Annotated in this window: 50 protein-coding genes and 2 pseudogenes (1 of these 52 only partly in view); 13 read left to right on the forward strand and 39 right to left on the reverse strand. The window is 60.4% G+C overall.

Translation table 11 applies throughout. The features are described 5' to 3' along the window. The first annotated feature begins 654 nt into the window (after positions 1 to 654). Positions 655 to 1,737, forward strand: a complete 1,083-nt coding sequence (locus tag FQK12_RS03400) for a malate/lactate/ureidoglycolate dehydrogenase (protein WP_014229673.1) — start codon at positions 655 to 657, stop codon at positions 1,735 to 1,737. Between the two features lie 236 nt (positions 1,738 to 1,973). Beyond that, positions 1,974 to 4,124, forward strand: a complete 2,151-nt coding sequence (gene fdhF / locus FQK12_RS03405; RefSeq protein ID WP_014229674.1) for a formate dehydrogenase subunit alpha — start codon at positions 1,974 to 1,976, stop codon at positions 4,122 to 4,124. A gap of 391 nt (positions 4,125 to 4,515) precedes the next feature. Here fdhF and FQK12_RS03410 read toward each other — a convergent pair whose 3' ends face one another. Further along, positions 4,516 to 5,667, reverse strand: a complete 1,152-nt coding sequence (locus tag FQK12_RS03410; protein WP_014229675.1) for a M20 aminoacylase family protein — start codon at positions 5,665 to 5,667, stop codon at positions 4,516 to 4,518. 282 nt (positions 5,668 to 5,949) lie between these two features. Between FQK12_RS03410 and FQK12_RS03415 the strand changes: the two genes are divergently transcribed. Beyond that, the gene (locus FQK12_RS03415) at positions 5,950 to 7,155 is read left to right on the forward strand and encodes an MFS transporter (protein WP_004139588.1); all 1,206 of its coding nucleotides are present in this window, start codon (positions 5,950 to 5,952) and stop codon (positions 7,153 to 7,155) included. Between the two features lie 100 nt (positions 7,156 to 7,255). On the opposite strand, the gene FQK12_RS03420 is transcribed toward FQK12_RS03415, so the two are convergent. From FQK12_RS03420 to FQK12_RS03455, 8 genes and pseudogenes are all read right to left on the reverse strand, one after another. Next, complete coding sequence (locus FQK12_RS03420) at positions 7,256 to 7,978, reverse strand: amino acid ABC transporter ATP-binding protein (protein WP_014229677.1); 723 nt, start codon at positions 7,976 to 7,978, stop codon at positions 7,256 to 7,258. Beyond that, positions 7,962 to 8,729, reverse strand: coding sequence for an amino acid ABC transporter permease (locus FQK12_RS03425; RefSeq protein ID WP_004102832.1), 768 nt, complete (start codon positions 8,727 to 8,729; stop codon positions 7,962 to 7,964). The genes FQK12_RS03420 and FQK12_RS03425 overlap by 17 nt, the downstream gene beginning before the upstream one ends. Before the next feature lie 65 nt (positions 8,730 to 8,794). Further along, entirely contained in the window at positions 8,795 to 9,562 is a 768-nt protein-coding gene (locus FQK12_RS03430) for a basic amino acid ABC transporter substrate-binding protein (protein WP_004851663.1), read from the reverse strand. A gap of 95 nt (positions 9,563 to 9,657) precedes the next feature. Then, positions 9,658 to 10,557: a MurR/RpiR family transcriptional regulator gene (locus tag FQK12_RS03435; RefSeq protein WP_038423147.1), complete on the reverse strand. Its 900-nt coding sequence runs from the start codon at positions 10,555 to 10,557 to the stop codon at positions 9,658 to 9,660. Beyond that, positions 10,554 to 11,526, reverse strand: a pseudogene (locus FQK12_RS03440) (iron-siderophore ABC transporter substrate-binding protein); the annotation flags it as partial. The gene FQK12_RS03435 and the pseudogene FQK12_RS03440, both read right to left, overlap by 4 nt. Next, positions 11,517 to 12,569, reverse strand: a complete 1,053-nt coding sequence (locus FQK12_RS03445) for a FecCD family ABC transporter permease (protein WP_014229679.1) — start codon at positions 12,567 to 12,569, stop codon at positions 11,517 to 11,519. The gene FQK12_RS03445 and the pseudogene FQK12_RS03440, both read right to left, overlap by 10 nt. Continuing rightward, the gene (locus tag FQK12_RS03450; protein WP_014229680.1) at positions 12,566 to 13,588 is read right to left on the reverse strand and encodes a FecCD family ABC transporter permease; all 1,023 of its coding nucleotides are present in this window, start codon (positions 13,586 to 13,588) and stop codon (positions 12,566 to 12,568) included. Before FQK12_RS03450 ends, FQK12_RS03445 begins: the two co-directional genes overlap by 4 nt. Further along, on the reverse strand, positions 13,585 to 14,406 hold the full coding sequence (locus FQK12_RS03455; RefSeq protein WP_014229681.1) for an ABC transporter ATP-binding protein: 822 nt from the start codon (positions 14,404 to 14,406) through the stop codon (positions 13,585 to 13,587). The genes FQK12_RS03450 and FQK12_RS03455 overlap by 4 nt, the downstream gene beginning before the upstream one ends. A 506-nt stretch (positions 14,407 to 14,912) precedes the next feature. On the opposite strand from FQK12_RS03455, the gene FQK12_RS03460 reads away from it, so the two are divergent. Further along, positions 14,913 to 16,985, forward strand: a complete 2,073-nt coding sequence (locus FQK12_RS03460; protein ID WP_088168676.1) for a TonB-dependent siderophore receptor — start codon at positions 14,913 to 14,915, stop codon at positions 16,983 to 16,985. 138 nt (positions 16,986 to 17,123) lie between these two features. Here FQK12_RS03460 and FQK12_RS03465 read toward each other — a convergent pair whose 3' ends face one another. The 7 genes and pseudogenes from FQK12_RS03465 to FQK12_RS03495 all read right to left on the reverse strand — a co-directional run bounded on the left by FQK12_RS03465 (position 17,124) and on the right by FQK12_RS03495 (position 24,159). Then, positions 17,124 to 17,912 (reverse strand): ABC transporter ATP-binding protein, encoded by a 789-nt coding sequence (locus tag FQK12_RS03465; protein ID WP_014229683.1) that lies wholly within the window; start codon positions 17,910 to 17,912, stop codon positions 17,124 to 17,126. Then, on the reverse strand, positions 17,906 to 18,901 hold the full coding sequence (locus tag FQK12_RS03470) for an ABC transporter permease (protein WP_014229684.1): 996 nt from the start codon (positions 18,899 to 18,901) through the stop codon (positions 17,906 to 17,908). Before FQK12_RS03470 ends, FQK12_RS03465 begins: the two co-directional genes overlap by 7 nt. Further along, positions 18,882 to 19,910 carry an ABC transporter substrate-binding protein gene (locus tag FQK12_RS03475; RefSeq protein WP_014838729.1) on the reverse strand — a complete coding sequence of 343 codons (1,029 nt, stop codon included), beginning with the start codon at positions 19,908 to 19,910 and terminating at the stop codon, positions 18,882 to 18,884. The genes FQK12_RS03470 and FQK12_RS03475 overlap by 20 nt, the downstream gene beginning before the upstream one ends. After that, complete coding sequence (locus tag FQK12_RS03480; RefSeq protein WP_014229686.1) at positions 19,907 to 20,881, reverse strand: ABC transporter substrate-binding protein; 975 nt, start codon at positions 20,879 to 20,881, stop codon at positions 19,907 to 19,909. Before FQK12_RS03480 ends, FQK12_RS03475 begins: the two co-directional genes overlap by 4 nt. Before the next feature lie 11 nt (positions 20,882 to 20,892). Further along, complete coding sequence (locus tag FQK12_RS03485; RefSeq protein WP_047725015.1) at positions 20,893 to 21,981, reverse strand: acyl-CoA dehydrogenase family protein; 1,089 nt, start codon at positions 21,979 to 21,981, stop codon at positions 20,893 to 20,895. A 34-nt stretch (positions 21,982 to 22,015) separates the two neighbouring features. Further along, positions 22,016 to 23,120: pseudogene (locus FQK12_RS03490) on the reverse strand (LLM class flavin-dependent oxidoreductase). Between the two features lie 145 nt (positions 23,121 to 23,265). Beyond that, complete coding sequence (locus tag FQK12_RS03495; RefSeq protein WP_014229689.1) at positions 23,266 to 24,159, reverse strand: LysR family transcriptional regulator; 894 nt, start codon at positions 24,157 to 24,159, stop codon at positions 23,266 to 23,268. A gap of 107 nt (positions 24,160 to 24,266) precedes the next feature. Here FQK12_RS03495 and FQK12_RS03500 point away from each other — a divergent pair, with 107 nt between their 5' ends. Next, on the forward strand, positions 24,267 to 24,863 hold the full coding sequence (locus FQK12_RS03500) for a cysteine dioxygenase (protein ID WP_014229690.1): 597 nt from the start codon (positions 24,267 to 24,269) through the stop codon (positions 24,861 to 24,863). A gap of 1 nt (position 24,864) precedes the next feature. After that, positions 24,865 to 26,445 (forward strand): rhodanese homology domain-containing protein, encoded by a 1,581-nt coding sequence (locus FQK12_RS03505; RefSeq protein ID WP_014229691.1) that lies wholly within the window; start codon positions 24,865 to 24,867, stop codon positions 26,443 to 26,445. 196 nt (positions 26,446 to 26,641) lie between these two features. On the opposite strand, the gene FQK12_RS03510 is transcribed toward FQK12_RS03505, so the two are convergent. The 9 genes from FQK12_RS03510 to FQK12_RS03550 form a co-directional block, all read right to left on the reverse strand. Further along, the gene (locus FQK12_RS03510) at positions 26,642 to 28,045 is read right to left on the reverse strand and encodes a DUF1996 domain-containing protein (RefSeq protein ID WP_014229692.1); all 1,404 of its coding nucleotides are present in this window, start codon (positions 28,043 to 28,045) and stop codon (positions 26,642 to 26,644) included. Positions 28,046 to 28,125: 80 nt separating this feature from the next. Further along, on the reverse strand, positions 28,126 to 28,863 hold the full coding sequence (locus FQK12_RS03515; protein WP_014229693.1) for a polyphenol oxidase family protein: 738 nt from the start codon (positions 28,861 to 28,863) through the stop codon (positions 28,126 to 28,128). A gap of 141 nt (positions 28,864 to 29,004) precedes the next feature. Beyond that, the gene (mhpT, locus tag FQK12_RS03520; RefSeq protein WP_014229694.1) at positions 29,005 to 30,201 is read right to left on the reverse strand and encodes a 3-(3-hydroxy-phenyl)propionate transporter MhpT; all 1,197 of its coding nucleotides are present in this window, start codon (positions 30,199 to 30,201) and stop codon (positions 29,005 to 29,007) included. A gap of 74 nt (positions 30,202 to 30,275) precedes the next feature. Continuing rightward, positions 30,276 to 31,292 (reverse strand): 4-hydroxy-2-oxovalerate aldolase, encoded by a 1,017-nt coding sequence (gene mhpE / locus FQK12_RS03525; protein WP_014229695.1) that lies wholly within the window; start codon positions 31,290 to 31,292, stop codon positions 30,276 to 30,278. Beyond that, positions 31,289 to 32,239, reverse strand: a complete 951-nt coding sequence (gene mhpF, locus FQK12_RS03530; protein ID WP_014229696.1) for an acetaldehyde dehydrogenase — start codon at positions 32,237 to 32,239, stop codon at positions 31,289 to 31,291. Before mhpF ends, mhpE begins: the two co-directional genes overlap by 4 nt. Then, the gene (gene mhpD, locus FQK12_RS03535) at positions 32,232 to 33,038 is read right to left on the reverse strand and encodes a 2-keto-4-pentenoate hydratase (protein ID WP_014229697.1); all 807 of its coding nucleotides are present in this window, start codon (positions 33,036 to 33,038) and stop codon (positions 32,232 to 32,234) included. The genes mhpF and mhpD overlap by 8 nt, the downstream gene beginning before the upstream one ends. 9 nt (positions 33,039 to 33,047) lie before the next feature. Next, on the reverse strand, positions 33,048 to 33,914 hold the full coding sequence (mhpC, locus tag FQK12_RS03540) for a 2-hydroxy-6-oxonona-2,4-dienedioate hydrolase (protein ID WP_014229698.1): 867 nt from the start codon (positions 33,912 to 33,914) through the stop codon (positions 33,048 to 33,050). Positions 33,915 to 33,931: 17 nt separating this feature from the next. Next, a complete protein-coding gene (mhpB, locus tag FQK12_RS03545; protein WP_004851708.1) occupies positions 33,932 to 34,876 on the reverse strand; it encodes a 2,3-dihydroxyphenylpropionate/2,3-dihydroxicinnamic acid 1,2-dioxygenase in 945 nt (314 codons plus the stop codon). Position 34,877: 1 nt separating this feature from the next. Then, positions 34,878 to 36,542, reverse strand: a complete 1,665-nt coding sequence (locus tag FQK12_RS03550; protein WP_014229699.1) for a bifunctional 3-(3-hydroxy-phenyl)propionate/3-hydroxycinnamic acid hydroxylase — start codon at positions 36,540 to 36,542, stop codon at positions 34,878 to 34,880. A gap of 190 nt (positions 36,543 to 36,732) precedes the next feature. On the opposite strand from FQK12_RS03550, the gene FQK12_RS03555 reads away from it, so the two are divergent. From FQK12_RS03555 to FQK12_RS03570, 4 genes are all read left to right on the forward strand, one after another. Further along, entirely contained in the window at positions 36,733 to 37,539 is an 807-nt protein-coding gene (locus FQK12_RS03555; protein WP_004851713.1) for a DNA-binding transcriptional regulator, read from the forward strand. Between the two features lie 97 nt (positions 37,540 to 37,636). Further along, positions 37,637 to 38,695 carry an ABC transporter substrate-binding protein gene (locus FQK12_RS03560; protein ID WP_014229701.1) on the forward strand — a complete coding sequence of 353 codons (1,059 nt, stop codon included), beginning with the start codon at positions 37,637 to 37,639 and terminating at the stop codon, positions 38,693 to 38,695. Continuing rightward, positions 38,688 to 39,692 carry a FecCD family ABC transporter permease gene (locus FQK12_RS03565; RefSeq protein WP_014229702.1) on the forward strand — a complete coding sequence of 335 codons (1,005 nt, stop codon included), beginning with the start codon at positions 38,688 to 38,690 and terminating at the stop codon, positions 39,690 to 39,692. Before FQK12_RS03560 ends, FQK12_RS03565 begins: the two co-directional genes overlap by 8 nt. Next, the gene (locus FQK12_RS03570) at positions 39,692 to 40,441 is read left to right on the forward strand and encodes an ABC transporter ATP-binding protein (protein ID WP_014229703.1); all 750 of its coding nucleotides are present in this window, start codon (positions 39,692 to 39,694) and stop codon (positions 40,439 to 40,441) included. The genes FQK12_RS03565 and FQK12_RS03570 overlap by 1 nt, the downstream gene beginning before the upstream one ends. Here FQK12_RS03570 and FQK12_RS03575 read toward each other — a convergent pair. The 4 genes from FQK12_RS03575 to FQK12_RS03590 form a co-directional block, all read right to left on the reverse strand. Next, a complete protein-coding gene (locus FQK12_RS03575) occupies positions 40,425 to 41,165 on the reverse strand; it encodes a substrate-binding domain-containing protein (protein ID WP_014229704.1) in 741 nt (246 codons plus the stop codon). The genes FQK12_RS03570 and FQK12_RS03575 overlap by 17 nt on opposite strands. 59 nt (positions 41,166 to 41,224) lie before the next feature. Continuing rightward, positions 41,225 to 42,061: a shikimate dehydrogenase family protein gene (locus FQK12_RS03580; RefSeq protein ID WP_014229705.1), complete on the reverse strand. Its 837-nt coding sequence runs from the start codon at positions 42,059 to 42,061 to the stop codon at positions 41,225 to 41,227. 31 nt (positions 42,062 to 42,092) lie between these two features. Then, positions 42,093 to 43,412, reverse strand: a complete 1,320-nt coding sequence (locus FQK12_RS03585) for an MFS transporter (RefSeq protein ID WP_014229706.1) — start codon at positions 43,410 to 43,412, stop codon at positions 42,093 to 42,095. Positions 43,413 to 43,491: 79 nt separating this feature from the next. Continuing rightward, on the reverse strand, positions 43,492 to 45,345 hold the full coding sequence (locus FQK12_RS03590) for a bifunctional sugar phosphate isomerase/epimerase/4-hydroxyphenylpyruvate dioxygenase family protein (protein ID WP_014229707.1): 1,854 nt from the start codon (positions 45,343 to 45,345) through the stop codon (positions 43,492 to 43,494). 126 nt (positions 45,346 to 45,471) lie between these two features. On the opposite strand from FQK12_RS03590, the gene FQK12_RS03595 reads away from it, so the two are divergent. Further along, the gene (locus FQK12_RS03595; protein ID WP_014229708.1) at positions 45,472 to 46,110 is read left to right on the forward strand and encodes a TetR/AcrR family transcriptional regulator; all 639 of its coding nucleotides are present in this window, start codon (positions 45,472 to 45,474) and stop codon (positions 46,108 to 46,110) included. 26 nt (positions 46,111 to 46,136) lie between these two features. Here the strand turns inward: FQK12_RS03595 and fumD are convergent, their stop codons facing one another. Then, positions 46,137 to 46,349, reverse strand: coding sequence for a fumarate hydratase FumD (gene fumD, locus FQK12_RS03600; protein WP_004851729.1), 213 nt, complete (start codon positions 46,347 to 46,349; stop codon positions 46,137 to 46,139). 509 nt (positions 46,350 to 46,858) lie between these two features. On the opposite strand from fumD, the gene pykF reads away from it, so the two are divergent. Next, the gene (gene pykF / locus FQK12_RS03610) at positions 46,859 to 48,271 is read left to right on the forward strand and encodes a pyruvate kinase PykF (RefSeq protein ID WP_004119183.1); all 1,413 of its coding nucleotides are present in this window, start codon (positions 46,859 to 46,861) and stop codon (positions 48,269 to 48,271) included. Between the two features lie 312 nt (positions 48,272 to 48,583). Continuing rightward, positions 48,584 to 48,820, forward strand: coding sequence for a murein lipoprotein Lpp (lpp, locus tag FQK12_RS03615; RefSeq protein WP_003029373.1), 237 nt, complete (start codon positions 48,584 to 48,586; stop codon positions 48,818 to 48,820). A gap of 64 nt (positions 48,821 to 48,884) precedes the next feature. Here lpp and FQK12_RS03620 read toward each other — a convergent pair whose 3' ends face one another. The 9 genes from FQK12_RS03620 to FQK12_RS03665 all read right to left on the reverse strand — a co-directional run. Then, positions 48,885 to 49,871 carry a L,D-transpeptidase family protein gene (locus FQK12_RS03620; protein WP_004851735.1) on the reverse strand — a complete coding sequence of 329 codons (987 nt, stop codon included), beginning with the start codon at positions 49,869 to 49,871 and terminating at the stop codon, positions 48,885 to 48,887. 101 nt (positions 49,872 to 49,972) lie between these two features. After that, complete coding sequence (gene sufE / locus FQK12_RS03625; RefSeq protein ID WP_004851737.1) at positions 49,973 to 50,389, reverse strand: cysteine desulfuration protein SufE; 417 nt, start codon at positions 50,387 to 50,389, stop codon at positions 49,973 to 49,975. Positions 50,390 to 50,400: 11 nt separating this feature from the next. Then, the gene (gene sufS / locus FQK12_RS03630) at positions 50,401 to 51,621 is read right to left on the reverse strand and encodes a cysteine desulfurase SufS (protein ID WP_014229709.1); all 1,221 of its coding nucleotides are present in this window, start codon (positions 51,619 to 51,621) and stop codon (positions 50,401 to 50,403) included. Next, the gene (gene sufD, locus FQK12_RS03635) at positions 51,618 to 52,892 is read right to left on the reverse strand and encodes a Fe-S cluster assembly protein SufD (protein ID WP_014229710.1); all 1,275 of its coding nucleotides are present in this window, start codon (positions 52,890 to 52,892) and stop codon (positions 51,618 to 51,620) included. Before sufD ends, sufS begins: the two co-directional genes overlap by 4 nt. Next, on the reverse strand, positions 52,867 to 53,613 hold the full coding sequence (sufC, locus tag FQK12_RS03640; RefSeq protein ID WP_004851743.1) for a Fe-S cluster assembly ATPase SufC: 747 nt from the start codon (positions 53,611 to 53,613) through the stop codon (positions 52,867 to 52,869). The genes sufD and sufC overlap by 26 nt, the downstream gene beginning before the upstream one ends. 16 nt (positions 53,614 to 53,629) lie before the next feature. Continuing rightward, positions 53,630 to 55,117: a Fe-S cluster assembly protein SufB gene (sufB, locus tag FQK12_RS03645; protein ID WP_014229711.1), complete on the reverse strand. Its 1,488-nt coding sequence runs from the start codon at positions 55,115 to 55,117 to the stop codon at positions 53,630 to 53,632. A 2-nt stretch (positions 55,118 to 55,119) separates the two neighbouring features. After that, on the reverse strand, positions 55,120 to 55,497 hold the full coding sequence (sufA, locus tag FQK12_RS03650) for a Fe-S cluster assembly scaffold SufA (protein ID WP_004119171.1): 378 nt from the start codon (positions 55,495 to 55,497) through the stop codon (positions 55,120 to 55,122). Between the two features lie 444 nt (positions 55,498 to 55,941). Next, a complete protein-coding gene (locus tag FQK12_RS03660; RefSeq protein WP_014229712.1) occupies positions 55,942 to 56,454 on the reverse strand; it encodes a fimbrial protein in 513 nt (170 codons plus the stop codon). Between the two features lie 11 nt (positions 56,455 to 56,465). After that, positions 56,466 to 57,312 carry the 3' portion of a fimbrial protein gene (locus tag FQK12_RS03665; protein ID WP_014229713.1) on the reverse strand. The gene runs 101 nt beyond the window's last position, so 847 of the gene's 948 nt are visible here — the last part of the coding sequence; the start codon falls outside the window, past its right edge; it ends in the stop codon at positions 56,466 to 56,468.

The raw sequence follows: 57,312 nt of genomic DNA on the forward strand, positions 1-57,312 counted from the left end.
AAAGGCAGGATGTATACCTGACAGAGGAATGTGAATTAAATTCATATCTGAATAGGCAGCGTTGATTGATGCAAATCAATATGTAACGCAAATACTGGTCGTTCCGGATACTGAAACGCGCGCGAGCAGGGGCGTAAGAAATAAATTACTTTTTATTCTTCACAGGACATGAAAAACTCCAGTACCGGGCATGAATATGGTTATAATTAATGGCTGACAGGATTAATATAAAACTTACAAATAATACTTGTCAGATATCCGGTATCGATGGTTAAACCGGACACGTATAGAGTCGCGCTGAGCGCAAAAGAAATAGCGGCATTTCATTCAGCAGATATATTAAAACACAACTTACAATAATGCCTCTCACTCATATCATGCCCTATAACCTTCCTTGCGCCCTCCCCGTGGACAGAGAGAGACAACGTCTTTCTACGGTGAGCCATCCCAGTCAAGTCGCCAGAGAGAACATTCAGCGTTAATGATCCCTCACATCATAACCAGACTGCCCGGTCTCAACGCTGCACTTTTCCCCTCAGCCCTTCTCTTTACCGCCACAGATTCAAAACCTTGATCTTCTCCGTGGCTCAGCGCAGCATGGAAATGCAAACACACTAAAACAAGAATTCGCAACCCAATCACAGGAGAGAATCAGTGCAAACAGGACATCGCTTCCAGGCCACGGATCTGCATCAATTTGTTAAAACCCTTTTCACCCATATGGGAAGCTCCCTCACCGAAGCATCGCTTATCGCCGACCACCTGATTGCCGCTAACCTGGCCGGGCACGATTCCCACGGCGTCGGCATGATCCCAAGCTACGTACGCTCCCACGCGCAGGGTTATCTCCAGCTCAATCGCCACGCCAGCGTGATGAAGGACGCGGGCGCGGTGGTCACGCTGGACGGCAACGGCGGCTTCGGCCAGGTGGTGGCCCATGAAGCCATGCAGATCGGCATTAAGAAAGCCAGAGAGCACGGTATGGCCGCCGTGGCGCTGCGCAATGCGCACCATATTGGCCGCATCGGCTACTGGGCGGAACAGTGCGCGGCCGACGGAATGATCTCTATCCATTTCGTTAACGTCGTTGGCAACGTGATGGTCGCCCCGTTCCGTGGGAAAGACAGCCGCTTCGGTACTAACCCGCTGTGCGTGGTGTTCCCGCGCGCCGGCCATCCGCCGCTGCTGCTGGATTACGCCACCAGCGCCATCGCCTTCGGTAAAACCCGCGTCGCCTGGCATAAAGGCGTCCCGGTACCGGCGGGGTCGCTGATCGACGCTCACGGCGTCCCCACTACCGACCCGGCGGTGATGCAGACGTCGCCGCTGGGGGCGCTGCTGACCTTTGCCGAACATAAAGGCTACGCGCTGGCGACGCTGTGCGAAATTATCGGCGGCGCGGTATCCGGTGGTAAAACCTCGCATCAGGAGACGCTGCAGGGCAGCGTGGACGCTATCTTCAACTGCATGACCACCATTATTCTCAGCCCGGAAGCGTTCGATGCGCCGGATATGCAGCGCGAGACCGAAGCGTTTATCGACTGGTGTAAACGGTCGCCGCACGACCCGGACGCGCCGATTCTGGCCCCGGGCGAGTGGGAAGAGGCTAACCGCCAGCAGCGTCTGGCGCAGGGGATACCGCTGGACGCCGGCAGCTGGCAGGCGATTTGCGCCGCCGCCGAAGAAGTCGGTTTACCCGCCGACACCCTCGCGCAGCTGCGCCAGAAGCTGGCCTGATTTTCCCCGATGACGCCCGAACGGGCGTCATGTCATCGTCATTAGTGTCGACATCACCGCCGCCTCGCCCTGCCTGATCAACTATTCTATACAAATTCAATAAGTTAAGTTTTGGCACAGCGTATGCATAACGCTCCCGTCATTTGCCGGTGCGCTGGCTCATGACGCCCTGACAAAGGCGGGCCGGGCCCGGCCTGTCCATTGTTGTTTATTCTCTGTTAACAGGTCTGTTACTGATGAAAAAAATCACGAGCGTTTGCCCTTATTGCGGGGCCGGTTGCAAACTTAAGCTGGTCGTCGAAAACAATAAAATTCTCCGTGCCGAAGCCGCCGATGGCGTCACCAACCAAAATCAGCTGTGCCTGAAAGGCTATTACGGCTGGGATTTCCTCAACGACACCCAGCTACTGACGCCGCGTCTGCAGCAGCCGATGATTCGCTATCAGAAAGGCGATAAGTTCACCCCGGTCAGCTGGGAGGAAGCTATCCGCTATACGGCGAAAAAACTGCGTGAAATAAAGGAGAAGCACGGCCCGCGCGCCATTATGACGACCGGTTCATCGCGCGGTACCGGGAATGAAACCAACTATGTGATGCAGAAATTCGCCCGCGGCGTGCTCCACACCAACAACGTCGACTGCTGCGCCCGCGTCTGCCACGGCCCGTCGGTAGCCGGGCTTCAGCTGGCGCTCGGTAACGGCGCGATGAGCAACTCGATTAGCGATATCGAAAACTCGAAATGCCTGCTGGTCTTTGGCTATAACTGCGCCGACTCCCACCCTATCGTCGCCCGCCGGGTGATTAAAGCTCGCGAAAACGGGGCGAAAATCATCGTCTGCGACCCGCGCCGTATCGAAACCGCCCGCATCGCCGATCGCCATCTGCAGCTCAATAACGGCAGCAATATGGCGCTGGTCAACGCCTTCGCCCACGTGCTGCTGGAAGAGGATCTGTATAACCACGACTACGTCGACCGCTTTACCGAGGGGCTGGACGCCTATCGCGAAACGGTGAAAGACTATTCCCCTGAAGCCGTCGAAGGGATCGTCGGCGTGCCGGCCGCTGAAATTCGCCAGGCGATGCGCATGTTTGCCGCCGCGCCTTCCGCCACCATTATGTGGGGCATGGGAGTCACCCAGTTCGGCCAGGCGGTGGACGTCGTCAGAGGGCTGGCGAGCCTGGCGCTGTTAACCGGTAACCTCGGACGCGCCAACGTCGGCGTGGGGCCGGTACGCGGACAAAACAACGTCCAGGGTGCCTGCGATATGGGCGTCCTGCCGAATATGTTCCCCGGCTACCAGGACGTCACCGACGCCAGCGTTCGCGATAAGTTTGCCAAAGCATGGGGCGTTAACCCGGCTGTCATGGACGACCAGGTCGGCACCCGGATCACCGAAGTGCCGCACAAAGCGCTGGCTGGCGAAATTAAAGCCTACTACATCATGGGTGAAGATCCCCTGCAAACCGAAGCCGATTTAGGCCTGGTGCGTAAGGGGATTGAGGCGCTCGATTTTGTGGTGGTGCAGGATATCTTTATGACCAAAACCGCCGAAATCGCCGATGTGCTGCTACCCGCCACCTCCTGGGGCGAACACGGCGGCGTCTTTACCTGCGCCGACCGCGGCTTCCAGCGCTTCGAGCAGGCGATTATCGCCACCGGTAATGTTAAGCGCGACTGGGAAATCATCAGCCTGCTGGCCAGCGAAATGGGCTACCCGATGCATTACGATAACAACCAGCAGATCTGGGACGAAATGCGCGAGCTTTGTCCGCTGTTCTATGGCGTCACCTACGAGAAAATGGGCGATATGAACCACGTCCAGTGGCCGTGCCCGACGCTGGATCACCCCGGTACGCCATGGCTGTATAAAGATAATCTCTTCGATACGCCAACCGGCAAAGGCCAGCTGTTCGCCGCCCCGTGGCGCGCGCCTGCCGAGACGCCGGATGAAGCGTATCCGCTGGTGCTCTGTACCGTGCGCGAAGTCGGCCACTACTCGTGTCGTTCGATGACCGGCAACTGCGCGGCCCTGCAATCGCTTGCCGATGAGCCGGGCCGGGTGCAAATCAATCGCGCCGACGCGCAGCGCCTCGGTATCGCCGACCAGCAGCTGGTGTGGGTCAGCTCGCGGCGCGGTAAGGTGATTACCCGCGCCGACATCAGCGATCGCATTAACGAAGGCGCGGTGTATATGACCTATCAATGGTGGGTCGGCGCCTGTAATGAGCTGACGCAGGATAATCTCGACCCGATCTCGAAAACGCCGGAAACCAAATACTGCGCGGTGAAGGTGGAGGCTATCGCGGATCAGCGCTGGGCCGAGCAGTATGCCTGGACAAGCTATAGTGAGATGAAAGCGCGCCTGAAAGCGGCGGTGAACGTGTAAAACAACGCAGGGAGATGCGCGCGTCTCCCTCCATATCCACTTTTGCTCCCGGGGGCTGCGCTCAACGCGCCTTGCCCGGGCTACAGATTCACCGCCATCTGCGGATCGGTAGCCCGGACAGATGCGCAGCATCGCCTCCGGGAAATTCAGCTACTCTGCGCTCTGTTCCCGGGGGCGGCGCGCAACGCGCCTTGCCCGGGCTACAGGTTCAGTGCCGTCTGCGGGCCGGTAGCCCGGACAGATGCGCAGCATCGCCTCCGGGAAATTCAGCTACTCTGCGCTCTGTTCTCGGGGGCGGCGCGCAACGCGCCTTGCCCGGTCTACAGGTTCAGTGCCGTCTGCGGGCCGGTAGCCCGGACAGATGCGCAGCATCGCCTCCGGGATCGGTCTCTTACGCCAACAGTTTCTCCACCAGCGCCGTCCACAGCGCCACGCCGTGCGGGATCAGCGCATCGTTAAAATCATATCCGGCGTTATGTAGCGGCTTTGACGCCGTCTCGCCATCGGTACCAATCCAGAAATAGGCGCCCGGGCAGGCCTCCAGCATGCAGGCAAAATCTTCCGAGGCCATAGAGGGATTGCCGTTCCAGCTCACCGCCGATTCCCCCAGCAGCGCGGTCGCCACCTCGCGAACCTTTTGCGCTTCAGCCGGGTGGTTGGTGGTGACGGGATAACCGGGATACCAGGCGATTTTGCCTTCCACGTCTGATACCTGCGGCTGGGCGGCGACATAGCTTTCAATCAGCCCCCTGACCCGCTCACGCACCTGGTTATTCAGACAGCGGAAGGTTCCGCGCAGCACCACTTTATCCGGCAGCACGTTGATCGCCTCCCCGCCGGAAATCTGGGTAATGCTTACCACCGTGGATTCCTGCGGCGACAGGCGGCGCGACGGAATGGTTTGCAGCGCCATAATCAGCTGCGCCGCGGCGACAATCGGGTCCGCCCCGCGCTCCGGCATCGCCGCATGACAGCTCTTGCCGGTCAGGGTGATTTCAAACGCATCGAGAGAGGCCATCATCGCTCCGCTGCCGATCGCCACCTGGCCCAGCGGCATACCCGGCCAGTTGTGCAGCGCGTAAATGGCATCCATCGGGAAGCGCGAAAACAGCCCCTCTTCCACCATCTTACGCGCGCCGCCCAGGTTCTCCTCAGCGGGCTGGAAAACAAAGTGAACGGTACCGCGAAAGCGGCGGGTTTGCGCCAGATGCGCCGCTGCCGCCAGCAGCATCGCGCTATGGCCGTCGTGGCCGCAGGCGTGCATCACGCCCGGATTACGCGATTTATAGTCGACGTCGCTCTGCTCGGCGATCGGTAGCGCATCCATATCGGCCCGCAGGCCAATTACCGGACCCGGGCCGTTCTCCAGCGTCGCGACCACGCCGGTGCCCGCCAGACCGCTATGCACCTGAAGGCCAAATGAAGCGAGCAGTTCAGCGACCCGGCGGGAGGTTTCCTGTTCCTGATACCCCAGCTCAGGGCAAGCATGAAAATCACGTCGCCAGCGAATGGCCTCGGCGATCAGTGAAGGGGATACAGCCATGTCTTACTCCTTTCCTGCACAGCTTCAGCGCTGAACGAGTGTTTTATGCAATACGTTGGGGCTACAGGTAACCCGCTAGCCTATTGGTTATATCCTTTCGCCCGCTCGCTGACAACTGCCGCCAAACCCTGCGCCAACGCGCCTTTGCGCGCCATCCCGCCTGCACTGCGTTTTTTTGTAGTCATATCAACGGTGACATAAGGCGTGCGATTAATTATTATGCAGCTATACTGGCGTTTTGCCGAATAATTCACTCTACAGACCTCCTTAACCGGAAATAAAATGTTCAACCCAGAGCAGAATCGTCTTGCCCCCACGCTGGCGATGATCATGGCGGCTTCATTAGTGGGATTTATCACCGGATACACGGTGCCCTTAATCAGTCTGGAGCTGGCGCAGCAGCAGATTGATACCGTTTACGTCGGCCTGCTGGCCGCGCTACCGCCAGCGGGGATGATGATCTCCTCCTTCCTCTCGCCCGCGCTGTGCCGGCGCTTCGAGATGGGGCTTCTGCTCTCCGTCAGCCTGGTGGCGCTGGCGGCGGCAACCATCGCCTCCTGCCTGTCGTTTGATATGGTTCATCTCCTGCTGCCGCGGCTGGTGACCGGCCTGGCGTCAGGGGTGATTATCGTCATTGGCGAAAGCTGGATCACCGGCGGCGCGGCGGGTAAAAACCGGGCAACCCTGACCGGCATTTATGCCTCCGCCTTTACCGGCTGTCAGCTCGCGGGACCGCTGCTGATCTCCGCCGGAGAAGCGTATCAATCATGGACTCTGCTGCTCGTCGGGCTGGTGACCCTCGCCTGTCTGCTGATGCTCCGCCATTTGCCCTCCGGCAGCCGCGAACGGCTGGCGGAACGCGCCAGCTGGCGCAGCCTCGGCGCCTTTTTGCCGGTACTGGCTTCCGGCGTATTCTGCTTCGCCTTTTTTGATGCCAGCATACTGGCGCTGCTGCCGCTTTACGGTATGGATAAAGGGCTGAGTGAAGTGACGGCGGTACTGCTGGTCACCGTGGTATTAACCGGCGATGCCGTATTCCAGGCGCCGCTGGGCTGGATTGCCGACCGCTTCGGTATTCGCCGCGTGCATCTGACCTGCGCGGTGGTCTTCTGCCTCGCCCTGCTGGCCTTACCGTTCCTGCTGGCGTCGCATATCCAGCTGATTGTCGGCTGTCTGCTTCTCGGCGCCGCGGCGGGGGCGCTCTATACCCTGTCGCTGGTCCGCGCCGGGAAGACCTTCTCCGGGCAGAAGCTGATTATGATCAACGCCCTGCTGGGATTCTTTTGGTCCGCGGGGAGCGTCGCCGGGCCGGTGGTCAGCGGATTGCTGATAAGCGTCGCGGGGTATGATGGTCTGCTGATGACGCTGTTTGTCAGCGGCGCGCTGTTCCTGCTGATTCAGTGCCTGGGTAAAAGCGAAAAAGCCCTGCTGGCGGACGAACGCGAGCGCGAAGAAGAGATGGATGATATTAGCGAGGCGGCGCAGTAACGCTTAAGGGCAGACACGGTTCGGCAGAACGAAAGCGCCCTCATCGCCCGCGCAGGGTCTTCTCCCCGGCAGCGCAGTCGCGCGCCGGGGGCGGGAGCCATTACAGCACTTTACTTAAAAACGCGGCGGTGCGCGGGTTAGTCGGCGCGCTAAAGATCTGCGCCGGTTTCCCCTCTTCCTGAATAATGCCCTGGTCGATAAAGATAACCCGGTCGGCCACTTCGCGGGCAAAGCCCATCTCGTGGGTTACGATTACCATAGTCATCCCTTCGCTGGCGAGGTTTTTCATCACCTCCAGCACGTCGCCCACCAGCTCAGGATCGAGCGCCGAAGTGGGCTCATCAAACAGCATAATCGACGGCTTCATCGCCAGCGCGCGCGCGATGGCCACCCGCTGCTGCTGCCCGCCGGAGAGGCTGGAGGGCCAGGCGTCGCGCTTATCGCTCAGTCCGACTTTCGCCAGCAGCTCTTCCGCCAGACGCACCGCCTCCGCGCGCGCCGTGCCGCGCAGGCTCATCGGGGCCATAATCAGGTTTTCCAGCACCGTTTTGTGCGGGAACAGATTAAAGCGCTGAAAGACCATGCCGACGCTTTCCCGCATCTTATTCAGATCGGTGGCGCGATCGTGGGCAGCGAAGCCGTTCACCTCAACCACGCCTTCGCTGACGGTTTCCAGCGCGTTCATGCAGCGCAGAAAGGTGCTTTTCCCGGAACCGGAGGGGCCGATAATGCACACCACTTCCTGCGGCTTAATGTCGCAGCTGATGCCGCGCAGAACGTGGCTGTCGCCGAAGCGCTTGTGTAAATTACGAATGTGAATCACTTTTGCCAAACCTCTTTTCCAGACGGTTAACCAGCTGCGCCAGCAGGAAAGTAATAACCCAGTAAACCAGGGAGATGGTCAGGTAGGGTTCCCAGTAGGTGGCGTAGGCGCCGGAAACGGTGCGCGCGGCGTAGGCCAGGTCCGCCAGACCAATAGCCGACGCCAGCGAGGAATCTTTAACGATGGCGATAGCGTTGTTGCCCAGCGGCGGCAGAATGCGGCGAAACGCCTGCGGCAGGATCACCTGACGCATAGTTTTCCACCACGGCATTCCCAGCGCGCGGGAAGCTTCCATCTGCCCCTTATCGATCGACTGGATCCCGGCGCGGAAGATCTCCGACACGTAGGCCCCGGCATTCAGCGTAATCGCCACGATACAGGAGAGAAACGCGCCGTAGTTTGAGCGCAGCTCGCGAGCGAAATCAGCGCTCATCATGCCGCTGGTCACCAGCAGTCCGTCGCGCGGGTTGATAAACAGCGGCACCAGCGCGAAGTGCACCACCATAATTTGCACGAACAGCGGCGTGCCGCGAAACGCGCTGACGTAAAAGCGCACCGGAAACTGCACCAGATAACGCAGAACGTATTTCCATACCCCGTGCTCGGCTTTCGCCATGCGCCCCAGCCCGAGGGTCAGCCCCCACAGGGTGCCGAGGATCACGCAGATAATGGTACATTTAATGGTCATCAGGGCACCGTCCATAAACAGCGGACCGTACTCCTCAATGATCTCCCAACGGAATCCCGTCATAGCCCTTCCCTAAAAAATACGGCTATCGCCAGAGTCGATAGCCGTGATGAAAATAAAAATGCGAATTATTGCGCTGGCAGCGTCGGGACGTTCTCGTCGAACCAGGTTTTATAGATTTTGGCGTAGGTGCCGTCAGCGATGATTTTCTGTAAACCGGCGTTGATCTTCGCCTGCAGCTCGCTGTTGCCTTTCGCCACCGCGATGCCGAAATACTGGCGCTCAAATTTGGCATCCGGCACCAGCTTGAACTGCTTCTCCGGGTGCTGCTTGATGTAGTATTTCACCACGCCGACGTCGCCGACCGCCGCGCTCACGCCGTCTTCAAACAGCTCCTGCAGCATCAGCGGAGTATTATCAAAACGTTTGATCGCGGTACTGTTCTTGCCCAGCACGTCGGAAACCACGATATCGCCGGTGCTGGAGTTCACCACGCCGACTTTCTCGTTTTTTAGCGCCTCAAGGGAGGAGACCTTTGAATCCGCCGGCACGACGATGGACTGCTCGGCCGGGAAATAAGGGGCGGAGAAATCCACCATCTGCTTACGCTTATCGGTGATGGTGATCCCGGAGATAATAATGTCGCGGTCGCCGGTGTTGAGGGTGGCGAAGATCCCTTCCCACGGCGTATTGACCAGTTTGATATCAAAGCCTTCCGCTTTGGCGATCGCTTTGATGATATCGATATCAAAACCTTCCAGCTGTTTCTGGCTGTTCTCGAACTCAAACGGGCGATAGGTTCCGCCGGATCCCACCACGTAAGTTTGCTGAGCCGCGTGGGCGGTGCCGATCATCGCCGCCACCAGGCAGCATGCTTTCATCCACTTCTTAACCATGACAACTCCGTTTTATGCATTAATTTTGCATAAAAATACACACTGTCATCATGGCATGCAACCGGAAACCTTCCCGACGGTAAATTATCTGCCGTTTAGCTTCGTTTACCGCCGGATTTCCCGATGGCCCGATGCAATTCATTGATCCGCTTCATCGATTTCACCGTTTTTTGCGGCGCGGTGGAGGCGACCGACAGCACGATCATCTCCAGGCAAACCAGCACCGTCCCGTGCAGCGGCACCCGCCCATTATCGCCGCCGCGCGGCACCTCAATGACCACCTGCGCCTCCTGGCTAAAGCGGGAGTCCAGCGCCTGGGTAAGTAAAATCGTCGGGATCCCCAGACGGCGGGCCTCGCGCAGGGTCGTCATCCCCTCCCGGTGCGGCGACTTCTGCCCCATCATAATCAGCACGTCGCCGCGCTGCAGGCCGATCAGCTGCTCGGCGAGGCTAAACCCGGTGCGGTTCATTACGTACGAAGGCAGGCCGATGCGGTTCAGCAGCCTGGCGGTATACTCCGCCAGAATGCCCGAGGCGCCGATCCCAAAAATCCCCACCTGGCGCGCGTCGGTCAGCAGCGCCACCGCCTGGGCCACCGCGGCGCGGTTGTCGGGGCGCGCAAGCACTTCGCAGGCCCGCTGATGCCCTTCCAGCACGAAATCGATGCTCGAATTGACGTCGCTGGATAAGGCGCTCACCGTGGAGATCATTTTTTCCGACGAGGTCGCCGACGGGCCGAACCAGCGCTCCATGGTCTGCTTCAGCTCCCGCAGTCCGGCGAAGCCGAGCGCCTGGATGGCGCGCACCACCGTGGCGTCCGAGGTATTGGTCGCGGCGGCGATTTCCATGGCCGTGCGCTCCAGCACCGCTTCCCGGTTTTCGTTGATATAGCTCACCACCGCCAGCAGACGCGGCGACAGCTGATGCGCGCGGGCGCGAAAACGTTCGCCGAACAGGTCAACCCGCCCCTTCTCTCTTTTTACCACCGTTTTCATTTCAGCCCCTCGGGCAAAGGACGACCGGCAATGTGCGACTGTACCTGGGCGACCATCAGCGACAGCGCGGCGTAGGAGTTAGAGATAACCTCCTCGCGCGGCAGCAGAATGTAGCGCCCGGTGCGGCAGGCGCGCATAAAGTCGCACCAGCCGGGCATCACGCCCTCCATCGCCTGCAGCTCATCCTGCGGCCTGCCGCCGGTATCGGAACGCCAGGTGGCAAATACGAAATCGGCATCCAGCGCCGGCAGCTGCTCGGCGCTGACGTCAATACGCTGGCCATCGGGGATGTTGTCAATCAGCGGCGGGAAGCGGAATCCGGCATCGCGCAGCACGCGTCCCAGCGCATGATAGGCGTGATGCACGGTAACCTTGCCGTTGTTGGCCTGAATCACCGAGACTACGATGTTTTGCGTATCCACCATCGCCTTTAGCTGGGCTATCTGCGCCTGATAGCGGCGTTCGAGGATTAAGAGCCGCGGCTGGGTGCCGGTGAGCTGCGCCAGCTTACGGTAGATGCGCGGCCGCTGCCCTGCAGGTGGTCGATGCTGACCGTTGGCGCAATCTTCTCCAGCTGCTCCACCGAAACGTGGCGGCTGGGCTCGGTAATAATCAGGTCCGGTTTCGCGGCGGCCACCGCTTCGAGATCGATATCCGCCGTGCCGATAAACCGAATCGCGCTGTTATCGAAATCAACGCCGGTCAGCTGTGCGCTGGCGCGTAAAAAGTGGCTGCCGTCCGGACGCGTCCTCCCGTGGCTGGCCACCGGCGGGACGCCAAGCTCGATCAGCGGGATGGTGATATCCAGATCGTGCAGCGACACAATGCGCTGCGGGTGCAGCGGAACGGTCACCGTACGACCCAAATCATCGGTGAAGGTTTGCGTATCGGCGGCCGAGGCGACGCCCGCCAACAGCACCAGCAGAGAAACGAACCAACGCATAGCGATCCTTTTTGATTTACAGGGCGTCACGGCGACGCCAGAGCAGAACGATAAAAAACGGACAGCCGACCAGCGCAATCACGATCCCTGCAGGGATCTGCAGCGGCGCGAAAGCCAGTCGGCCAATTGTATCGGTGGCTAACACCAGCAGCGCGCCAACCAACGCGCTGCCGCAGAGCAGCGCCACCTGGCCGCCGCGCAGCAGAAACCGCGCCATATGCGGCGCCATCAGGCCAACGAAGCCGAGGCTTCCGACGCAGGAAACGCTGGCGGAGGTCAGCAGCACCGGCGCGAAAAAGCGCAGCAGGGTTAGCTGCTGCAGGCGTACGCCGAGACCGATGGCCGTGCGGTCGCCGAGCAGCGCCGCATCGGCGGCCCTGGCGGTCAAAAAAAGGATCAGCGCCCCGGGCAGCGCCCAGCAGAAGGCGACGGCCAACAGCGGCCAGGTCGCCGCGTGCAGGCTGCCCGCCAGCCAGATCATCGCCGTTTGAACATCGCGCACGTCGGCGGTGGTCATAAAAATGCCCACCGCCGCCGCCAGCGTCCACGACACGCCGATGCCGATGAGAATAAAGCGCGGGCGCGAACAGTCGCGGGCCAGCGCCAGAACCAGCAGCGCCACCAGCACGCCGCCGAGCATTCCCGCCAGCGGCCGCCAGACCAGGCCCACCGCCGGGAAGAACAGCACCAGCGCCAGAACGACAATACTGGCCCCCTCCTTCACCCCGATAAGCCCGGGATCCGCCAGACCGTTGCGGGTAATGCTCTGCATCGCCGCGCCGGCCAGACCGAGCATCGCCCCGCACAGCAGCGCCATAAACAGCCGCGGCAGGCGGATATCAAAGAGGATAAATCGCTGCTGTTCACCCACGATGTCCGCCCCCAGCAGCGCACGGAACAGGGTACCGGAGGGCATCGGGAAGCTGCCGCGGGTCAGGCTAAACAGCGCCAGCAGCAGGATGACGAGCAGCGCGACAGCGGCGATTTTTACCGCCGCAGGGCGCAGCAGAATGTGCCAGCGGCCGCAGGTCAGCGGCCGAAAGCCGGCGCGACGGACGGCGCTTTTCATTTAAAAAACCTCGCGGCGATAAAAATAAATACCGGCGCCCCCACCAGCGCGGTCATCGCGCCGGTTGCCAGCTCCTGGGGCGCAACCAGGGTACGAGCGGCGATATCCGCCAGCAGCAGCACCAGAGCGCCAACCGGAGCGGCCAGCGGCAGCGCCAGGCGAATATCTTCGCTAATCAGCCGGCGCACCGCGTGGGGGACCACCAGCCCGACAAAGCCGATCGGCCCGGCCACCGCCACCGCCGAGCCGCACAATAGCGCAATGGCGGTCAGCCCCAGCAGGCGGGTCTGAACAATCTTTACCCCCAGCCCCAGCGCGACCTTATCGCCCAGCGCCAGCACGTTAAGACGCGGCGCGATGACCAGCGCGATCGTCACTCCCGCCAGCGCCGGGAGCAGCGCAGCGCGCAGCGTTTGCCAGTTCAGCCCGGCAAGATCGCCCGCCAGCCAGGTGCGCATCGCCAGCAGCGTTTGTTCATCGAGGATCAGAATCGCCGCGGTGACCGCCGAGGCAAAGGCCGACAGCGCCACCCCGCACAGGGTAATGCGCAGCGGCGTGACGCCGCCCCGCCCGGACGACGACAGCAGCATCACGCCGCCAAACAGCAGCGCCGCGCCGCAGGCGGCGGTGAGCGGTCTGGCTAACGCCACGCCGCCGAGGCTGATTCCCAGCGCCGATGTCGCCACTACCGCCAGCGAAGCGCCGGCGTTAAGGCCGAGAATATGCGGCTCGCCCAGCGGGTTGCGGATCACGGTTTGCAGCAGCAGCCCCGCCACGCCGAGCGCCGCGCCGGTGAGCAGCGCCGCCGCGAGACGTACCAGGCGTAAATCGACAATAATTCGGTGGTCAAAATTGCGCGGATCGTAATGGAGCAGCGCCTGCAGCACCGTTTGCGGCGCAATCCAGCGCGCGCCGAGTCCGAGATGCACCAGCGAGCCGCCCAGCAGCAGGCTCAGCAGTACCAGCGCCAGCCGGGGGCGGGATTGTCGGCGCGGCGGCAGCAGCGCGGAGGCGCTCATAACGCCTTCTCCTCACGGGCGCGGAACGGCATAAAAAAGGGCTTACCGGTCTGCGGGTTGAGCGACATCTGCACGTCCACGTCAAAGACGGTTTTGATCAGCTCCGGCGTACAGATTTCCTGTTCATTAATTACCCCGGCGATCGCGCCTTTTTTAAGAAACACTAGCAGGTCGGCGTAGTTCACCGCGAAGTTCAGGTCGTGCAGGACGGTGACCACCGTGCGGCCGTGATCGCGGGTTAAGGTTTGCAGCAGTTCAAGGATGTCGACCTGATAGCGCAGATCGAGCCAGGTGGTGGGCTCATCCAGCAGAATCGTCGCCGTTTGCTGGGCGAGAGCCATCGCGATCCAGCAGCGCTGGCGCTGGCCGCCGGAGAGGCTATCAACCGCCAGGTGGGCAAACTCTGCGGTACCGGTGAGCCGCAGCGCCTCTTCTACCGCCCGTTCATCGGCCTCGGACCATTGTCGCATCAGCCCCTGCCAGGGGTAGCGCCCGCGCGAAACCAGTTCAAAAACCGTCAGCCCTTCCGGGGTCAGCGGCGATTGCGGCAGAATGCCCAGCCGACGGGAAACCTCCCGGGTCGGCATCTGGTGAATCACCTCGCCGTCCAGACGTACGCAGCCCCCCAGCGGCTTGAGCATCCGGGCGATAGTCGACAGCAGCGTCGATTTCCCCGAGCCGTTGGCGCCGGCCAGTACCGTCATTTTCCCGTGGGGGATGGTCAGATGAATATTGTCGACAATTAGCGTCTGGCCATATCCGGCCGACAGGGAATCAAGGACGATCCCCTGCTCTGCAGGCAACACCCGCTGTGGCATAACTCGCTCCCGCGCCGCAACGGCGTGGCGCCAGGCCCGCTCGTTCCGCACTCAAACAAAAATAAATCTCATTCTCTTTTGATCATGCGGTGGATGAATGTAGTAGTCAATACCCTATGACGGCGCCGGCCGCGCGGGTTTACTACCAAAATCTGCACAACATAAAACGACTTTAATAATCAATTAAAACAATAATGTATGAAATTTTCACCCAGCCCATTCCTCGCTAATTGATTGATTATTTGTTTCGTCAGTTTTTTATCTTACATAACGTTTACTACTACATGCCTTCATGATTGAATGATTCTCAATTACATATCTGGCGCGCGTTGCGGCGTAAAAAACAGCCAGGTTTATTTTTCAGGGCAATGATTTTATTGGCTTTACCTCTCCGCAAAGGCGAGGTTCGTTCACGAGACACAAAAATGATTCCACTCAATGTCCCTTATTCGGCATTAAAAGGGCGTGCGCTTTTTTCACTGATTTTTTTCACCTCACCGGGATTATTGGCAGCGGTTAATAGCGCCGATAAAACAAAGAAAACCGCTGACGAGACCATAACGGTCGTGGCCGACGGCACTCGGCAACGCGCTACCCAGGGATATCAGCCGGTCAATACCTCGACCGCCACGCTGACTACCATGCCGATGCTGGATATTCCGCAGGTGGTCAATACCGTCAGCGAGCAGGTGCTCGAGGATCAGCATGCGACGAACCTCGACGAAGCGCTGTATAACGTCGCCAACGTGGTACAAACCAATACCCTCGGCGGGACCCAGGACGCCTTCACCCGCCGCGGCTTCGGCGCTAACCGCGATGGTTCAATCATGACCAACGGCCTGCGCACCGTACTGCCGCGCAGCTTCACCGCCGCCACCGAACGCGTCGAAGTGCTCAAAGGCCCGGCCTCAACGCTGTACGGTATTCTCGACCCCGGCGGATTAATCAACGTGGTGACCAAACGCCCGGAGCGCAGCTTCGGCGGCTCCGTCTCCGCCACCTCCACCAGCTTTGGCGGCGGTACCGGCCAGTTTGACGTCACCGGCCCCATCGACGGGACTCAGCTGGCGTATCGGGTAATTGGCGAATATCAGCATGAAGATTACTGGCGTAATTTCGGCAAAGAGAAGAGCAGCTTTATTAACCCCTCCCTGACCTGGTTCGGCGAGCGGGCGACGGTGAACGTCTCATATTCGCACCGTGACTACAGTACCCCATTCGATCGCGGCACCATCTTCGATCTGAACACCGGCCATGCGGTGAACGTCGATCGCAAAACGCGTTTTGATGAACCGTTTAATATTACCGACGGTTATTCCGATCTCGCGCAGCTGAATGCCGAATACCGTCTCAGCGACGCTTGGACCGCCCGCTTCGACTACAGCTACAGCCAGGATCATTACAACGACGATCAGGCCCGGGTAATGGCCTACGACTCGGCGACCGGCAACCTGACCCGCCGCGTCGATGCCACCCACGGTTCCACCCAGAAAATGCACACTACGCGGGCGGATTTACAGGGCAACGTGGTCATTGGCGGTTTCTACAACGAGATCCTCACCGGCCTGGCCTACGAGAATTACGATCTGCTGCGCACCGATATGATCCGCTGTAAGAACGTCAAGGGTTTCAATATCTATAATCCGGTCTACGGCACTGTTGGCAAATGCTCCAGCGTTTCGGCATCCGACAGCGACCAGCGTATTCAGCAGGAGAGCTACGCGGGCTACCTCCAGGACGCGCTCTATCTTACCGATAAGTGGATTGCCGTCGCCGGGGTGCGCTATCAGTATTACACCCAGTACGCCGGCAAGGGCCGCCCGTTTAACGTCAATACCGACAGCAGCGACCAGAAATGGACGCCGAAAGCGGGCCTGGTGTATAAGCTGACGCCGTCCGTCTCGCTGTTCGGTAACGTGGCGCAGTCGTTTATGCCGCAGTCCTCTATCGCCAGCTATATTGGCAATCTGCCGCCGGAAGAGTCGACGTCTTACGAGCTGGGCGCGAAGTTCGATCTGTTCAATGGCGTCACCGCCAATATCGCGCTGTTTGATATTGATAAGCGCAACGTCCTCTACACGGAATCCGTGGGCGATGAGACGGTGGCAAAAACCGCCGGTAAAGTGCGCTCCCGCGGCGTCGAAGTGGACGTGTCCGGGTCGCTGACCGATAACCTGAGCGTTATCGCCAGCTACGGCTATACCGATGCGAAGGTCACCGACGATCCGGATTACAAAGGCAAACCGCTGCCGAACGTGCCGAAACACACCGGTTCGCTGTTCCTGAGCTACGACATTCACAATGTCTACGACAGCAATACGCTGACGGTGGGGGGCGGCGGTCGCGCGGTGAGCAAACGTTCCGGCACCAACGGCGCGGATTATTATCTGCAGGGCTATGCGGTGGCGGATGTGTTTGCGGCCTATAAGATGAAGCTGCAATATCCGGTGACCCTGCAGGTTAACGTGAAGAACCTGTTCGATAAGACCTATTACACCTCCTCCATCGGCACCAATAACCTCGGCAACCAGATCGGCGATCCGCGGGAAGTACAGTTTACGGTGAAGATGGATTTTTAAGCCTCATCCCTGTCCCGGATCGCGGCGCCTTATCCGGGCTAGCACATTGTAGCCCGGGGGCGGCGCGGCCCTACCGCGCCGCCCCCGGGAATCCCCGCCGAACGGTCAGAATCAGCACGCCCCGGATAACGCCTTGCCTTACCAGTCCTCTCCCTGGCCAAGAATGCGCAAAATATCCTGCCGATGCAGCAGCAGCAGCGGATTGTCGCGATGGCGGGGATACGTCAGCGGCAGCGCAAACTCGGCGATAATCCGCCCCGGTCGCGGCGACATGATTAACACCCGATCGCACAGCAGCAGCGCCTCTTCGATGTCGTGGGTAACCAGCAGGCTGGTATAGCCCTGCTGCTGCCACAGGGCGATCAGCTCCCGCTGCATGCTGATGCGGGTAAGGGAATCCAGCTTGCCCAGCGGCTCGTCGAGCAGCAGCAGACGCGGCTCATTCAGCAGCGCCCGGGCCAGCGCCGCACGCTGCGCCATCCCGCCGGAAAGCTGGCGCGGCCACGCTTCGCTAAACGCCTGCAGCCCCATTCGCGAAATCAGCGCGTCGGCCTTTGGCTCAAGCCCCTTTTTCCCCTGCGCCTGCGGTCCCAGCAGCACGTTTTGCCGCACCGTCAGCCACGGATAAAGGGTCGGATCCTGAAACACCAGTATCCGTTCGGGCCCCGGTCCCCCCATCGCCGCCTCATCAATCTGAATTTGCCCGGCCTGCTGCGGCTCCAGTCCCGCCAGCAGCCGCAGTAGAGTGGATTTACCGCAGCCCGAAGGACCGAGCAGCGCGACGCTCTCTCCCGGCCGCAGCTGCAGGCTGATATTCTCCAGCACCGGCACCGTCTGTTTGCCAAGGCTAAAAGCGTGATGCAGATGACTTATCGACACCGCCGCGCCGGTCGATGCCGCCTGAGAAGTGGCGTTCGCGGTTACCATTGCATCCCTCCCCGCTGCCAGCTCAGCAGCCGGTCGCGGACCATAAACAGCCCGCTAATCAGGCCGGAGCAGAGCAGCGCCATCACCAGCAGCGCCGCGTACATATTGGGATAGGCCGCCCAGCCCTGCGCCCACTGGAGATAAAAACCGATACCGGATTTCACGCCGACCATTTCGGCGACGATCAGCACCGAAAACGATGCGCCAAGCCCCATAAACAGGCCGACAAAAACGTTCGGCAACGCGGCGGGGATCGCCACGCGCAGGATCAGGAAACGCTGGCTGGCGCCCAAGGTTCGCGCGACGTCATACCACGCCTTATCGATACCGATAACCCCGGACCAGGTCAGCACGGTCACCGGGAACCAGGTGCTGAGCGCGATCAGAAACACGCTGGCGCCGAAGCTGGAGGGGAAGATAAACAGGCACAGCGGCAGCAGCGCGGTGGACGGCACCGGCCCCAGCAGACGCAACACCGGATGCACCCAGTAGCCGATCCGCTGGGACCAGCCGATCGCCAGCCCGCTGATAAAACCGCAGCTGGTGCCCAGCAGCACCCCGAGCCCGAGCAGCCCCAGCGAATGCAGAAGGCTATCAAGCAGGCGCGGCCAGTCATCGTGCAGCACCTCAATCAGCGCCTGCGGCGGCGCGAAAAACGGCACCGGCAGAAACGCCGTCTTGGCCGTCAGTCCCTCCCACAGCGCAAAAAGCAGCGGCAGCAGCGCCAGCCACTTTCCGGCATGCTGCAGGCGAGTCCCCCGCTGCCGCCAGTAGCGGTAGCTCAGCGCCAGCAGCAACAGTCCGCCGCCAAGGGTGAACTGCGCCAGCGCCCACCCTTCGCTAAACGGCCAGCGCCGCCCGGCATCGGGCCAGGCCAGGGTAAACAGGCCGCCCAGCAGCCATAGCGCGGCGGCAAGCCAGCCTTCCTTCCACAGCGGCCTGCCGCTTGCCGGGCGCGTCAGCACCCGTTCAGGCGAAAACGTTGACATAAATGCTCTCCGCAAACTGATGGGGATCGGTTCCCGGTTTAATGACCTGCACCCGCTGAAGATCCACGGCGTACTGGGTCAGCTCTTTGACAAACGCCTCGCCCACCGCATGATGGCCGTGCCCCTGGCCGTGGAGAATGCCGCTGACCTCCGCCTCATTGGTATTCAGCGCATGGGCGAGGAAGGATTGCGCCACGCTCTCCGGATGCGCGGCGGCATAGCTGTGCGCCTCAAGAATCGCCTGGGTGAGCGCGGCGGCGGCCGGTTTATGATCGCGCGCCAGGCTACCGCTGACCCCAAGCACGCAGCAGCTCAGGTTAGCGTAATCGCCGGTCATATTGCTGGCGATAAGCTGATATTTACCGGTTGCCAGCAGACGATAGCTGAAGGGTTCGCTGCCGCTGATGGCGGCAATTTCGCGTTTATCCAGCGCCACGCTGAGTAAATCTGCCGGATAGACTTTCCACTGCACATCGCTTATCGGATCGATGCCGTGGCGCTTAAGCAAGATGGCGAAGAAGTTTTTATCCGGCCCGGCCATATCGGTGACGCCGATGGTTTGCCCCTTCAGGCTCTCCAGGCCGCCGAACGGCGAGTTTTTCGCCGTCAGCAGGTTCAGGCAGCCGCCGTGGGTTCCAGCGGTGAGCTTCACGTCGAAGCCCTGCTCCAGCGCCTTCAGCCAGCGCAGCGCCATCCCGACGCCGGCGTCGGCCTTGCCGGTGGCAATCGCCTCCAGCAGCACGTCCGTCGAGTTGCCGAAGTTAACGAACTCCACGTCGAGATTGTATTTACTGAAGATCTTCTGCTGCTCCGCGACGGCAACCGGCGCCAGGCACACCGCGCTTTTGTTAATCGCCAGCTTGATTTTGTACGGCTGCGCCAGGCGCAGGGCCGGGTGTTCCTCACCGCTCGCCATGGCCGCCATATCGTGAGCCCAAAGGGGCAGAGAGGCCCCGGCCAGCGCAAGGCTGCCGGTCAAGCGTAAGAAACGACGGCGAGATGTCATCATGGCGACACCTCCGCATGGGCCTGCGCGGCAGGCACGCTAAAGCCGTTATCAAACGTCGGCGTCACGTCCAGCTTTGCGCGGATCAGCCCGTTGGCGAGGTAAAAGTCCGCCGTCGACTGCTGCTGAGCGACCGTCTTCGCGTCCAGACGCAGCCACTGCGACTGGCGATTGGCAAACTGCGCGCGGGCGATATCCGCCGGGAAACGAATAATTTCCCCCAGCGTTTTACCGTAGCTATCGAGATTGGCGTAGGCCCAGCGCTCGGCGCCGGCCAGGCGATTGAGGTAATCCTGCAGCGCCGCGCGCTTCTGCGGATCCTTAAGGGCATCATCGGTTGCCGCCAGGAAAGTGTTACCCGGCAGCAGCCCTTTGCCGCTGACCAGAATCTGCCCCTCGGCGGTCTTCACCAGCTGCGTGGTGTACGGCTCCCAGGTCGCCCAGGCGTCCACCGAACCGTTGAGCAGCGCCACTTTGGCGTCCACCGGCCCGAGAAACACCCACTGCACCTCTTTCGGCGAAATTCCCGCCTGCTCCAGCGCTTTCAGCGCCACAAAGTGGCCAATCGACCCTTTACCGGTAGCGATGCGTTTGCCTTTTAAATCCGCGGCGCTTTTCAACGCGCTGCCGGGCGAGACCAGCACCGCGGTGCCGGCCGGGTTACTTTTATCGACGGCGATGGCTTTAACCGGCGCGCCGTTAGCCAGCGCGAACAGCAGCGGCGCATCGCCGATAATTCCCGCATCCACCGCCCCGGCGTTAAGCGCTTCCGCCAGCGGCGCGGCGGCCGGAAACTCGGCCCATTTAATCTCGTAAGGAAGATCCTGCAGGGCGTTGGCTGCCTCCAGCTGCGAACGCATGCCGCCTTTTTGATCGGCGATTCGCAGGGTGATTCGCTCCTGAGCCGCCGCATAGCCGCTCAGGGCCAGCAGCATAACCACCCCGGCTAAACCGGTAAAATTAAGTCTGCGCATATGAATTATCCTTATTTTTGAAAAGCGTGTTTGCCGGCCGCCAGCCACGCGCTGTCGCTCTGCGGGGTATGTACCCGCCCGCACAGCACGTTGCGATAGTGGCGTTCCAGAGGATTTTGCCGACTCAGGCCATGGTTGCCGGTCAGCTCCAGCGCCAGGTTCACCGCCTGAATGGCGTTGTCGGTAATCGTGACTTTCGCGAGATTCGCCTCAATGGCGGAAAAGCCCAGCTGCGCGGCCTTTTCCAGCAGAGTGCGATTGACCAATAGCCAGCCGTCAATCTGGCCGACTTTTTCCTGCACCCGCGGCAGGCTGGAAAGGGGTTGCCCAAGGCTGCCCGGAATACGCGTACCCAGCCACGTTACCAGCCAGTCGCGGGCGGCCCGCGCGATGCTGTCGTAAATCGCCGCCAGCAGCGCCGTATGGCGGTTGGCAAACAGACGAAACTGTTCCGCATCCGGCGCGGGAGGCGCATCGGCAGGCCACACGTCCACCGCGTGCTCTGCAGCCACCCGGACGTTGTTCAGCACCACTTCGTGGCTGCCGGTTGCCCGCATTCCGGCGTGATCCCAGCTGTTCACCACGGTAATGCCCTCACTGTCGCGGGGCACCAGCCAGGTGCCGACCAGCGGCGGAGCGTCGTCGCTGCGGCCCCAGATGGCCAGCCAGCTCAGCCCCTCAATACCGGTGGTATAGATTTTATGGCCGTTAATCTGCCACCCTTCCGCGCGGCGGGTCGCCACGGTTTGCGGCAGGCCGCCGCGCGCCGGGGAGCCCAGTTCCGGCTCCACGCGCAGGCTGTTGATCAAGCCTCCCCGCTCGACGGCATCGTGAAAAACCCGCTGGCGCAGCGGCTCGGACCAGTTCTCGTTTTCCGCCAGCCGCAGATGGTGCAGGTACTGCATGCAGACGATCAGCGCCGTCGCCGGTTCGCCCCAGGCGATGGCCGCAATGGCCTGCTGAAGCTCGGCTAAGCCGGCACCTGCCCCGCCGTACTGCTGCGGCACGGCGAGGCTTAAAAAACCGCGCTGGCGCAGACGGTCGATATTGTCGCGGGGAAAGTCGCCGCTGGCGTCGAGACTGGCCGCCTGCTCCGCCATCAGCTGGCGTACCTCCGTCAACCGCCGCGCCCAGTCATCGCTTGTCTGACCGATCACGAGGCGCGCTCCGCCACGGCGCGCAGGGCGGCTTTTTCGCGGGCGATCGGCAGCAGCGCTTTACCGTACTCCTGAGCATCGTTGAGCGGGTCAAATCCGCGGATCAGGAAGTTGCGCACGCCGAGGTCGTAGTAGTCGAGCAGCGCGTCGGCGACCTGTTCCGGGGTGCCCACCAGCGCGGTGGAGTTGTGGCCGCCGCCTACCAGCTGCGCGATCCCGGTCCACAGGCGTTTATCCACCACCTTGCCCTGCGCCGCCGTCGCCCGCAGACGCTGCGCCCCGACGCTGTCGGGCTTGGCTTTGAAACCGCCTCCGCTCTGCGCCGCCCGCTCGGTGGCGACGTGCAGGATATGCTCGGCTTTCTCCCAGGCCTCGGCTTCGGTCGCGGCGATAATCGGCCGGAACGAGACGCTGAAGTCGATTTCGCGCTGATGTTTCGCCGCCTCGGCCCGCACGCGCTGGATGGTTTCCGCGGTTTGCGCCAGCGACTCTCCCCACAGAGCGAAGACGTTGGCGTGCTTGCCGGCCACGGCGATGGCCGCTTCCGACGAACCGCCGAAATAGAGAGGGATATGCGGTTTTTGCAGCGGGCGAATGGCCGACCACGCCTGTTCCGCCTGATAAAAGTCATTGGCGATATCCACCGGCTGTTCGGCGGTCCACACCTTGCGGACGGTCTCAAGGAAGGCATCGGTACGCGCATAGCGCTGATCGTGATCGAGGTAATCACCGTCGCGGCGCTGCTCGGCGTCATTGCCGCCGCTGATGATATGTACCGCCAGACGGCCGCCCAGCAGGTGTTCAAGGGTAGCGAACTTACGCGCGGCGAGGGTCGGCGAGACAAAACCGGGACGATGAGCCAACAGGAAGCCGATCTTTTGCGTCGACAGACCCGCCAGCGCGGTCACCAGGAATCCGTCGGGTTGATCGGACCAGTGGCCCACCAGCAGGCGGTCAAACCCGGCGGCCTCGTGGGTTTGCGCGAAACGCACGATGTAATCGCGGTCAAAAATCGGGCCGACCGGGGCGATGGTTTCCGACGACAGGCGGTGGCCGATCATGCCGAGAAATTGAATGCTCATGCAGAACTCCTTGTAGCAGGATAATGAGTGGGCCGCCGCGGCGGCGCGTTTTCATTACCCTATACACGGGCTCTTAATGAACAAAATGCATTTTTATCATATCTTAATATGCGAGATAAGCATTTATAAAAATTATATATACGTTTCAGCCAGATAAGTTTAGCTGCTGAACGACTTTGCCGGCGAAAAAAGTCAGCGGCTGGCTCAGATTGGCCAGATTCTGCGCGTGAACCAGCCACAGATGCACCTCGGGCTGGAAATCCGCCAGCGTCAATACCGTCACCTCGTCGCGCCACGGGCTGGCGGCCAGCGCGGCGCGCGGCACCAGGCCAAGCCCCAGCCCCTGCGCCACGAGGCTGATTTGCAGCTGGGCGCCCGCGGTCTCGACATTCAGCGCCAGACGCAGCCCCTGGGACTGCAGTTCGCGGATCAGCCCGGCCCGCAGGCCGCAGCCGTCGGGATTGAGCACCCAGCCTTTTTCCGCGCAGTCGCGCAGCGCCCCGGCGTGAAGACGCCAGCTTTTAGCCGCAATTACCACAATATCCAGCGGGCACAGCAGGCGCCCGCCGTAGCCCTCAGCAAAGCGTTGCTGTTCCGGCCCCATCGCCAGCACGCCGTCCAGCTCGACGCTTTCAAGGCGCTTTTGCAGCAGCCCGCTCCAGCCGCAGGTCACCTGCGGTCGCAGGGCGGGAAACTGCTGGCGCAGCGCGCTCAGCGCCGGCTGCAGGGCAATTTCCGCCACGCTCTGCGGGACCCCGAGACGCAGGATACCGTGCGGCTCGGCCTCGGGGTCGAGCAGGCCGTACAGCTTTTTGGTCTCCCGCTTGATGCTCAGGCACTGCTCGTAAACCCGGTGCCCGGCGGCGGTCAGGGTGAGCGGCCGGGTCTGACGCTCCAGCAGCGTTACGTTGAGGGTTTGCTCAAGACGCTGCAGACGACGGGTAATCGCCGATTGGGTAATACCGAGATATTCCGCGGCCTGGTTAAGCGAGGAGAACTGCACGGTGGCCAGCAGTGCGTCAATGTCGTCGATGCGCATAGCGTCCTTAATGTGATTTTTGCATATTAATATATGCGGAAATTGCATTTTAATTATATTAACGCCTTTGCTAGCGTAAAGACCAGTCCCGACAACAGGAAGCGACCATGACCGCACCGCGAGTGGAAAAATTACGCCAGTTTATTCAAGACCTTGATGCCCTGCATCGCGAATTTGCCGATGAACAGCCCCTGCTCGACGCCGTGGCCCTGCGCCTGGCCGCGCTGGTGAAAAAGGATGACTGGCTGCCGGAGGAGTACACCCTGCCGCATCCCCACCACTATCAGCAGTATCTGCTGCATGCCGATTCCGGACAGCGTTTTTCCATTGTCAGCTTCGTCTGGGGGCCGGGGCAATCGACGCCGATTCACGATCATCGGGTGTGGGGCGCCATCGGCATGCTGCGGGGCGCGGAGGAGAATCAGCGCTACCGCCTGGACGAGCGCGGCCAGCCGATGGTCAGCGGCCTTGCTGAACGCCTTTCCCCCGGTGAAGTGGAAAAAGTCTCTCCCCGCGACGGCGATATTCACCGGGTGAGCAACGCCCTCGCGGATAGCGTCTCGATCAGTATTCACGTTTACGGCGGCAATATCGGCGGCGTCAGGCGAGCGGTTTATACCCCGGAAGGCCTCGTCAAACCTTTTGTCTCCGGCTACTCCAACCGCCACTTACCCAATATCTGGGATCTCTCAAAGGATAATTAATATGCCCACCTGTTCTTATCGCCCGGCCGCCCAGCTGCGCCAGACGCTGCTGGACGGCGCCGAGCTGGCGCTGATCGACGTTCGCGAAGAGGCCGACTTTGCCCGCAGCCATCCGCTGTTTGCCGCTAATCTGCCGCTCAGCAAGCTGGAGCTGGATATTTTTCGGCGCGTGCCGCGCCTGACGACGCCGATTACCGTCTATGACGGCGGCGAAGGTCTGGCGGAGCGGGCCGTCGAGCGCCTGCAGAGCTGGGGCTACGAAGATGTCGCCCTGCTGGAAGGCGGCCTGCCGGGGTGGCAGCGCAGCGGCGGAGAGCTGTTCCAGGATGTGAATTCGCCGAGCAAAGCGTTCGGCGAGCTGGTGGAGAGCGAGCGGCATACCCCCTCGCTGAGCGCCGGGGAAGTGCAGGCGCTGCTCGATGGTCAACAGGAGGTGGTTGTCGTCGACGCGCGCCGTTTCGATGAGTATCACACCATGAATATTCCCGGCAGCATCAGCGTGCCCGGCGGGGAGCTGGCGCTGCGCATTGAGGGCCTGATTCCATCATCGCAGGCGACGGTGATCGTCAACTGCGCGGGGCGCACGCGCAGTATTATCGGCACGCAGTCGCTGCGCAATGCCGGTTTGCCCAATCCGGTCTACGCGCTGCGCAACGGCACCATCGGCTGGACCTTAGCCGGGTTTGACCTTGAGCGCGGCCAGCAGCGGCGTTATGACGCCGATTTTCGCGCCCCAGCCGAACGCGCGGCGGCGGTGAGGCAGCTGGCGGAGCGAGCCGGCGTCGCCTTTATAGACAGCCCAACCCTTCAGCGCTGGCTGCGGCAGCCCGCCCGCACCACTTACCTGTTCGACGTCCGCAGCCCGGAGGAGTACGCCGCAGGTCATCTGCCGCTGAGCGTTAGCGCGCCCGGCGGGCAGCTGGTGCAGGAAACCGACCATTTCGCCAGCGTGCGCGGGGCGCGCATTGTGCTGATTGCCGATGACGAGATACGCGCGCCGATAACGGCGTCCTGGCTGGCGCAGATGGGGTGGGAAGTGGCGGTATTACGCGATGCGCGCGCGGAAGATTTTAGCGAGCGCGGTACCCCCGCAGGCCGCGTACCGCCGGGTCCGCAGGCGGAGGAGATTGCCCCGCAGCAGCTGGCGGCACAGCTGAGGGAGCCGGGAACCGTGGTGCTGGACTTTACCACCAGCGCCAACTACGTCGCCCGGCATATTCCCGGCGCTTACTGGCTGGTGCGTTCACAGCTGCGCCAGGCGCTGGAGGTGCTGCCTTCCGCCGAGCGTTACGTTGTCACCTGCGGCAGCAGCCTGCTGGCCCGCTACGCGGTGCCTGAGGTTGCGGCGTTAACCGGTAAACCGGTGCAGCTGCTGAGCGGCGGCACGCTGGCGTGGATTGACGCCGGGCTGGCGCTGGAGCATGGCGAGACGCATCTGGCGACGCCGCGCAGCGATCGCTATCAGCGCCCGTATGAAGGTACCGATAACTCACCCGCGGCAATGCAGGCCTACCTCGACTGGGAGTTCGGCCTGGTTGAACAGCTGAAGCGCGATGGCACGCACGGGTTTAAAGTATTGTGATGTCCCCCGCTCGCGCTGCGCTTAGCGGGGCTACGGGCTCACTGCCGTCTGCCATACCGTCGCCCGGACAGATGCGCAGCATCGCCTCCGGGAAATTATGCCGAACTGCGCTCTGCTCCCGGGGGCGGCGCAAGCGCCTGCCCGGGCTACAGGTCCACCGCCGTCTGCGAACCCGTCGCCCGGGGAAGGGCCGCAATCAGATCTCCGGGGTATTTTTAAAGCCCATCAGCATCAGCATCGGCTCCTGCTGCGCCCCCGCCGGGTCGAAATGATAGCGATTGCCCTGACGGTCGCCGCCGATATACCACGAGATCTCGGTTTTGCCTTCCGCCAGCGCCTTGCGCACCGCTTTATCGACATCCACCATCCGGTATTCGCGTTTGGAATTGAGGTACAGCGACGCCTCCGAACTGTAGTTGCAGGGCGGGCGATGATTCCAGGTCACGCTGTTCGCGCTCCAGTCGTTGCTCGCCGGATAGAAAAAGATCTGATCCGCGCCGTTGGTTTCCACTTTTCCGCCGTAGATCCGCAGCTGATATTTAAACAGCGAGGCGTCCTGATCCTGAGGCAGCGGCGGGATAGGGAATTTCACCAGCGTCATGGTTTCCGGATTGTGCGTGCGCCCGCCGTTTTGCCAGTTATCGCTGACCACCAGGTTTTCCGGCGCGGGATGGGCGACCGTCGGCGCGGTGCTGTCCACCAGCGCATTCTCCTTCACCGTCGTGAAGCGATACGGCACCGCGCTGCCGCAGTCGATTCCCTTGTTCATGCAGCGCTCGGTCATATAGTGCGCCCCTTCCACCGTCCAGCCGTTCATAAAATCCGCGTGCGCCGTATAGATACTGCCCCAGCGCTCTTCGCGCTTCTCACCGTCCATGATCGGATCCAGGGAGAGCTGAATCTTCGCGGTATCCAGAGATGTAATCTGCGGCAGAACGTAGGCCACATTCATATTCACCGTCGGGATTTTCACCGGATAGTCGCTCGGACAGGCGCCGTTGACGTCGTATGCCGCGTTACTGTGTCCGTGAGCCGGTTTGAGGTTGACCCCATCCCAGCAGTTGGGGAACTGAATACCGATATTAAACTGTACCGCATCGCCACCTTTCCGCAGCCCACAGACTTCGCCGGCCTTGTTGCTGTAGCCTTTGCCGTTAGCGCACAAAAAGGTGATGCGCGAGCTGGGCGCCGAACCGTGGTGATCGCCCGCCAGCAGTTCGAGACCCGCCGGGAACGGGTGCAGCGGATACTGTTCCACTTTGGTGGTCTGATAGTAGGTTTTTTGATACGCCGGCGTCACCACCTGACCATCCGGCAGCTTCATCGATGGCACCCAGTAGGCGGAACCGTCGGCCTTGTTATCGCAGGTGGTTTCCGGCTGGTCGCGCAGCGTCTGATAGGTGGAAACCGCATCGGTATGGGTATTACCAAAAAAATCATGCCACATGGCCTGATTCGGTTTGCCGAACATCATGATGGCGTCATCGCCCAACGTATGGTGATAAGCGCAGACCACGTGGGCCTGCGGGCCGGCATGAGCGGAAAACGCGCCGGCAACCAGCAGCGGCGCGAGAGTTAAAGTGAACGCGTTCAATTTCATTTTGCAATCCTCCTTGTTTGAAGGAGTGCAGAGATAGCAAACGCCCGCCGATGTTACACATCATCAAACATCATTTCGTCTCATCGGCCCGCCCCATCAGGCTCGCGCATGATCCATGAGTACTGAAATGACTTCGGCGCCGGGAAATGCGTGCGCCGACGAAACGACCCCAGCCGCTGCGGCGTGCAGTAGGTGCAGCTCCCCAGCCACTCCATGTTTTCCTCCGGTACGCCCGCGCTGCGCAGCAGGAGGTGGGCAAAAGCCCGCAGATCGAACCACGCATTGTCGCCCGCGGTCGCTTTCGCCTGCTCCCCCTCCGACGCCGCCTGATGGGACAGGAAGAGCTGCTCCCGATGGCGTTTTGCCAGCTCGCCGGCGGGCATCGCCAGCAGCGCCTGGTAGAAGTCGCCGGTGACTTCATAGCAGCAGGGGTGAATATGCGGCCCGCTCACCACCACCAGATCTTGCGGGTCGACGTGATAACGCTGAAACAGCGCAAGGCTATTTTCGATAATCCCGCTGGCCGCGCCGCGCCAGCCTGCGTGCACGCTGCAGACATAGCGCCCATCGCGCGACGCCATCAGCAGCGGCAGACAGTCGGCGGTCACCACGCCCATCTTTTGCCCGCTGACGGCGGTAAACATCGCATCGGCGTGGGGGCGCTCCGCCTGCGGCGCCCGATACTCATGTACGATATTGCTGTGAACCAGTTTAACCGGCGCCATTTCGCTATAGGGAAAGGCGGCGGTTTCATGAACGTCGAGAAAGGCGTAGCGGATACCGGGGATATCGCTCAGTAAGCGGGATGTAAAAGACATGATGCTCGGAAGAATCAATGGATGATGATTTAACCTATGCCAAAGTAGAGAGATGCGCAAGGCGGATTCCCGGGCTACCAGTCCGGTAGCCCGGGCAAGGCGCGGCTTTACCGCGCCGCCCCCGGGAATCAGCGAAAATGCTCAGGCCAGCGCCGTGCGCTTTTGTCGGCTCATCAGCCAGAACACCGCCGCGCCCGCCAGCAGAATGCCGGGAGCGGACGCAGCCATCACCCCGACGGTGCCGGTGCCCAGCGCCAGCATTTTGCCCGCCAGCAGCGGACCGCTCATCGCGCCGAGGCGGCCAATCGCCACCGCCGTCCCCACGCCGGTGGCGCGGATTTCGGTGCGATAGAACAGCGGAGCCAGCGCGTAAAGCACGCTCTGGCCGCCAGTGGCAAACAGTCCGGCGACAAAGCCGGAGAAGAGCATTGCGGTCAGCGAGGACGCGGTCCCCAGCGCCAGCAGCGACGCCAGCATGCCGGTATAGATCAGCAGCGACATCCACAGCGGGCTGAGCTTATCCATCAGCGCCCCCAGCAGCAGCGTGCCGCAGGCGGCGCCAAACTGCAGAACAAACATCACTCCCGCCGCCTCGCTGGGGCTGAACCCCTGGCCGACTAACAGCATCGGCAGCCAGTTGATCAGCATATAGACCACCAGCAGCGTGAAAAAATAGCACAGCCACAGCAGCAGCGTGGCGGTAGCGTTGCCCGGCGCGAGGAGCGTGCGCAGCGGCACGCCCCGCGCGCTGCGCTGAAACACCGGCGATTCCGGCAGCCAGCGCAGCAGCAGCGGCACCAGCAGCAGCGGAACGATACCGCCGATCCAGAACACCGTTTGCCAGGCCGCGGCAAGGCCGAAAAAGCCCAGCGCCGCCGCCAGCGCCGCGCCGATGGGGACGCCGCAGTACATCAGGCTGACCGCCCTGCCGCGAAAGCGGGGGCCGGCGGCCTCGGAGGTTAAGGCAATCAGATTCGGCAGCGCCGCGCCCAGGCCGACGCCGGTCAGCAGCCGGGCCAGCAGCAGCGTGGGATAATTCCACGCCAGCGCAGTAGCGATTGAGAACAGGCCAAAGAGCAGCACCGAGCCCAGCAGAATTCGCTTGCGGCCATAGCGATCCGCCAGCATGCCGCCCACCAGCGCGCCGGGCAGCAGGCCGAGGATCCCGACGCTGAAAATCCAGCCCATCTGCATTTTATCCAGCGCGAACGCCTGCGCCATGCCTACGGCGGCGATGCCTGCCGCCTGCAGATCCAGCCCTTCCATCAGGGCCACCATAAAACAGAGCCCGACGGTTAACATCAGGCGCGAATTGCTTGCAGTCGTTGTTTGGGTCATAGGGTACCTTTGCGATATCCGGACAAGCGGAGCAGGTGAATGGCGGCTGATACGTTGCCAGCCGCGCGTTGCTTTTATTTGCTGCGGTTAAGCAGATCCAGCGCGACGTCGACGATCATATCTTCCTGACCGCCCACCATCCGCCGCTTGCCGAGCTCGACGAGGATATCCACCGCGCTCAGGCCGTAGCGCCCGGCGGCCGCTTCGCTGTGGCGCAGAAAGCTGGAGTAAACCCCGGCATAGCCCAGCGCCAGCGTTTCGCGGTCAACCCGCACCGGGCGATCCTGCAGCGGGCGCACCAGCTCATCGGCGGCGTTCATCAGAGCATACAGATCGGTACCGTGATTCCAGCCGAGCTTATCGGCGGCGGCGATAAACACCTCCAGCGGCGCGTTGCCCGCCCCGGCCCCCATCCCCGCCAGGCTGGCATCGATACGGTCGCAGCCCTCTTCCACCGCGGCGATGGAGTTGGCCACGCCGAGACTGAGGTTATGATGCGCGTGCATCCCGGTGGCGGTTTCCGGCTTCAGCACCGCCTTGAGGGCGCGGAAGCGATCGCGAATATCGTTCATGTTCATCGCCCCGCCGGAATCCACCACGTAAATACAGGTGGCGCCGTAGGATTCCATCTTCAGCGCCTGCTGCGCCAGCTGTTCCGGGGAGGTCATATGGCTCATCATCAGGAAGCCGACGGTGTCCATGCCCAGCTCGCGGGCGAAGGCGATATGCTGCGCGGAAACATCCGCCTCGGTGCAGTGGGTCGCCACGCGCACCACCCGAGCCCCGGCCTGATACGCGTTTTTCAGGTCGTGCAGGGTGCCAATGCCGGGTAGCAATAAAGTGGCGATCTTCGTCTGGCTGACCGACTCCGCCGCCGCCTCAATCCACTGCAGGTCGCTGTACGCGCCGAAGCCGTAGTTAAAGCTGGAACCCTGCAGACCGTCGCCGTGGGCCACCTCTATCGAATCGACGCCCGCGCAATCCAGCGCCCGGGCAATCTGGCGCACATTGTCGAGCGAGTATTGATGACGAATCGCGTGCATCCCGTCGCGCAGGGTCACGTCTGAGATATAGAGTTTTTTGCCGTTCATGCTGCTTCTCCCGCCGCGTCGTTCATCGCCTGGGCCATTTTTTCCGCCGTCGCCAGCGCCGCCGACGTCATAATATCGAGGTTACCCGCGTAGGCTGGCAGATAGTGCGCCGCCCCTTCGACCTCGAGATAAACCGCCGTTTTCAGGCCGGAGAAGCGGCCGACGCCCGGCAGGTTTACCGGTTTATCTTCCGGGATGACCTCAAACTGCACCTGCTGCTTCAGGCGATATCCCGGCACGTAGGCCTGTACCGCCGCCGCCATCTCGGCGATCGACGCGGCAATCGCCTGCTGCGATGCCGCTTCGCTCAGGACATAAACGGTGTCGCGCATCATCAGCGGCGGCTCCGCCGGATTCAGCACGATAATCGCTTTGCCTTTCGCCGCGCCGCCCACTTTCTCAATGGCCTGCGAGGTGGTTTCGGTAAATTCATCAATGTTGGCGCGCGTCCCCGGCCCGGCGGATTTGCTGGCAATCGAGGCGATGATCTCCGCATAGTGCACTTTTGCCACCCGGGAGACCGCCGCCACCATCGGGATGGTGGCCTGGCCGCCGCAGGTCACCATATTGACGTTGCCTTCGGCCAGATTGGCCTCGAGATTGACCACCGGCACGCAGTACGGGCCGATGGCCGCCGGGGTCAGGTCGATCACCCGGATCCCCGGCCTGGCTTCCCGCAGCGCGGCGTCGTTTTTCACGTGCGCTCCGGCGCTGGTGGCGTCAAAAACCACATCGATATCGGCGAATTCCGCCATCTGCATCAGGCCGCCAACGCCCTCGTGCGTGGTGGCGACGCCCATGCGCCGGGCGCGGGCCAGGCCGTCGGACTCAGGGTCGATGCCGACCATTACCGCCATCTCCAGGTGCTGCCCGTGGCGCAGAATTTTGATCATTAAATCGGTGCCGATATTGCCGGAGCCGATAATGGCGACTTTACGTTTACTCATCACTCTCTTCCTCTTTGGCGACAAAGGTCGCCGCCACTGAACCTAAACCGTCGATATGGGCGGCAAAACGATCGCCGGCGGTAATCGCCACCATCGGGCCTAACGCCCCGGTCAGCACGATATCCCCCGCCCGCAGCGGCTCGCCGAGGCTGGCCATTTTGCGCGCCAGCCACACCGCCGCGTTCAGCGGATGGCCAAGACATTCGCTGCCGCGCCCGCTGGAGACCTCTTCCTCGTTACGGGTCATGCACATCGCGCAGTTTTTCAGATCCAGCCCATCCGGGCGCCGCGCCGGGCTACCCAGCACGTAAACGCCGCAGGAGGCGTTATCGGCGACCGTATCGACAAAGCCAATCGACCAGTCGCGAATACGGCTGCCGACCACCTCCAGCGCGGGAAGCACCCAGTCGATGGCGGCGTACAGTTCATCAAAGGTGGTATCGGCATGCGGCAGATCGCGTTTCAGCACCAGGGCGATTTCGGCCTCCACTTTCGGCTGCAGCACCCGGGAGAACGGCACATCGGCGTTATCGCCGTAGCACATGTCGGCAAAAAGGGTGCCGAAGTCCGGCTGGTCAACGCCCAGCTGCTGCTGCACTTTAGGATGGGTCAGCCCCACCTTGCGTCCCGCCACCCGGCGGCCGTTCGCCACGTGGTGCTGCACGTTCATCCGCTGGATGGCGTAGGCCGCTTCCGCGTTGTCAACGCCGAGCGCATCGCGCAGCGGTTCAATCGCCTGGCCGCGGCTTTCCGCCTCACGCAGACGCTGCGCCAGTTGTTCAAGAGATAAGGTTGTCATCAGCACTCCTCAGGTACGCGCCAGAAAATCGAGCACCAGCTGGTTAAAGCTCTCCGCGTGCTCCCACTGCGCCCAGTGGCCGCAGTCGCGATAGATATGCAGTTCGGAACCGTTAATGCCCGCCAGCAGGCGCAGCCCGGCGTCCATCGGTACAAAGCGATCGTTACGCCCCCAGACGATCAGGGTCTGCGCGCGGATTTCGCCGAGACGCGGGCTAAAATCCGGGAACTGCTTCGGGTTGGCTTCCAGGCTTTGGACGAAATTATCCAGATGCTCCCGGCGCGACAGCATATTATTGAGGCGCGCTTCAAACAGCGCGTCGGTCAAATCGCGGGTATCGAAGACAAAGATGTTCATCATCTTTTTCAGGTTTTCGATGGTCGGCTCACGGTACAGGCCGTTCAGCAGCTTGATGCCTTCCGTCGGCATCGGCGTAAACAGGCTCATGCCGCCGGTTCCGCCGCCCATCAGCACCAGTTTGCCGACGCGCTCCGGCCAGCTGAGGGTAAAGGCCACCGCGCTGTGTCCGCCCATCGAATTGCCCAGCAGATGCACTTTGCTGATATCCAGCTGGTCAATCACGCTTTTCAGCACCCTGGCGTTCAGGTCGGAACGGGAGCCGCGGTTGACGATAGAATCGCTTTTTCCCCAGCCGGGGCAGTCCAGCAGAATGACCCGGTAGCCCGCCTCGACCAGCGGGTCGATATTGCGGCTAAAGTTGGCCCAGCCGGTAGCCCCGGGGCCAGAGCCGTGCAGCAGGACCACGGTTTCGTCGCCCTCGCCGCAGTCATTAAAATGGATGCGTAATGTTTCTCCGCCCTCTTCCACGCTGAGGAAACGGCTGGTGGCGGCTTCAGTTTGCGGTTGGTAGCTCATCATATACTCCCGTTAATTCAGTTCTGCGCGGCGGCGCTCAGCGAGCCAAATCCGGCAATCCACTCGGGGATTGGTCGGTAATAGCGGCCTTCGCAGCGCCAGCGGCCAAATGCGGATAGCGCGGCAAAGGCGGCCACCCAGGTTTTAATTTCGTGCGTCGATTTCCCGGCCATTGCCGACAGCTCTTCGTTACTGACGGCATCCAGCTCCGCCAGCCGCCCCTGCTCCAGCAGGCTCATAAAGCGGGTATCCCAGACGGGGTTGAGCGGATAGAGCGAGTTCTGGTCCTCGATAAACTGCTTCGCCGCGCTGATGACCCGCTGCTGGCGCAGTTCACGCTCGTCCGGCGGCAGCTGCCTGCCGCTGCCCAGCAGCCGGTCGCGCATATGGGCATCGGCCTTCGCCAGCTCCGGTACCGGCGGCTGATGCGACAGGCCGCCGGAGCCGAGGATTAATACCCGTTTATTGAGGGTGGTCAGGAAGCGGCCAATGGCTTCGCCCAGCATGCGGGTGCGCTGAAAGCCCGGCAGCGGCGACGCCACGCCGTTGATAAACACCGGCAGAACCGGCAGGGTATCCAGCCCGCCGAGCAGGAACTCCAGCGGTTGCGCAAAGCCGTGATCCACCTGCATGCAGTAGGAGACCGCCAGATCGATGCCCTCTTTCATCACCGCGTGGGCGCAGGCCTCCGCCAGCGCCGTCGGCACCGGCAGAACGCCGCTGGCGCTGCTGAAGTCGCCGATAGCGGTCGCCCCGATGCCTAAACAGAACGGCGGCATCACATCGTAGAAAAAGCCGTTGTAGTGATCGGGAGCAAACAGCACCACCAGCTCCGGGTCGAAGGCGGCAATGCGCGCCCGCGCGTCGGCGATGGTGCCGTTCACTTCGTCCAGCACCGCCTGTTCCGGGTCAACATAGCCCACCAGCGGGGTATGGGAGAGGCAATGAAGATATGCGTTCATATCAGGCCACCTGTTCAATCGTGGTTGCCGCCTGCGCGGAAGCCAGCTGCATCTTGCTCGCCAGCGCGTCGAGCTTTTTGCTCAGGGTTTGCGGGATGGCCACGGTGGCGACGAAGCGGTCCGGACGCACCACGGCAATGGCGGTATCGTGCTGCGCGAACCAGCTTTTCAGGCGGTTTTGCGTATCGCCGACGCGGATAACGCCGGGCACGTTGTCCTGATCGCAATGAATCTGCACCTCCGGCACCACCTGGATAAAGCGCACCCCGACCGCGCGCCAGCGGGCAATTTGCTCATCGTTGAGCCCCCACTGCGGATTACAGCCCCAGGCGATAATGGCGAATCTGGCGCCAATCACCTCATCGAGCAGCGTCACCTGCCCGTTTTCCAGCGTCACCTTCGGCTGGATAAACATTTTGCCGACCGGGGACGTTTTGCTTTCGCCTTCCGCCAGCAGCGCGCCGTCGCGATACTGCGGCATCGGCTTGAAACGCATTTCAAGGAAGTAGCGTTTAACCGGCGGCAGATAGTTGAGCAGCCACGAAACGCCGTCGCGCACCGCGCCGTGCCAGCGTTTCGGCGGCGCCAGGACGTTGCCGGCGGTGACCGACAGGTCGATCATCGCTTTGGCGTGATCGCGCCGCTCCTGCTGGTAGCTGTCCAGCAGCGCCTCTCCGGCTTTGCCGTTCACCACCAGCGCCAGCTTCCAGGCCAGGTTAAAGGCGTCGCGCATACCGCTGTTGTAGCCCTGCCCCTGCCACACCGGCATGATGTGCGCCGCGTCGCCCGCCAGCAGTACGCGATCGACGCGAAAGCGTTCGGCGATGCGCGCGTTGTGGGTGTAGACGCGCTGGCGAATCAGCTCGACGTTATCCGGGTCCGGCAGCACCTTGCTCAATAGCTGGCGCATCTTGCGCGGCTCGCTGAGCTGGGCTTCGGTTTCTCCGGGCATGACCATAAATTCGAAACGCCGTACCCCGTGCGGCAGCGCGGCGGAGACGTACGGGCGCACCGGGTCGCAGCACAGGTAGACGTGCGGCGTCGCCAGCGGATCGTTGGCGATATCAATAACAATCCATTGATTCGGCGCGGTTTTGCCTTCGAAGGGAATATTCAGCGCACGACGAATGAAGCTGGCTCCGCCGTCGCAGGCCACCAGCCAGTCGGCGCGCACGGTTTCCCGCTCGCCGTCGCTGCCTTTGAGGTTCAGGGTGACACCGTCACTATTCTGGCTAAAGGCCTCTACTTCGCGGGAAAACAGGCAGCGCACGTGGGGGAAACGGCTGAGGCCGTCATACAGCACCGCGTCCACCTGCGGCTGAATAAACGCATTGCGGCGCGACCAGCCAAACTCGTCGGTCATCGGCTGAATATCGGCAAAGCAGCGCCCTTTCGGGGTGAGAAAGCGCATCGCGTGCCACGGCGTAGTATGCGGCAGCACGTTGTCGACCAGCCCCACCGCCTGCATCGCCCGCAGCGCCTCATCGTCGATACCGATGGCGCGGGGATAATCGATCAGCGACTCGAGCTTCTCAATCAGCACGACGCTGACGCCCATCTGCCCGAGGTAGTTGGCGATGGTCAGGCCAACCGGACCGGCGCCGGCAATAGCGACCTGCGCGCTGTGCTGTACCGCGGGTTGAATATCAGGATTGGATGTTGTCATTTTCAAAACCTCACGCTTCGGACAAATTGCCGTCACCGCACAACCTTCAGCAGGGCGACTTGTTAAATAAATGTGAATTTATTTTTATTGTGAGGTCAGTATAGGGTCAGTGATTTGCGCTACAATCAAAACATTACCGGATGTGCACCAGGTGCACATGATTGTTTATAATGATTTTTATAGAGGACGCATGAACGAAAACGCTTCGGCAGATTACAAAACGGTGCGCGGATTGAGCCGCGGATTATTGTTATTAAATTTGTTAAATAAATTCGACGGAGGCGCGACGGTCGGCACCCTGGCCGAGTTTAGCGGCCTGCATCGCACGACCGTCAGGCGGCTGCTGGAAACGCTACAGGACGAGGGTTACGTGCGCCGCAGCCGCTCCGATGACAGCTTTCGCCTGACGATTAAAGTGCGTCAGTTAAGTGAAGGATTTCGTGACGAACATTGGATTTCTGCCCTCGCCACGCCGCTGCTTGGCGAACTGCTGCGCGAGGTTTTATGGCCGACCGACATCACCACCCTGGACGTCGATGCGATGGTGGTGCGCGAAACCACCCACCGCTTCAGCCGCCTCTCCTTCCACCGGGCGATGGTCGGCCGCCGCCTGCCGCTGCTGCTGACCGCTTCGGGATTAACCTGGCTGGCCTTCGCGCCGGAACACGAACGAAGCCCGATTGTTGAGATGCTGGCCGCCCGGCCGGAAGCGGAGTATCAGCTGGCGCGCGAGCCGGAAAAGCTGGCCGCCATCCTCGAACGCACCCGGCAAAACGGCTACGGCGAAAACTTTCGCGGCTGGCAGCAGGAGGAGAAAATCGCTTCCATTGCCGTCCCCATTCGCCGCCAGCAGCGGGTTATCGGCTGCCTGAACCTGGTCTATATGGCTAAAGCCATGACCATTGACCAGGCGGCGCAAAAGTATCTCGCCTCGCTGCAGAAGGTCGCTACCCGCATAGAAGAACGGATGTCCGATGAAGAGGTGTTTTACCAATAACCTTGTCCATAGGGGGTAAATCGCCCGCCAGCCATTGCGCCCGGCTTCGTTATATATTTTAATATACAGCGATTCTTCCTTTGCCGCTGAGCCCATCATGTCCAGACATCCGCGCGTTTTCTTTGCTATGGCGCTGTTAAGCGCCAGCCTGTTTGCCGGTCAGGCCTTTGCCGACCGCACCCTCACCGACCAGCTGGGTCGTGAAGTCACCCTCCCCGACCACGTCACCCGCGCCGTGGTGCTCCAGCATCAGACCTTAAACCTGCTGGTGCAGCTTAACGCCGCTGACGACGTCGTCGGCGTCATGAGCAGCTGGAAAAAGCAGCTTGGCCCGCAGTTTGCGCGCTTTATGCCGGCTATTGAGACACTACCGATGCCGGGCGATCTGACGCAGGTCAATATCGAGAGCCTGCTGGCGCTGCATCCCCAGGTGGTGTTCGTTGCCAACTACGCGCCGCAGGCGATGATCCAGCAGATCCAGGGCGCCGGGATCCCGGTGGTGGCGGTCTCTCTGCGCCAGGATGCCGCGGGTGAGAAAAACAAAATGAACCCGACGATGGCCGATGAAGAGCAGGCCTATAACGAGGGGCTGAAACAGGGGATCCGCCTGATTGGCGAAGTGGTCGGCCGTCAGGCTCAGGCCGAAGCGCTGATTCAATACACCTTCAGCGCGCGCAGGCTGGCTAACGCGCCGGTTGCCGATATCCCGGAAAACGAGCGGGTGCGGGTATATATGGCCAATCCGGACCTCAACACCTACGGCTCGGGCAAATATACCGGCCTGATGATGAAGCACGCCGGGGCGCTGAACGTTGCCGCCGCCAGCGTAAAGGGCGCGCGCCAGGTCTCGCTGGAGCAGGTGCTGCAGTGGGATCCGCAGGTGATTTTCGTACAGGACCGCTACCCGGAGGTGGTCAAACAGATACAAAACGACCCGCAGTGGCAGAGCATTGACGCGGTCAAAAATCACCGCGTGTGGCTGATGCCGGAATACGCCAAGGCCTGGGGCTACCCGATGCCGGAGGCGCTGGCGATCGGCGAGCTGTGGATGGCGAAAAAACTCTACCCCTCACGCTATAACAGCGTCGATGTCGAGGCGAAGGCGCGGGAGTACTATCAGCGTTTCTACCGCGTGAAGTGGACGCCGGATGCGTAGTCATCGTCATCCGGCCCTGCTGCAATGTACCCTCGCGCTGGTGACGATCGTGATTGCAATCGCTTCACTCTGCCTCGGGCAGTATCCGTTAAGCCTGGCGGAAGTTTTTCGCCAGCTAGCGCATCTTTCTCCCCTCGACGGCGTCGCCGGCCAGGTGGTGTGGTCGGTGCGGCTGCCGAGGATCGTGATGGCGCTGCTGGCCGGCGGCGCGCTGGGGCTATGCGGGGCCACCTTACAGGGCGTATTCCAGAATCCGCTGGTGGACCCGCATATCATCGGCGTCACCTCCGGTTCCGCCTTCGGCGGGACGCTGGCGATTCTGCTGGGGCTGAACGCCGCGCTGATGATGGCCTCGACCTTTCTCTTCGGCCTTGCCGCGCTGATGCTGGTCTATCTGATAGCCGCGCTGCAGGGGCGCGAAAGCACCCTGGTGCTGATCCTCTCAGGCATTATCCTCAGCGGCTTTTTTGCCGCCCTGGTGAGCCTGATGCAGTACCTGGCCGATAGCGAAGAGACGCTGCCGAATATTGTTTTCTGGCTACTCGGCAGCTTCGCCACCGCCAGCTGGCACAAAGTCCTGCTGATGGCGCTACCGGTAGCCTGCGCCGCGATGGTGCTGTTTAAGCTCCGCTGGCGCATTAACCTGCTGGCGCTGGAGGAGAAAGATGCCCGCGGTCTGGGGGTTGCGGTGACCGGGCTGCGTCGCGGGGTGCTGGTGTGCTGCGCGGTGCTGGTCGCCGCTCAGGTGGCGGTCAGCGGCAGCATCGCGTGGGTCGGGCTGGTGATCCCGCATCTGGCGCGGCTGCTGGCCGGCGCCGATCACCGGCGTCTTCTCCCTACCGCCTTCTGGCTCGGCGGCGGTTTTATGATCGTCGTCGATGACCTCGCCCGCACGCTGATCCAGGCCGAAATCCCCATTGGAATCATCACCGCGCTGCTTGGCGCGCCGCTGTTCACCTGGCTGCTGGTGCAGTCGCGACGCACAGGCGCGCGCTGATGACCCTTTCCCTACAGTTAAGCGACCTGCTCTACGGCCACAGCCGACCGCTGTTCGCACCGCTGAACCTGCAGTGCCGTTCCGGCGATATCTGGGCGGTACTCGGCGCTAACGGCCGCGGCAAAAGCACTCTGCTCGATACCCTGACCGGGGTACTGACGCCGATCGGCGGTGGGTTTACCTGCGCGGGCGGTCTCGCCATCGTGCCGCAGCATTTTCGCCCGGCTTTTGGCTGGCAGGTGCGCGACGTGGTGCTGATGGGACGGGCGCGCCACGTTAATCTGTTCGCTCAGCCAACAGCGGAAGACGAACGTGAGGTGCAGAAGGCGCTGGCGCAGCTGGGGATCGCGGCGCTGGCCGACAAGGTGTTTTGCGCGCTGTCCGGCGGCCAGCAGCAGCTGGTGCTTATCGCCAGGGCGCTGGTGGGCGCCAGCCAGAATATCCTGCTGGATGAACCCTGCTCGGCGCTGGATCTGGCCAACCAGCAGCTGGTGCTGCAGCTCATCAGCGACCTGGCCCATCGCCAGAAGCGCACGGTGCTGTTTACCACGCACGATCCGACCCACGCCCTGCAGGTGGCGAACCAGACCTTGCTGCTGCTGCCCGACGGTGAATGGCTGGCGGGAGAATCAGCCGCCGTGCTGACGGAAGCGAATCTTCAGCGCGCGTATGGTTTAGCGGTACGCAAAGTCCATCCCCCCGGGTCGGCGCTGCCGCTGCTGGCTCCCCAGTTTACGATTCGTCGCTGATAGGCAAAAAACCGGCGTCTTTCAGTAAGCGCTGCCCCTCCGCGCCGAGGATAAAGCGGCACAGCCGCTGCGCCCCGGCGCTCTGTTCAATCTGCGCCAGCAGGTAGTCGCAGCGAACATTCCACGCCGGCGGAATAAGCAGCGTGCGCAGATCGCTGCACGCCGCCATCTGCGCGGCGTAGTGCGCATAGCCGATAAACAGATCGGTTAAGTTTTCACGGATCAGCCACGCCCCGGCGATTTCTCCCGCCGGCACCGGCAGCGAGTCTCGGCCGCCTACCAGCGGCCGCGCGCGCGCCATGATGGCGGCGCCGACGCCGGGACAGCGCTCTTCAATGTGGGAGAAAAGCTGCCAGGTGTAGTCGCCTGAAGGGTCGCAGCCCGGCGTTGAGGTTGCCAGGCGTAGGTCCGGGTCGCTGAGCAGCGCCAGCCACTCCCGCGTCTCGGTTGTTGCGCCGTGGCGGGCGGTCAGCATCAGCTGATTCCGGGCGAACAGATAGCACGCCCCGGCCAGCCCGGCCTGACGCAGCGCCTGCGGATGTTGGCTATTGGCCGAGGCGAACACCGAGCACGGCTCTCCGCCCTCAATGCGCTCGCGCAGCAGCCCTGCCGGACCAAAATGGACCTCGACCGGGATGCCGGTCTGTTGCTGAAAGCGCGCCAGCAGCGGAATGAAAGCGCTTTTCAGGCTTCCCGCCGCCAGCAGCGTTAGGGAGGGAGTCATAAGAACCATCGCTATATAGTCATAAATACAGCGCTATAATAACGCAGGTTCAGGTCATTTCAGTAGCGAATTTCCGCCAGTTCGCGCAGCTGTTCCGGCGTCGCCACCGGCAGGTTAAAGAAGCGCAGATAGGCCGGGATCATTTCAAACAGCATGTCGGTGCCGCGCTGAATGGGGCAGCCCGCCGCCTGCGCCGCCTGCAGTAGCGGAGTGAACTCCTGGGCCATAACCACTTCGCCGACAAAGGTGCCCGGCGTCAGGCGCTGCGGGTCCAGCGGCAGCGGATCGCCCTCTTTCATCCCCAGCGGCGTGGCGTTGACCACCAGATCGTGCCCCTGCGGATCGCGCTGCATCAGCGTAATGTCCAGCCGAGGATAGTGCTCAAGCAGACGCCCGGCCAGCGCTTCCGCCGTCTGCGAACAGATATCGTACAGCGTCAGGGCGCTGACGCCCGCCGCCGCCAGCGATGCGGCAATGGCCGAGCCGACGCCGCCGCTGCCCACCACCAGCGCCCGCGCCCCTCGCGTCTCGAAACCTTTACGCGTGATACCGAGGACAAAGCCTTCGCCGTCAAACATATCGCCGCTCAGCGTGCCGTCGGCTTCGGGACGAATCGCGTTACAGGCGCCCGCTATCGCCGCCGTTGGGCTAAGATGCTGCACCAGCCCGCAGGTGGCGATTTTGTGCGGCATGGTGACCAGCGCGCCAATAATATTGGTCATCTTAAACAGCATCGGCACAAAGGCGGCGTAATCCTCAGGCTTGACGCCCATCGGCACCACTTTGGCGTCAACCTGCTGATGAGCCAACCACGGGTTGTAAATCATCGGCGCTTTAAATTTCGCGGTCGGATAGCCAAGATGCGCTATCAGCCGCGTATTTCCACTAATCACCATTCCCTGCTCCTTTAACAACGACTGCATCACGTTACTGCGAAAGTTCGATACGCTTGACATCGCCCAGGATAAAGACATAAGCCGCCACGCCCAGCAGCGCTGCGCCGCCGATATAAATCAGCGCGTAAAAGAAGTTGCCGGAGGCGGCAACAATGAAACCGATAATCAGCGGCGTCAGGATCCCGGCGAGGTTAGCGCAGAAGTTAAACAGGCCGCCGGTCAGACCGCCAAGGCCTTTCGGCGCGATGTCGGAGATCAACGTCCAGCCCAGCCCGACCATCCCCTGACCAAAAAAGGCGAACGACATCACCAGAATCACTGCCAGATCGCTGGTCAGCCAGTTGGCGGAGATAATGGTGCTCGCCATTAGCAGACCGGCAATGATCGGCAGCTTACGCCCGAGGTTCGCCGAGCCGGTGGCCTTCAGCAGCTTATCGGAGACCCAGCCGCCGAACATCACGCCGCCCGCCGCCGCCAGAAACGGCATGATGGCGAAGAAGCCGACCTTAATCCACGGCATATGGCGCTCGGTGGCCAGATAGGTTGGAAACCAGGTCAGGAAGAAGACCAGCACCGTATTACCGGCAAACTGCCCGATGCTGGCGCCGAGAATCTGCCGTTTCGCCAGCAGCTGGCGGATCAGCGGCCAGCTAAAGGCGGTATGCTGCTCTGCGCCGGTGGACATTCCGCCGCCGTTGACGATGTGCTCGCGCTCCAGCTGATTGAGGTGTTTATCCTCATGCGGCTCGCGATAGCAGCGCCACCACACCAGCGCGAACATCACGCCGGCGGCGCCGACGCTAATAAACAGCGCGCGCCAGCCAAAGCTGCCCATTATCCAGAACAGCAGCGGCGCAAAACAGGCCAGCCCGAGATATTCGCCGACGGTATAGATCGCCGTCGCCTTGGCGCGCTCCTGCTGCGGGAACCAGGCGCTCACCACCCGGCTGTTCACCGGGAAACAGGGGGCTTCGCTGACGCCGAGGCCAAAACGGCACAGCAGCAGGGTTTTCAGGCCGACCGCCAGGCCGTGGAACAGGGTGAATAGCGACCACAGGGTCAGCGCCAGAAAATAGGTGACTTTATTACCGAAGCGGTCAAGAAAGATGCCGCCGGGGATCTGCGCCAGCGCGTAGGTCCAGGCAAAGGCGGAGAATACGATGCCCATCATCGCGGCATCAATACCCAGCTCTGCGGTCAGCTGCGGCGCGGCAATCCCCAGCACCGTGCGGTCGAGATAGTTGATCATGGTGCCGACCGCCAGCAGCGCAAGGATACCGATACGCCGCCGGGAAGGCCGCGCGCCGGACGCGGCGGCCGCCGTCGTGTGATTATGGCTATAAGAGTTCATAGTCGTTTCCTGTCATAGGGTACAGCCGGATGTTGTTATTGTGTTTGCGACGTTGGGTTGTGAACCATTTGCTACATTACTAGGTGTACTGCATTGCTGACAAGCGTACAGCTGCATTTACAGCACCATAAAGTGCGTAACCGTTGCGCCGCTCGGTCAGTTCAAAGAAAAAGCGTCCGGCAGAAAACGGGCGGGTATAAAGGTGCAGGAATTCACCGCCGCTTCCGTCACGATCGTAAAGAATTTCATTATTCTTCAACAGGTTGACCTGAACATCCTCGCCAAAACGGGCCAACAGATCTTCATAGTAGTTCGCCGGGATCGGCAGCGCGTTGACCGCAACCGGTGCCAGGCTGGCGAGCGTGGAGGGTAAATCGTGGCAGGCAAACGCCGCGTGCTGTAAACCTGCTCCCTGATAACAGGCTACCGAACGGGCAATTTGCGTGGCGCGGCTTTGCGAAATATTGAGCGCGAGACGAATGTCGCCCTGCGGACTGCGCACCGCCAGGCTACGCACCAGCCCGTAAGGATCGGGCAGGGTCTGCTCATGTTCGAGCGTAAAGCCGAATACGGTGCGGAAAAAGATGATCCAGTTATCGCGGCTGTCCGCTTCCATGCCGAGGGCCAGATGATCGATACCCCGATAATCGTTGCGCGGCGTGACGTTCGCGCGCAGATGAAAATCGCGGGTGTAGATATCGTCCCCCATCTCAATCAGATAAATAAGGCTGCCGTCCGGGGCGCAAACCGCCGGGATGGGGCTTTCGTTCGGCCCGGCATCGCCCTGCCAGGTGGCGTAGCCTAAGGCGCGGGCGCGTTCCACGATCGCCGCGCTCTGGCTGACGCGCAGCGCCATGGCGCAGAGGGAAACCCCGTGACGCTGGTGAAAATGATCGGCCCAGCTATGCGGCTGGGCGTTAACCACCACCCTCGCCCCGCCGTTGCGCCAGAGGGCGACGCGTTTTGAGCGATGCGTCCCCTCTTCGGCAAAGCCGAGCTGCGTCAGCCTGTGTCCGAGTTCGCCCGCCTGCGCCGGCGTGGCGGCAAACTCGATAAACTCCAGCCCGGCGTAGAGGGGCAGTTCAGCGGAGGAAAACAGCGGCGCCCGGCTTTCCGGCAGCCGCTGACGGACCTGCTCTTCCAGCCACAGCAGCGCGCGATAGCCATCTTTCGCCGTCGCGCCGTTGGGCGATGCGCGGAAGCTGTCGTTAAAGATCTCCAGCGACCAGGGGCCGCAGTAGCCGCGGCGGGTAAGATCGCAGGCAAACTCCACCAGGGGCAGCTGCCCCTGGCCGGGAAAACAGCGGAAGTGACGGCTCCATTCGAGGATATCCATTTTCATCAGCGGCGCGTCGGCCATCTGTACAAAGGTGATTTTTTCCAGCGGCACGTCCGCCAGCTGCGCCAGCGTATCGCCGCGCGCCAGCACGTGGAAACTGTCGAGCACGATGCCCAGCGCCGGGCTATCGACGCTTTTGACCCGCGCCCACGCCTGATGCCAGCGGTTGACGTGGGTGCCCCAGGCCAGCGCCTCGTAGCCAATCGTGATGTGTTCCTGCTCCGCCAGCGCAGCAAGGGCGCGTAAGTCGGCGACCTGCAGCTCGACGTCGGCGGAACAGTCCGGCTGAACGTTGCTGCACAGCAGCAGGGTGTCGCAGCCCAGCTCGTGCATAAGCGCAAATTTGCGCCTGGCGCGTTCCATGTTGGCGGCAAACTGGGCTCGGCTGGCGCCTTCAAAATCACGAAATGGTTGAAAAAGCGTGATTTTTAGCCCTAAATCTGCCGCCAGGTGGCGGATATCGGCCGGCGTACCGGTATAATAGAGCAGATCGTTTTCGAAGATTTCGACGCCCTGATAGCCCGCCGCTGCGATGGCATGGAGCTTTTCGGGTAAGGTACCGGAGATCGAGACGGTGGCGATGGAACGCAACATAGAGTCCTCGGGTCATTAGCTGACTTAGTGACCTGAATATGTATCATTTGGTTCAAATGCGCCATGATTGGTTGCAAAATTGTGATCAATATGTGTATTTTTTGCATCTCAAGAAAAGGAGCCGTTATGTCCGTCGTTGCTCATGATGAAGCGCAGTCTCTGAAAGAGCGGATCTTCGCCGCCGCCATTACCGTTTTCGCCGAGCATGGACTGTCAGGCGCGCGGATGGAGCAAATCGCCACCGAAGCGCAGACCACCAAACGCATGGTGGTCTACTACTTCAAGACCAAAGAGCTGCTTTATCAGGCCGTGCTGCAGCACGTCTACGCGAGGATCCGCGAAACCGAGCAGCAGCTCGGGCTGGAAAACGTACCGCCGGTAGAGGCGCTGGTGCAGCTGGTGAAGTGGAGCGTGCGCTATCACGCCACGCACGCTGACTATATGCGGGTGATCTGTATGGAAAACATGCAGCGCGGGAAATGGCTGAAAAGTTCAGGTCAGCTGAAACCGCTGAACCGCACCGCCCTGTCGATCCTGGAAGATATTCTTCAGCGCGGGCAGCAGCAAGGGGTGTTTCAGGCAGGGCTGGAAGCGCGCGATGTGCATCGATTAATCAGCAGCTTTAGCTTCTACCAGGTATCAAACTTTTATACGTTCAGCAGCCTCTACCTGGACGATCCGATGCCGGCTATTGATGATGAAGCGATGGTCGCCCATCACTGCGATATTGCCGTCAAGGCGGTTATTCGCTTTGTGATTTCCTGAAGCGCGCGGGAAGCGCCCGGCGGCGGCTAGTTTCCGGAAAGCGCATGGACCACCTTCTCCATCGCTTCCTGCGTCAGCGCGGAACGTTTGATTTTCGGGTTCGCCAGGGCGGTACGCACCACGCCGGCGATAACGATATGCTTTGGCTCCTGACCCAGGTCGCGCATCTCCAGCACGACTTTGCCCACTACGCGGCACATTTCCTGATACAGCGCCTCATCTTTGGCTGTGTTTCCCATTCTATTTCACTCTCAATTTTTCATTATCAATCAAATCATTATTGATATATTTCCTGAGTAAATCAAACCAGCTCCGCGTTTGTGCCTCAGAGACCGCTTTTCCCTGGCAAACTTGTGAATAAACCCGCGTTTCCGCCCTCTTTATCTTGTCAGGTGATGAAAAAATGTGTTGCGCATAAGCGTAGGATTAGTTTGCATTTTGTTAAGTATATAACTATAGAAATGAAACATGGTTTTCATTTTCTTTTTTGGATTTGGCAACGTATAATGCCCAACAAATTCTTATTGAATGGTTTCAGCGCATTGGATTGCATGACTAAACGCATAACACGTTGCCTCTTTTCATGGGCTGAACCGCCAGCACACATTCTTCTGCACGCTCTTTTGTTGTCACCTATCCTTAGAGCGTGGCATAGCAGCTTTCGTAATACAGGTTTAACTCTGCGGCAGTGCGCCCACGGAGTCAGATTCCCCATCCCTATCCTTCACAACTTAAAGATTAAACTGTCATGAAAAAGACCAAAATTGTTTGCACCATCGGTCCGAAAACCGAATCCGAAGAGATGTTGACCAAAATGCTGGACGCTGGCATGAACGTTATGCGTCTGAACTTCTCTCACGGTGACTACGCGGAACACGGTCAGCGCATCCAGAACCTGCGCAATGTGATGAGTAAAACCGGTAAGAAAGCGGCAATCCTTCTGGATACCAAAGGTCCGGAAATCCGTACCATTAAGCTGGAAGGCGGCAACGACGTTTCTCTGAAAGCGGGCCAGACCTTTACCTTCACCACCGACAAATCCGTTGTCGGTAATAACGAAATCGTTGCGGTGACCTATGAAGGTTTCACCAGCGACCTGAGCGTCGGCAACACCGTACTGGTTGACGATGGTCTGATCGGTATGGAAGTCACCGCTATCGAAGGCAACAAAGTTGTTTGTAAAGTGCTGAACAACGGCGACCTTGGCGAGAACAAAGGCGTTAACCTGCCGGGCGTGTCTATCGCTCTGCCGGCGCTGGCCGAAAAAGACAAGCAGGACCTGATCTTTGGTTGCGAACAGGGCGTTGACTTTGTTGCGGCCTCCTTTATCCGTAAGCGTTCTGACGTCGTTGAAATCCGCGAGCACCTGAAAGCCCACGGCGGCGAGAAGATCCAGATCATCTCCAAAATTGAAAACCAGGAAGGCCTGAACAACTTCGACGAGATCCTCGAAGCCTCTGACGGCATCATGGTTGCGCGTGGCGACCTGGGCGTTGAAATCCCGGTTGAAGAAGTGATCTTCGCGCAGAAGATGATGATCGAAAAATGTATCCGCGCGCGTAAAGTCGTTATCACCGCGACTCAGATGCTGGATTCTATGATCAAAAACCCGCGTCCGACCCGTGCGGAAGCAGGCGACGTGGCTAACGCCATCCTCGACGGCACCGACGCAGTTATGCTGTCCGGCGAATCCGCAAAAGGTAAATACCCGCTGGAAGCGGTCACCATCATGGCGACCATCTGCGAACGTACCGACCGCGTGATGACCAGCCGTCTTGAATACAACAACGACAACCGTAAGCTGCGCATCACCGAAGCGGTTTGCCGCGGTGCGGTTGAAACGGCTGAAAAACTGGAAGCGCCGCTGATCGTTGTGGCAACCCAGGGCGGTAAATCCGCGCGCGCCGTACGTAAATACTTCCCGGATGCCACCATCCTGGCGCTGACCACCAATGAAACGACCGCGCGTCAGCTGGTGCTGAGCAAAGGCGTTGTGGCGCAGCTGGTTGAAGATATCTCTTCTACCGATGCCTTCTATATCCAGGGTAAAGAGCTGGCGCTGCAGAGCGGCCTGGCGCGTAAAGGCGACGTGGTTGTTATGGTCTCCGGCGCGTTAGTCCCGAGCGGAACCACCAATACCGCTTCCGTGCACGTGCTGTAATAATTTACAGGTTAATTAGTATTTCCTTTAAAAGCGCCTCTTCGGGGCGCTTTTTTTTATTCTGGCACTAGCCGCTATTAATAAAAATGCAAATCGGAATTTACTATTTAATGCGAGATTATCTAAGATGAATCCGATGGAAGCGCGCTGTTTTCACTCGCCTTTTTAAAGTTACGTGATGATTTCGATGCTTCTTTGAGCGAACGATCAAAAATAAGTGCATTCAGGTAAAAAAATATTCTCATCACAAAAAAGTTTGTGTAATACTTGTAACGCTACATGGAGATTAACTCAATCTAGAGGGTATTAATAATGAATCGTACTAAACTGGTACTGGGCGCGGTAATCCTGGGTTCTACTCTGCTGGCTGGTTGCTCCAGCAATGCTAAAATCGATCAGCTGTCTTCTGACGTTCAGACTCTGAACGCTAAAGTTGACCAGCTGAGCAACGACGTGAACGCAATGCGTTCCGACGTTCAGGCTGCTAAAGATGACGCAGCTCGCGCTAACCAGCGTCTGGACAACGCAGCTACTAAATACCGCAAGTAATAGTATCTGTGTAATAAAAATGGCGCACATTGTGCGCCATTTTTTTTGCCTTACCTTTTCCCGCCTACTGCACCCTTTTCGCTTCATCTACCGGCGTATTATTCTGTACCGACAGGCTCGACGCGGTGCTTCCGCTAGCCGATACCACCACCGGATATCCTGCCCGCCGGGTCAGCGCGCGTTTAAGCTGCGCCTCATCAACCGCTTTATCCCCCGAGAATTGATGAAACTCCGCCGGAAGCGTATAGGCCATGGTCTGCGCATTGCTGGCCTCATCCGGCGTCAACGGGCGATGAACTTCAACATAGCGCTTACCGTCCGGCTCCACGGCGAACTTGACCGGCTGGTTGATAATCCGTACCGGCGTCCCGCTTTTCACCTGATTGAATAAAGACTGGATATCCGCCGCGTTCATGCGCATACAGCCGGAGCTGACGCGCAGACCCACGCTGTCCGGCGCGCTGGTGCCATGAATCAGATATTCACCGTTACCGTACGCCAGACGGAGCGCATAGCGGCCTAGCGGGTTATTCGGCCCTGCGGGCACGACCGGCGGCAGTTTAATCCCCTTCTCCAGCGAACGGGCGCGGATGCCCGCCGTCGGCGTCCAGGTAGGGTTCGGGATTTTCTGCCCTATGCGGGTCGTCATCTCCGGCGTCTCCAGCCCCTGCTGACCAATCCCCAGGGGATAGACCTGCACCTGATTGACGCCCGGCGGGAAGTAGTACAGGCGCAGCTCGGCCAGGTTGACGACGATGCCCTCGCGCGGCACGTCCGGCAGCAGCATCTGCGAAGGTATCAGCACCTGAGTACCCGGTTTAGGCTGCACCGGCGCAATGGTATCGTTCGCTTCAAGGATCAGCATCGCCGCCGTATCAAAACGACGGGCAATCGCCTGCAGGTTGCGGTCACCCTCCTGTACCGTCCAGAACTGGTTCTCACCAATCAGACGACTGTTGGCAGGAGGAAGGGGGTAATCAACGGCCCAGGCGGCGTGGGACGCGCTGAGGGCGCTCAGAAGGGCAATGGTGATAAGAGAAGCGCGTTTCATACTGAGATTCCTTCTTTCGCTGATAAAACGCCAGGCCTGTTATGCACGACGGGAGGCGAGCCTCCCGTCGTGCATAACAGAATGAAATCTACTGTTTTATTCTAGCTAAGATTTGCTGCTTTCGCGCGAATTGCGCGGATCATGGCTTCCAGTCCTTGCGACCGCGAGGGGGTAAGGTGCTGCGTCAGGGCCATTTTTTCAAACCACGGACGCACGTCAAACGCGGTGATATCTTTGGCCGTCATCTGGTCATAGAGGATAAACACCACCGCGATAAGGCCTTTGACGATGGCCGCATCGCTGTCGCCGCGAAGCGCAATCGCGCCGCTCTGCTCCTGCGTCATCACGATCCACACCTGGCTCTGGCAGCCCTGAATGATGTTCTGCGCGGTGTGTTCCTCCGGGCTCAGCGGCGCCAGGCGCTGACCCAGTTCAATAATATAGAGATACTTCTCTTCCCAGTTCGCACAACGGCTAAAGTTGCGCAGCAGTTTGTCTCTGTCCGGTAACGCCGCCATAGTTGCTTCCTTTAGCTTAATAATTTGTGGATCCGCTGTAGCCCCGCCACCAGTCGGTCCACCTCCTCCGTCGTATTGTACATCGCCAGCGATGCCCGGCACATGGCCGGCACGCCGTAGAACGCCATCAGCGGCATGGCGCAGTGGTGCCCGGTCCGCACCGCAATACCGTAGTTATCGAGGAAGCTGCCGACATCATAAGCATGATGTTTGCCGAGATTAAAGGCGATCGCCCCCAGGCGATCTGGCGGGCCGTAAAGGGTTAAATCCGCCACGCTCTCCAGCGCCTGCAGCGCGTAGCGCATCAGGGTCTGTTCATATTCCGCGATGTGCGTCAGCCCCAGCGCGCTGACGTAATCCAGCGCCGCGCCCAGCCCGATGATGCCGCCGGTATTCGGCGTTCCCGCCTCGAAGCGCCACGGCGCTTTTGCCCAGGTCGTGCCTTCCGTCAGGCTGACCGTGGCGATCATCGACCCGCCCCCTTCCCACGGCGCCATCTCCTGCAAAATGTCCTGCTTGACGTAGAGCACGCCGATGCCGGTGGGACCGTACAGCTTGTGGGCGGAGAAGGCGTAAAAGTCGCACTCCAGCGCCTGCACGTCCACCGGATGGTGCATCACCGCCTGCGCGCCGTCCACCAGCACTTTGGCGCCGTGCTGATGGGCCAACGCCGTCAGAGCGGCGATGGGATTTTCGGTTCCCAGCACGTTCGATACCTGGGTAATGGCCAGCAGGCGGGTACGCTCGTCAAACAGGCCGGGGATCGCATCCAGCTGCAGCGTACCGTCCTGGTTCAGCGGGATCACCCGCAGCTGCGCCCCCACTCTGGCGCACAGCATCTGCCACGGCACGATATTGGCGTGATGCTCCATCGCGCTGACGATGATGTTGTCGCCCGCGCCGACGTTGGCGTTTCCCCAGCTGTTCGCCACGAGGTTAATGCCTTCCGTGGTGCCGCGAACAAACACCAGTTCCTCCGCCGAGCGGGCGTTGAGGAATGTCGCCGCCCGCTGGCGCACCTGCTCCATGCTCGCCGTGGCTTCCGCGCTGAGGGTATGAATGCCGCGATGCACCGCCGCATAGCCGTGGCGGTAAAATTCCGCCTCAGCGTTAATCACCGCTTCCGGCTTCTGCGCGCTGGCGGCGCTGTCGAGGTAGGCCAGCGGCTGGCCATTAACCTCGCGATTGAGAAGCGGGAAATCCGCGCGCACGCGTTCCACAGAAAATGTCATGCCTTACCTCCCGGCAAACGCTGGCCTATACGCGCCAGTATCTGCTGCCTGAGCGCCTCATCGTCGATCGCTTCCGTGAGCTCGGCGGCAAAGGCGTAAAGAATCATCTGCTGAGCCGCCTGCTGCGTAATGCCGCGCGAGCGCAGATAAAACAGCTGTTCGTCATCAATACGCCCGATGGTCGCGCCGTGGCTGCACTTCACGTCGTCAGCGTAAATCTCCAGCTGCGGTTTGGTATCCACTTCGGATAAGCGGCCCAGCAGCAGGTTGTTGTTGGTCATCTGGCCGTCGGTTTTGATCGCATGCTGCGCGACGTTAATCAGGCCATTAAACACCGCCCGCCCTTTATCGTTGACGATGGTTTTATGCAGCTGGCGGCTGTTACAGTACCCGACCTGATGATCGAGCCAGGTGCGACTGTCGCAGACTTCGCCGTTGACCGGCATCGCCAGCGAGTTAATCCGCAGGGTGCTGTTTTCCCCCTTCAGCTGCGTGCTGGTGTGGTGGCGCAGCACCGAACTACCGAGCAGAAAACTGCTGCTGAAAGCGGAGGCGTCGCGCCCGAGCGCCAGGTCGTTATGGGCAAAATGGTAGCTTTGCGCGTTCTCAAACGCCAGCTTGATATGCTGCAGGTGGGCGTTATCCGCCACGGTCATCGTCAGCCTTGCGCCGGTAAAGTGGCGCTCATCGTTAAGGCTCAGATAGTGTTCGATGATGGTCGCCTGAGCGCCGCTCTCCAGCGCCAGATGGTGGCGATAGTGGGCGGTGTTCATTTCATCGCTCGCCAGCCCGCGCGTCAGGTGCATAATCAGCAGCGGTTTATCCGGGCGCTGGTTGCGCCTGACCCGAATATGGGTAACGGTGGTCGCCAGGCTTTCGGTCAAATGCAGAAACACTTCAGGCTGAACGGCGTCAGGCAGCTGCTGACGCTCGTTATCCACCTGCACTTCATAGCCGCTGGCGGCCAGATCGTCGCTCAGGCTCGCGCTAAACTGACCGTCGACAAACACCAGCCGCCATGCCTCTACCGGTAGCGCCAGTTCGTCGCGCCGGGCCGCCGTCAGCGTCTGCGGCTGAGCGGCGACAAAGGTCTGATTCAGTAGCGCGTCCAGCGGGGTATATTTCCAGTTTTCGTGTTTACGCGTTGGCAACCCCAGGCGCAGCAGCTGTTGCAGGTGCTGATGCGCCTGCGGGCTGCGCTGCCCGCTTTGGGACTCAAACAGATGGTGCCACTGCTGCAGCGCGTTACTGCTGTTCGGTAAGCCAGCCATAGCCCTGCTCCTCCAGTTGTTTGACCAGAGTAAAATCGCCGGATTTGACGATTCGCCCCTGGTACAGCACGTGGACGTAATCCGGCTTGATATAATCGAGAATGCGCTGATAGTGGGTGACGATAATAAACGAGCGCTTGCCATCGCGCAGGGAGTTGACGCCGTCAGAGACAATCTTCAGCGCGTCGATATCCAGCCCGGAATCGGACTCGTCCAGGATGCACAGCTCCGGTTCCAGCACCGCCATCTGCAGGATATCGTTGCGCTTTTTCTCGCCGCCGGAGAAGCCTACGTTAACCGAGCGGGTCAGCAGATCTTCCGGCATCTTCAGCAGCTTTATTTTGTCTTCCATCAGGTCCTGGAAGTCAAAACGGTCAAGCTGTTCCTGGCCACGATAGCTGCGCACGGCGTTGAGCGCGGTTTGCAGGAAAAACTGATTGCTGACGCCGGGAATTTCCACCGGATACTGGAAGGCCATGAAGATGCCTTCACCGGCGCGATCTTCAGGGGAGAGTTCCAGTAAATCTTTGCCTTTAAACGCCACGCTGCCGCCGGTCACTTCATAGTCTTCACGCCCGGCCAGCGTAGCGGAGAGCGTACTTTTCCCGGAGCCGTTCGGGCCCATAATGGCGTGCACTTCGCCGGGGCGAACCTCCAGATCCAGCCCGCGCAGGATCGCTTTGTCTTCAACGGCGACCTGCAAATTTTTTATACTTAACATCTTATTTCCTTTGTTATCAGCCGACGCTGTGTTCAAGGCTAATTGCCAGTAATTTTTGCGCTTCTACGGCAAACTCCAGCGGCAGCTCTGAGAAGACGTCTTTACAGAAACCGTTGACGATCATCGAAATCGCATCGTCTTCGCTGATTCCGCGCTGCAGGCAGTAGAACAGCTGATCTTCGCCGATACGGGAGGTGGTCGCTTCGTGCTCCAGCTGCGCGCTGTTGTTGCGGCATTCCACGTACGGGAAGGTATGCGCCCCGCTGTCCGGGCCAATCAGCATGGAGTCACACTGGGTGAAGTTGCGCGCGTTGGTCGCCGTCGGCATGATTTTGACCAGACCGCGATAGCTGTTCTGGCTGTGGCCGGCGGAAATGCCCTTCGAGATAATCGTCGAACGGGTGTTTTTGCCGATATGGATCATCTTGGTGCCGGTGTCCGCCTGCTGATGGCCGCTGGTCAGCGCCACCGAGAAGAACTCGCCGATGGAGTTATCCCCGCGCAGAATGCAGCTCGGATACTTCCAGGTGATCGCCGAGCCGGTTTCCGACTGGGTCCACGACATTTTGCTGTTCTCGCCTTCGCACAGGGCGCGCTTGGTGACGAAGTTGAGGATCCCGCCGGTATTGTTGTCGCCGGGGAACCAGTTTTGCACCGTGGAGTACTTCACCTCGGCGTCTTTATGAATAATCACCTCGACCACCGCCGCGTGCAGCTGGTAGCTATCGCGTACCGGCGCCGAACAGCCTTCGATATAGCTCACGTAGCTGCCTTCGTCGGCGACCAGAATGGTGCGTTCGAACTGGCCGGTTTTTTCCGCGTTGATGCGGAAATAGGTCGACAGCTCCATCGGGCAGCGTACGCCTTTGGGCACATAGATAAAGGTGCCGTCGGACGCCACCGCCGCGTTGAGGGCGGCAAAGAAGTTGTCGTTGCCCGGCACCACGGTGCCGAGGTATTTCTTCACCAGTTCCGGGTGATCGTGGATCGCTTCGCCGAAGGAACAGAAAATAATCCCCTGTTCCGCCAGCTTTTCGCGATAGGTGGTCGCCACCGAAACCGAGTCAAAAATGGCGTCGACGGCCACTTCCCGTCCTTCCCGCACCGGCACGCCGAGAAGGTTAAACGCCTCTTCGACTTCGCTGGTCAGAAACGCGCTGGACCCCGTTTGCTGCAGCGCGCCGGGCTCAGAGGCGCAGGCGTCATCGCAGTTGCCGCAGGAGGGCGCTGAATAATAGCTGTAATCCTGATAGTTCAGCTTGTCGTAGTGCGCCTTCAGCCAGTGCGGCTCTTCCATCGCCTGCCAGGCCTTAAACGCGTTCAGACGAAACTCCAGCATCCATTCTGGCTCATTGCGGCGCGCAGAAATCGCCCTGACCACCTCTTCATTTATGCCTTTCGCCAGCTCATCGGTCCGTAGCTGAGTGAAAAAGCCCTCTTTATAGTTGAGTGGCCCGCCGCTCCAGGTTTTGACATCGTCAGTTGCTTCAGTATTACGAGACATAGTTACTCCGCCTGAACGCCAAAACTTTCGCCGCAGCCGCATTCGTGCTGGGCTTTAGGGTTATGAAATTTGAAGATTTGATTTAAGCCTTCGCGAACGTAATCGAGCTCGGTGCCATCGATAAACGGCATCGCCTGCAGCGGCGCCCACAGCTTCGCGCCATCGCGCTCAAATAACAGATCGTCTTTCGCCGGTTCAGCAATTAGCTCGAGAACGTAGCCAAAACCGGCGCAGCCGCTGGTTTTAACGCCAAGCCGCAGCCCCTGCATATCCGGCTGTTTGCGGACCAGATCGCGAATATGGGCGGCGGCGGCTGGGGTCATGACCAGCCCACGCCAGCTAAAATCTTCGGGATTGAAAGTTCCTGCATGTGAATTCATCGCTCTACCTCATAGGTTGACGCCATCGGGCCATATCGCTATGTTAGTGATAATGATTATCACTTCAACCCATGCAGAGAAGGGGTATTTCCCCATTCAGTGCTTTTTATAAGCATAGACCCTGACAGAAGAGATATCGGAGATGGAATAAATTGTTCAATGCATTGATTAATAATGCATTTCAGTGCCAGAAAGGTAGAAATTGCAGGAAAGTTAAAATATGCATCGGAAATACCTATTTTTGAGATAGCGAATTTGCGTTGCGTAGACCCCACCGTGAAGGGCAAAAGAGTCACAACCGCGTCCTGCGGGTAAAAAGGAGAAATGGCGGACGTTATCTTTCCCGGTCATGAGGCAAAAAGACCGCGCTAACCACGGAAATTAAAAGGGCAGCGCCATGGCGGCGATGGAGGCGCTACCGCGTATCGCTAAACGGATGCCCGTTTAATTGTACTGCAGCGTCATGACCACAACAGCACTAATAGTTCCGGGCGTCGCACCGCCTGACACCGATTTTACCGAGGCCTGCATAGCCAGGGTTGCGGTTCTGTCAGCCGCGATATTGTGGGTGATGCTGGAACCCGTTCCCTTAAGCGCGCCGCTGCCCGCTTCACTCATCGCTACCGCCACGTTGGTGGCCGTACCGCTATTCAGATAATAGTCAGGACCGGCAAGCGGATCGGGAGCGCCGGTGAAGGAGGCCGTTACGCTGCGCGTTCCCGCCGGACAGTTGGTAAACAGCAAATTAAAGGCCACAGGGTCGGAGGATGACCCGGGCGTGGCCATGTTGGTTGCCTGAATATCGCCCAGATTGACATCGAGGTTGCTGTTTCCCCCATTGAATATACAGGGCGAGGCGACAATATTTCCCGTCACCCCCATCGTCACGCTATCGGCAGAAAAAACGTTCCAGCACAGCAACGTCAGAATAAGCAATTTTTTATGGCGTATTTTCATTTTTTCACCCGTTACTGGTACGTCAAATTAAGCGTGGCGGTCGCATTTGCCGAGCCGGATTCAACGGAAGTTAAGGTCTGATAATAACGGGCCGTCAACGGCAGCGTTTCTTGCCCGCCCGATGACCGTTTTAATAACAACGGGCTATTGATGGCCAACGGCGCGCCATTATATAAAAGCTGCACGCCAACGCCCTTTGCCGTACCGGCGCTGCCCTGCCCCGTTAATGCCATTACGCTGGTATTGGCGCTGTCGGGATTTTGTACGCCGCTCAGCGAAACGGTGATATTGGTGCCGGCGTTGCAGCTTAACCCCAGATTTTGCGTATTCTGCGCGCCAGCGGGCGTGGTGCCTACCGTCGAGCCGAACGTTGAAGCGGGAATATCGCCAATGATGAAGTTCAACTGAGGCGTAGTGATACTGCAGGCCAGCGCGTTGATTGTCCCATCGGTGAGTGTTGTGGTCAGGCCATCGCGGTAGACGCCGTCGCTGCCCTGGAGCGTCACCACCCCGATCGTTCCCGGCGTTAATGCGCCTGATGACACCTGGCCGGTAACCACGAGCTCAATTCTGCCGCCCCACCACTCCACGTATGAGGCCTGCGCCTCATAGGAAAATGTATTGCTTGGGTTTTCAAAGTAATTCCCGGAAGAGAAGCGAATACCGATACCATCGACATTAGTGGTGTAAACATGATTACCGTAGCTGCTCGGATTCCCACCAAGATACCGCATGCTGAATCCAAGCATTAACGGATTAGTACAACCGGTTAAATAGGAGGTGGTTTTCGTCGCATTCTGAGAAAAAATAACGGTCCCGACCGGCGCATCACGCGGTACGGTAATCGTTCCCACGGAC

This window comes from Klebsiella sp. ME-303, from assembly GCF_007910085.1.
GTDB lineage: Bacteria > Pseudomonadota > Gammaproteobacteria > Enterobacterales > Enterobacteriaceae > Klebsiella > Klebsiella michiganensis.

Coding starts and splice junctions, on each gene's coding strand:
- sufE (WP_004851737.1), bottom strand. CDS start 50,389: ATGGCGGCGTTACCGGACAGAGACAAACTGCTGCGCAACTTTAGCCGT.
- FQK12_RS03425 (WP_004102832.1), bottom strand. CDS start 8,729: ATGACGGGATTCCGTTGGGAGATCATTGAGGAGTACGGTCCGCTGTTT.
- fumD (WP_004851729.1), bottom strand. CDS start 46,349: ATGGGAAACACAGCCAAAGATGAGGCGCTGTATCAGGAAATGTGCCGC.
- FQK12_RS03485 (WP_047725015.1), bottom strand. CDS start 21,981: ATGGCGGAGCAGGCGGCCAGTCTCGACGCCAGCGGCGACTTTCCCCGC.
- FQK12_RS03565 (WP_014229702.1), top strand. CDS start 38,688: ATGCGTAGTCATCGTCATCCGGCCCTGCTGCAATGTACCCTCGCGCTG.
- FQK12_RS03560 (WP_014229701.1), top strand. CDS start 37,637: ATGTCCAGACATCCGCGCGTTTTCTTTGCTATGGCGCTGTTAAGCGCC.
- mhpC (WP_014229698.1), bottom strand. CDS start 33,914: ATGAGCTACCAACCGCAAACTGAAGCCGCCACCAGCCGTTTCCTCAGC.
- fdhF (WP_014229674.1), top strand. CDS start 1,974: ATGAAAAAAATCACGAGCGTTTGCCCTTATTGCGGGGCCGGTTGCAAA.
- FQK12_RS03595 (WP_014229708.1), top strand. CDS start 45,472: ATGTCCGTCGTTGCTCATGATGAAGCGCAGTCTCTGAAAGAGCGGATC.
- FQK12_RS03415 (WP_004139588.1), top strand. CDS start 5,950: ATGTTCAACCCAGAGCAGAATCGTCTTGCCCCCACGCTGGCGATGATC.
- FQK12_RS03585 (WP_014229706.1), bottom strand. CDS start 43,412: ATGAACTCTTATAGCCATAATCACACGACGGCGGCCGCCGCGTCCGGC.
- FQK12_RS03505 (WP_014229691.1), top strand. CDS start 24,865: ATGCCCACCTGTTCTTATCGCCCGGCCGCCCAGCTGCGCCAGACGCTG.
- FQK12_RS03555 (WP_004851713.1), top strand. CDS start 36,733: ATGAACGAAAACGCTTCGGCAGATTACAAAACGGTGCGCGGATTGAGC.
- sufS (WP_014229709.1), bottom strand. CDS start 51,621: ATGACATTTTCTGTGGAACGCGTGCGCGCGGATTTCCCGCTTCTCAAT.
- FQK12_RS03470 (WP_014229684.1), bottom strand. CDS start 18,901: ATGTCAACGTTTTCGCCTGAACGGGTGCTGACGCGCCCGGCAAGCGGC.
- FQK12_RS03575 (WP_014229704.1), bottom strand. CDS start 41,165: ATGACTCCCTCCCTAACGCTGCTGGCGGCGGGAAGCCTGAAAAGCGCT.
- sufD (WP_014229710.1), bottom strand. CDS start 52,892: ATGGCTGGCTTACCGAACAGCAGTAACGCGCTGCAGCAGTGGCACCAT.
- sufA (WP_004119171.1), bottom strand. CDS start 55,497: ATGAATTCACATGCAGGAACTTTCAATCCCGAAGATTTTAGCTGGCGT.
- sufC (WP_004851743.1), bottom strand. CDS start 53,613: ATGTTAAGTATAAAAAATTTGCAGGTCGCCGTTGAAGACAAAGCGATC.
- FQK12_RS03510 (WP_014229692.1), bottom strand. CDS start 28,045: ATGAAATTGAACGCGTTCACTTTAACTCTCGCGCCGCTGCTGGTTGCC.
- mhpE (WP_014229695.1), bottom strand. CDS start 31,292: ATGAACGGCAAAAAACTCTATATCTCAGACGTGACCCTGCGCGACGGG.
- FQK12_RS03445 (WP_014229679.1), bottom strand. CDS start 12,569: ATGAAAAGCGCCGTCCGTCGCGCCGGCTTTCGGCCGCTGACCTGCGGC.
- FQK12_RS03430 (WP_004851663.1), bottom strand. CDS start 9,562: ATGGTTAAGAAGTGGATGAAAGCATGCTGCCTGGTGGCGGCGATGATC.
- FQK12_RS03550 (WP_014229699.1), bottom strand. CDS start 36,542: ATGACAACATCCAATCCTGATATTCAACCCGCGGTACAGCACAGCGCG.
- lpp (WP_003029373.1), top strand. CDS start 48,584: ATGAATCGTACTAAACTGGTACTGGGCGCGGTAATCCTGGGTTCTACT.
- FQK12_RS03570 (WP_014229703.1), top strand. CDS start 39,692: ATGACCCTTTCCCTACAGTTAAGCGACCTGCTCTACGGCCACAGCCGA.
- FQK12_RS03515 (WP_014229693.1), bottom strand. CDS start 28,863: ATGTCTTTTACATCCCGCTTACTGAGCGATATCCCCGGTATCCGCTAC.
- mhpD (WP_014229697.1), bottom strand. CDS start 33,038: ATGACAACCTTATCTCTTGAACAACTGGCGCAGCGTCTGCGTGAGGCG.
- pykF (WP_004119183.1), top strand. CDS start 46,859: ATGAAAAAGACCAAAATTGTTTGCACCATCGGTCCGAAAACCGAATCC.
- FQK12_RS03495 (WP_014229689.1), bottom strand. CDS start 24,159: ATGCGCATCGACGACATTGACGCACTGCTGGCCACCGTGCAGTTCTCC.
- FQK12_RS03500 (WP_014229690.1), top strand. CDS start 24,267: ATGACCGCACCGCGAGTGGAAAAATTACGCCAGTTTATTCAAGACCTT.
- FQK12_RS03410 (WP_014229675.1), bottom strand. CDS start 5,667: ATGGCTGTATCCCCTTCACTGATCGCCGAGGCCATTCGCTGGCGACGT.
- mhpB (WP_004851708.1), bottom strand. CDS start 34,876: ATGAACGCATATCTTCATTGCCTCTCCCATACCCCGCTGGTGGGCTAT.
- FQK12_RS03465 (WP_014229683.1), bottom strand. CDS start 17,912: ATGGTAACCGCGAACGCCACTTCTCAGGCGGCATCGACCGGCGCGGCG.
- FQK12_RS03475 (WP_014838729.1), bottom strand. CDS start 19,910: ATGATGACATCTCGCCGTCGTTTCTTACGCTTGACCGGCAGCCTTGCG.
- FQK12_RS03480 (WP_014229686.1), bottom strand. CDS start 20,881: ATGCGCAGACTTAATTTTACCGGTTTAGCCGGGGTGGTTATGCTGCTG.
- FQK12_RS03660 (WP_014229712.1), bottom strand. CDS start 56,454: ATGAAAATACGCCATAAAAAATTGCTTATTCTGACGTTGCTGTGCTGG.
- mhpT (WP_014229694.1), bottom strand. CDS start 30,201: ATGACCCAAACAACGACTGCAAGCAATTCGCGCCTGATGTTAACCGTC.
- mhpF (WP_014229696.1), bottom strand. CDS start 32,239: ATGAGTAAACGTAAAGTCGCCATTATCGGCTCCGGCAATATCGGCACC.
- FQK12_RS03450 (WP_014229680.1), bottom strand. CDS start 13,588: ATGAGCGCCTCCGCGCTGCTGCCGCCGCGCCGACAATCCCGCCCCCGG.
- FQK12_RS03620 (WP_004851735.1), bottom strand. CDS start 49,871: ATGAAACGCGCTTCTCTTATCACCATTGCCCTTCTGAGCGCCCTCAGC.
- FQK12_RS03435 (WP_038423147.1), bottom strand. CDS start 10,557: ATGAAAACGGTGGTAAAAAGAGAGAAGGGGCGGGTTGACCTGTTCGGC.
- FQK12_RS03455 (WP_014229681.1), bottom strand. CDS start 14,406: ATGCCACAGCGGGTGTTGCCTGCAGAGCAGGGGATCGTCCTTGATTCC.
- sufB (WP_014229711.1), bottom strand. CDS start 55,117: ATGTCTCGTAATACTGAAGCAACTGACGATGTCAAAACCTGGAGCGGC.
- FQK12_RS03580 (WP_014229705.1), bottom strand. CDS start 42,061: ATGGTGATTAGTGGAAATACGCGGCTGATAGCGCATCTTGGCTATCCG.
- FQK12_RS03590 (WP_014229707.1), bottom strand. CDS start 45,345: ATGTTGCGTTCCATCGCCACCGTCTCGATCTCCGGTACCTTACCCGAA.